The 51,479-nt window shown below is 73.8% G+C and carries 56 protein-coding genes; 32 read left to right on the top strand and 24 right to left on the bottom strand.

Annotated elements, in window-relative coordinates:
- The 3 genes from ACFU9E_RS32365 to ACFU9E_RS32355 form a co-directional block, all read left to right on the top strand.
- On the top strand, positions 1 to 96 hold a 96-nt coding region (locus tag ACFU9E_RS32365), incomplete at its 5' end, for an acyl-CoA dehydrogenase family protein (protein ID WP_360021341.1).
- Positions 97 to 335: 239 nt separating this feature from the next.
- Positions 336 to 1,583, top strand: a complete 1,248-nt coding sequence (locus ACFU9E_RS32360; protein WP_380715553.1) for a beta-ketoacyl-[acyl-carrier-protein] synthase family protein — start codon at positions 336 to 338, stop codon at positions 1,581 to 1,583.
- Between the two features lie 43 nt (positions 1,584 to 1,626).
- Positions 1,627 to 2,124, top strand: coding sequence for a GNAT family N-acetyltransferase (locus tag ACFU9E_RS32355; RefSeq protein ID WP_380690424.1), 498 nt, complete (start codon positions 1,627 to 1,629; stop codon positions 2,122 to 2,124).
- 75 nt (positions 2,125 to 2,199) lie between these two features.
- On the opposite strand, the gene ACFU9E_RS32350 is transcribed toward ACFU9E_RS32355, so the two are convergent.
- From ACFU9E_RS32350 to ACFU9E_RS32340, 3 genes are all read right to left on the bottom strand, one after another.
- Positions 2,200 to 2,814, bottom strand: a complete 615-nt coding sequence (locus ACFU9E_RS32350) for a hypothetical protein (RefSeq protein WP_380688002.1) — start codon at positions 2,812 to 2,814, stop codon at positions 2,200 to 2,202.
- A gap of 289 nt (positions 2,815 to 3,103) precedes the next feature.
- Positions 3,104 to 3,592: a hypothetical protein gene (locus ACFU9E_RS32345; protein WP_355373348.1), complete on the bottom strand. Its 489-nt coding sequence runs from the start codon at positions 3,590 to 3,592 to the stop codon at positions 3,104 to 3,106.
- Positions 3,593 to 3,784: 192 nt separating this feature from the next.
- Positions 3,785 to 4,378 (bottom strand): NAD(P)H-dependent oxidoreductase, encoded by a 594-nt coding sequence (locus ACFU9E_RS32340; RefSeq protein WP_380688000.1) that lies wholly within the window; start codon positions 4,376 to 4,378, stop codon positions 3,785 to 3,787.
- Positions 4,379 to 4,442: 64 nt separating this feature from the next.
- Here ACFU9E_RS32340 and ACFU9E_RS32335 point away from each other — a divergent pair, with 64 nt between their 5' ends.
- Complete coding sequence (locus ACFU9E_RS32335; RefSeq protein WP_380687998.1) at positions 4,443 to 5,096, top strand: class I SAM-dependent DNA methyltransferase; 654 nt, start codon at positions 4,443 to 4,445, stop codon at positions 5,094 to 5,096.
- Positions 5,097 to 5,100: 4 nt separating this feature from the next.
- Here ACFU9E_RS32335 and ACFU9E_RS32330 read toward each other — a convergent pair whose 3' ends face one another.
- Positions 5,101 to 7,284 (bottom strand): tetratricopeptide repeat protein, encoded by a 2,184-nt coding sequence (locus ACFU9E_RS32330; protein ID WP_380715551.1) that lies wholly within the window; start codon positions 7,282 to 7,284, stop codon positions 5,101 to 5,103.
- Between the two features lie 199 nt (positions 7,285 to 7,483).
- Between ACFU9E_RS32330 and ACFU9E_RS32325 the strand changes: the two genes are divergently transcribed.
- Positions 7,484 to 7,978, top strand: coding sequence for a peptidylprolyl isomerase (locus ACFU9E_RS32325; protein ID WP_380687994.1), 495 nt, complete (start codon positions 7,484 to 7,486; stop codon positions 7,976 to 7,978).
- Positions 7,979 to 8,096: 118 nt separating this feature from the next.
- Here ACFU9E_RS32325 and ACFU9E_RS32320 read toward each other — a convergent pair whose 3' ends face one another.
- Both ACFU9E_RS32320 and ACFU9E_RS32315 read right to left on the bottom strand, forming a co-directional pair.
- On the bottom strand, positions 8,097 to 8,222 hold the full coding sequence (locus ACFU9E_RS32320) for a hypothetical protein (protein WP_380682469.1): 126 nt from the start codon (positions 8,220 to 8,222) through the stop codon (positions 8,097 to 8,099).
- Positions 8,223 to 8,464: 242 nt separating this feature from the next.
- A complete protein-coding gene (locus ACFU9E_RS32315) occupies positions 8,465 to 9,127 on the bottom strand; it encodes a MerR family transcriptional regulator (RefSeq protein WP_380682470.1) in 663 nt (220 codons plus the stop codon).
- Positions 9,128 to 9,228: 101 nt separating this feature from the next.
- Between ACFU9E_RS32315 and ACFU9E_RS32310 the strand changes: the two genes are divergently transcribed.
- Positions 9,229 to 9,723 (top strand): DUF4188 domain-containing protein, encoded by a 495-nt coding sequence (locus ACFU9E_RS32310; protein ID WP_380682471.1) that lies wholly within the window; start codon positions 9,229 to 9,231, stop codon positions 9,721 to 9,723.
- A gap of 329 nt (positions 9,724 to 10,052) precedes the next feature.
- On the opposite strand, the gene ACFU9E_RS32305 is transcribed toward ACFU9E_RS32310, so the two are convergent.
- Genes ACFU9E_RS32305 through ACFU9E_RS32295 form a run of 3 tightly spaced genes read right to left on the bottom strand, consistent with a single transcriptional unit; the run spans position 10,053 to position 11,680 of the window.
- A complete protein-coding gene (locus tag ACFU9E_RS32305) occupies positions 10,053 to 10,577 on the bottom strand; it encodes a peptidylprolyl isomerase (RefSeq protein ID WP_380682472.1) in 525 nt (174 codons plus the stop codon).
- 46 nt (positions 10,578 to 10,623) lie between these two features.
- The gene (locus ACFU9E_RS32300; protein WP_380682473.1) at positions 10,624 to 10,818 is read right to left on the bottom strand and encodes a DUF397 domain-containing protein; all 195 of its coding nucleotides are present in this window, start codon (positions 10,816 to 10,818) and stop codon (positions 10,624 to 10,626) included.
- A gap of 1 nt (position 10,819) precedes the next feature.
- Positions 10,820 to 11,680 (bottom strand): helix-turn-helix domain-containing protein, encoded by an 861-nt coding sequence (locus ACFU9E_RS32295; protein WP_380682474.1) that lies wholly within the window; start codon positions 11,678 to 11,680, stop codon positions 10,820 to 10,822.
- A gap of 282 nt (positions 11,681 to 11,962) precedes the next feature.
- Between ACFU9E_RS32295 and ACFU9E_RS32290 the strand changes: the two genes are divergently transcribed.
- The 7 genes from ACFU9E_RS32290 to ACFU9E_RS32260 all read left to right on the top strand — a co-directional run bounded on the left by ACFU9E_RS32290 (position 11,963) and on the right by ACFU9E_RS32260 (position 14,668).
- Positions 11,963 to 12,331 (top strand): ATP-binding protein, encoded by a 369-nt coding sequence (locus ACFU9E_RS32290; RefSeq protein WP_380682475.1) that lies wholly within the window; start codon positions 11,963 to 11,965, stop codon positions 12,329 to 12,331.
- Positions 12,328 to 12,564, top strand: coding sequence for a hypothetical protein (locus tag ACFU9E_RS32285; RefSeq protein WP_380682476.1), 237 nt, complete (start codon positions 12,328 to 12,330; stop codon positions 12,562 to 12,564). Before ACFU9E_RS32290 ends, ACFU9E_RS32285 begins: the two co-directional genes overlap by 4 nt.
- A complete protein-coding gene (locus tag ACFU9E_RS32280) occupies positions 12,561 to 12,683 on the top strand; it encodes a hypothetical protein (protein WP_355373314.1) in 123 nt (40 codons plus the stop codon). The genes ACFU9E_RS32285 and ACFU9E_RS32280 overlap by 4 nt, the downstream gene beginning before the upstream one ends.
- Before the next feature lie 50 nt (positions 12,684 to 12,733).
- On the top strand, positions 12,734 to 13,165 hold the full coding sequence (locus ACFU9E_RS32275) for a VOC family protein (protein WP_355373311.1): 432 nt from the start codon (positions 12,734 to 12,736) through the stop codon (positions 13,163 to 13,165).
- A gap of 3 nt (positions 13,166 to 13,168) precedes the next feature.
- A complete protein-coding gene (locus ACFU9E_RS32270; RefSeq protein ID WP_380682477.1) occupies positions 13,169 to 13,645 on the top strand; it encodes a GNAT family N-acetyltransferase in 477 nt (158 codons plus the stop codon).
- Between the two features lie 128 nt (positions 13,646 to 13,773).
- Complete coding sequence (locus ACFU9E_RS32265; RefSeq protein ID WP_380682478.1) at positions 13,774 to 14,202, top strand: ribonuclease domain-containing protein; 429 nt, start codon at positions 13,774 to 13,776, stop codon at positions 14,200 to 14,202.
- A complete protein-coding gene (locus tag ACFU9E_RS32260; RefSeq protein WP_380682479.1) occupies positions 14,192 to 14,668 on the top strand; it encodes a barstar family protein in 477 nt (158 codons plus the stop codon). Before ACFU9E_RS32265 ends, ACFU9E_RS32260 begins: the two co-directional genes overlap by 11 nt.
- 405 nt (positions 14,669 to 15,073) lie before the next feature.
- Here the strand turns inward: ACFU9E_RS32260 and ACFU9E_RS32255 are convergent, their stop codons facing one another.
- Positions 15,074 to 15,709, bottom strand: coding sequence for a TetR/AcrR family transcriptional regulator (locus ACFU9E_RS32255; protein ID WP_380682480.1), 636 nt, complete (start codon positions 15,707 to 15,709; stop codon positions 15,074 to 15,076).
- A 75-nt stretch (positions 15,710 to 15,784) separates the two neighbouring features.
- Between ACFU9E_RS32255 and ACFU9E_RS32250 the strand changes: the two genes are divergently transcribed.
- Complete coding sequence (locus ACFU9E_RS32250) at positions 15,785 to 16,174, top strand: Dabb family protein (RefSeq protein ID WP_380682481.1); 390 nt, start codon at positions 15,785 to 15,787, stop codon at positions 16,172 to 16,174.
- 24 nt (positions 16,175 to 16,198) lie between these two features.
- On the opposite strand, the gene ACFU9E_RS32245 is transcribed toward ACFU9E_RS32250, so the two are convergent.
- Complete coding sequence (locus ACFU9E_RS32245; protein WP_380682482.1) at positions 16,199 to 16,849, bottom strand: LuxR C-terminal-related transcriptional regulator; 651 nt, start codon at positions 16,847 to 16,849, stop codon at positions 16,199 to 16,201.
- Positions 16,813 to 18,162, bottom strand: coding sequence for a sensor histidine kinase (locus ACFU9E_RS32240; RefSeq protein WP_380682483.1), 1,350 nt, complete (start codon positions 18,160 to 18,162; stop codon positions 16,813 to 16,815). Before ACFU9E_RS32240 ends, ACFU9E_RS32245 begins: the two co-directional genes overlap by 37 nt.
- A gap of 350 nt (positions 18,163 to 18,512) precedes the next feature.
- Here ACFU9E_RS32240 and ACFU9E_RS32235 point away from each other — a divergent pair, with 350 nt between their 5' ends.
- Positions 18,513 to 18,809, top strand: a complete 297-nt coding sequence (locus ACFU9E_RS32235) for a hypothetical protein (protein WP_380682484.1) — start codon at positions 18,513 to 18,515, stop codon at positions 18,807 to 18,809.
- Positions 18,810 to 18,909: 100 nt separating this feature from the next.
- Positions 18,910 to 19,446: a hypothetical protein gene (locus ACFU9E_RS32230; protein ID WP_380682485.1), complete on the top strand. Its 537-nt coding sequence runs from the start codon at positions 18,910 to 18,912 to the stop codon at positions 19,444 to 19,446.
- A 51-nt stretch (positions 19,447 to 19,497) separates the two neighbouring features.
- Here ACFU9E_RS32230 and ACFU9E_RS32225 read toward each other — a convergent pair whose 3' ends face one another.
- Positions 19,498 to 20,031, bottom strand: coding sequence for an NUDIX hydrolase (locus tag ACFU9E_RS32225; RefSeq protein WP_380682486.1), 534 nt, complete (start codon positions 20,029 to 20,031; stop codon positions 19,498 to 19,500).
- 275 nt (positions 20,032 to 20,306) lie between these two features.
- On the opposite strand from ACFU9E_RS32225, the gene ACFU9E_RS32220 reads away from it, so the two are divergent.
- The gene (locus ACFU9E_RS32220) at positions 20,307 to 20,942 is read left to right on the top strand and encodes a hypothetical protein (RefSeq protein ID WP_380682487.1); all 636 of its coding nucleotides are present in this window, start codon (positions 20,307 to 20,309) and stop codon (positions 20,940 to 20,942) included.
- A gap of 19 nt (positions 20,943 to 20,961) precedes the next feature.
- Here the strand turns inward: ACFU9E_RS32220 and ACFU9E_RS32215 are convergent, their stop codons facing one another.
- Positions 20,962 to 21,588, bottom strand: a complete 627-nt coding sequence (locus tag ACFU9E_RS32215; protein WP_380682488.1) for a TetR family transcriptional regulator — start codon at positions 21,586 to 21,588, stop codon at positions 20,962 to 20,964.
- 191 nt (positions 21,589 to 21,779) lie between these two features.
- Here ACFU9E_RS32215 and ACFU9E_RS32210 point away from each other — a divergent pair, with 191 nt between their 5' ends.
- Positions 21,780 to 23,018, top strand: coding sequence for an MFS transporter (locus tag ACFU9E_RS32210; protein ID WP_380682496.1), 1,239 nt, complete (start codon positions 21,780 to 21,782; stop codon positions 23,016 to 23,018).
- Positions 23,015 to 23,446 (top strand): nuclear transport factor 2 family protein, encoded by a 432-nt coding sequence (locus ACFU9E_RS32205; RefSeq protein ID WP_380682489.1) that lies wholly within the window; start codon positions 23,015 to 23,017, stop codon positions 23,444 to 23,446. The genes ACFU9E_RS32210 and ACFU9E_RS32205 overlap by 4 nt, the downstream gene beginning before the upstream one ends.
- Here ACFU9E_RS32205 and ACFU9E_RS32200 read toward each other — a convergent pair.
- The gene (locus tag ACFU9E_RS32200; RefSeq protein ID WP_380682490.1) at positions 23,443 to 23,904 is read right to left on the bottom strand and encodes a hypothetical protein; all 462 of its coding nucleotides are present in this window, start codon (positions 23,902 to 23,904) and stop codon (positions 23,443 to 23,445) included. The genes ACFU9E_RS32205 and ACFU9E_RS32200 overlap by 4 nt on opposite strands.
- A gap of 47 nt (positions 23,905 to 23,951) precedes the next feature.
- The gene (locus ACFU9E_RS32195; protein WP_380682491.1) at positions 23,952 to 25,328 is read right to left on the bottom strand and encodes an LCP family protein; all 1,377 of its coding nucleotides are present in this window, start codon (positions 25,326 to 25,328) and stop codon (positions 23,952 to 23,954) included.
- A gap of 228 nt (positions 25,329 to 25,556) precedes the next feature.
- Here ACFU9E_RS32195 and ACFU9E_RS32190 point away from each other — a divergent pair, with 228 nt between their 5' ends.
- The 4 genes from ACFU9E_RS32190 to ACFU9E_RS32175 all read left to right on the top strand — a co-directional run bounded on the left by ACFU9E_RS32190 (position 25,557) and on the right by ACFU9E_RS32175 (position 30,170).
- Positions 25,557 to 25,643: a putative leader peptide gene (locus ACFU9E_RS32190; protein ID WP_350554585.1), complete on the top strand. Its 87-nt coding sequence runs from the start codon at positions 25,557 to 25,559 to the stop codon at positions 25,641 to 25,643.
- A gap of 178 nt (positions 25,644 to 25,821) precedes the next feature.
- Positions 25,822 to 26,376: an NADPH-dependent FMN reductase gene (ssuE, locus tag ACFU9E_RS32185; protein ID WP_380682492.1), complete on the top strand. Its 555-nt coding sequence runs from the start codon at positions 25,822 to 25,824 to the stop codon at positions 26,374 to 26,376.
- Between the two features lie 424 nt (positions 26,377 to 26,800).
- Positions 26,801 to 27,589, top strand: coding sequence for an ABC transporter ATP-binding protein (locus tag ACFU9E_RS32180; protein WP_380682494.1), 789 nt, complete (start codon positions 26,801 to 26,803; stop codon positions 27,587 to 27,589).
- 22 nt (positions 27,590 to 27,611) lie between these two features.
- Positions 27,612 to 30,170: an ABC transporter permease gene (locus ACFU9E_RS32175; RefSeq protein ID WP_380682495.1), complete on the top strand. Its 2,559-nt coding sequence runs from the start codon at positions 27,612 to 27,614 to the stop codon at positions 30,168 to 30,170.
- 120 nt (positions 30,171 to 30,290) lie between these two features.
- Here the strand turns inward: ACFU9E_RS32175 and ACFU9E_RS32170 are convergent, their stop codons facing one another.
- Entirely contained in the window at positions 30,291 to 31,970 is a 1,680-nt protein-coding gene (locus tag ACFU9E_RS32170) for an LCP family protein (protein WP_380686475.1), read from the bottom strand.
- Between the two features lie 217 nt (positions 31,971 to 32,187).
- On the opposite strand from ACFU9E_RS32170, the gene ACFU9E_RS32165 reads away from it, so the two are divergent.
- Both ACFU9E_RS32165 and ACFU9E_RS32160 read left to right on the top strand, forming a co-directional pair.
- A complete protein-coding gene (locus ACFU9E_RS32165; protein ID WP_380686474.1) occupies positions 32,188 to 33,228 on the top strand; it encodes a glycosyltransferase family 2 protein in 1,041 nt (346 codons plus the stop codon).
- Positions 33,229 to 33,314: 86 nt separating this feature from the next.
- Positions 33,315 to 33,974: an acyltransferase gene (locus ACFU9E_RS32160; RefSeq protein ID WP_380686473.1), complete on the top strand. Its 660-nt coding sequence runs from the start codon at positions 33,315 to 33,317 to the stop codon at positions 33,972 to 33,974.
- 25 nt (positions 33,975 to 33,999) lie between these two features.
- Here ACFU9E_RS32160 and ACFU9E_RS32155 read toward each other — a convergent pair whose 3' ends face one another.
- The 3 genes from ACFU9E_RS32155 to ACFU9E_RS32145 all read right to left on the bottom strand — a co-directional run bounded on the left by ACFU9E_RS32155 (position 34,000) and on the right by ACFU9E_RS32145 (position 38,033).
- Positions 34,000 to 35,685, bottom strand: coding sequence for an LCP family protein (locus ACFU9E_RS32155; RefSeq protein WP_380686472.1), 1,686 nt, complete (start codon positions 35,683 to 35,685; stop codon positions 34,000 to 34,002).
- A gap of 248 nt (positions 35,686 to 35,933) precedes the next feature.
- Entirely contained in the window at positions 35,934 to 37,205 is a 1,272-nt protein-coding gene (locus ACFU9E_RS32150; protein WP_380686471.1) for an LCP family protein, read from the bottom strand.
- A gap of 36 nt (positions 37,206 to 37,241) precedes the next feature.
- Positions 37,242 to 38,033 carry a TIGR03089 family protein gene (locus tag ACFU9E_RS32145; protein ID WP_380686469.1) on the bottom strand — a complete coding sequence of 264 codons (792 nt, stop codon included), beginning with the start codon at positions 38,031 to 38,033 and terminating at the stop codon, positions 37,242 to 37,244.
- A gap of 104 nt (positions 38,034 to 38,137) precedes the next feature.
- On the opposite strand from ACFU9E_RS32145, the gene ACFU9E_RS32140 reads away from it, so the two are divergent.
- Positions 38,138 to 39,388, top strand: coding sequence for a peptidoglycan recognition protein (locus ACFU9E_RS32140; protein ID WP_380715548.1), 1,251 nt, complete (start codon positions 38,138 to 38,140; stop codon positions 39,386 to 39,388).
- 16 nt (positions 39,389 to 39,404) lie between these two features.
- Here the strand turns inward: ACFU9E_RS32140 and ACFU9E_RS32135 are convergent, their stop codons facing one another.
- A complete protein-coding gene (locus ACFU9E_RS32135) occupies positions 39,405 to 39,896 on the bottom strand; it encodes an SgcJ/EcaC family oxidoreductase (RefSeq protein WP_380684516.1) in 492 nt (163 codons plus the stop codon).
- Positions 39,897 to 39,935: 39 nt separating this feature from the next.
- Here ACFU9E_RS32135 and ACFU9E_RS32130 point away from each other — a divergent pair, with 39 nt between their 5' ends.
- The 3 genes from ACFU9E_RS32130 to ACFU9E_RS32120 all read left to right on the top strand — a co-directional run bounded on the left by ACFU9E_RS32130 (position 39,936) and on the right by ACFU9E_RS32120 (position 41,684).
- Positions 39,936 to 40,919: a DNA-3-methyladenine glycosylase family protein gene (locus ACFU9E_RS32130; protein WP_380684515.1), complete on the top strand. Its 984-nt coding sequence runs from the start codon at positions 39,936 to 39,938 to the stop codon at positions 40,917 to 40,919.
- Between the two features lie 82 nt (positions 40,920 to 41,001).
- The gene (locus ACFU9E_RS32125) at positions 41,002 to 41,241 is read left to right on the top strand and encodes a type II toxin-antitoxin system Phd/YefM family antitoxin (protein WP_380684514.1); all 240 of its coding nucleotides are present in this window, start codon (positions 41,002 to 41,004) and stop codon (positions 41,239 to 41,241) included.
- Positions 41,238 to 41,684, top strand: a complete 447-nt coding sequence (locus tag ACFU9E_RS32120; RefSeq protein WP_380684513.1) for a PIN domain-containing protein — start codon at positions 41,238 to 41,240, stop codon at positions 41,682 to 41,684. The genes ACFU9E_RS32125 and ACFU9E_RS32120 overlap by 4 nt, the downstream gene beginning before the upstream one ends.
- Positions 41,685 to 41,703: 19 nt before the next feature.
- Here the strand turns inward: ACFU9E_RS32120 and ACFU9E_RS32115 are convergent, their stop codons facing one another.
- From ACFU9E_RS32115 to ACFU9E_RS32105, 3 genes are all read right to left on the bottom strand, one after another.
- Positions 41,704 to 42,996 (bottom strand): coenzyme F420-0:L-glutamate ligase, encoded by a 1,293-nt coding sequence (locus tag ACFU9E_RS32115; RefSeq protein WP_380684512.1) that lies wholly within the window; start codon positions 42,994 to 42,996, stop codon positions 41,704 to 41,706.
- The gene (cofD, locus tag ACFU9E_RS32110; protein WP_355373241.1) at positions 42,993 to 43,952 is read right to left on the bottom strand and encodes a 2-phospho-L-lactate transferase; all 960 of its coding nucleotides are present in this window, start codon (positions 43,950 to 43,952) and stop codon (positions 42,993 to 42,995) included. Before cofD ends, ACFU9E_RS32115 begins: the two co-directional genes overlap by 4 nt.
- 63 nt (positions 43,953 to 44,015) lie before the next feature.
- Positions 44,016 to 44,651, bottom strand: a complete 636-nt coding sequence (locus ACFU9E_RS32105) for a cysteine dioxygenase (RefSeq protein ID WP_380684511.1) — start codon at positions 44,649 to 44,651, stop codon at positions 44,016 to 44,018.
- A 622-nt stretch (positions 44,652 to 45,273) separates the two neighbouring features.
- Between ACFU9E_RS32105 and ACFU9E_RS32100 the strand changes: the two genes are divergently transcribed.
- The 3 genes from ACFU9E_RS32100 to ACFU9E_RS32090 all read left to right on the top strand — a co-directional run bounded on the left by ACFU9E_RS32100 (position 45,274) and on the right by ACFU9E_RS32090 (position 51,339).
- Positions 45,274 to 45,543, top strand: coding sequence for a WhiB family transcriptional regulator (locus ACFU9E_RS32100; RefSeq protein ID WP_030310813.1), 270 nt, complete (start codon positions 45,274 to 45,276; stop codon positions 45,541 to 45,543).
- Between the two features lie 234 nt (positions 45,544 to 45,777).
- Positions 45,778 to 49,644 carry a glycosyltransferase gene (locus tag ACFU9E_RS32095; protein WP_380684510.1) on the top strand — a complete coding sequence of 1,289 codons (3,867 nt, stop codon included), beginning with the start codon at positions 45,778 to 45,780 and terminating at the stop codon, positions 49,642 to 49,644.
- A gap of 6 nt (positions 49,645 to 49,650) precedes the next feature.
- Complete coding sequence (locus tag ACFU9E_RS32090) at positions 49,651 to 51,339, top strand: DUF5719 family protein (RefSeq protein ID WP_380684509.1); 1,689 nt, start codon at positions 49,651 to 49,653, stop codon at positions 51,337 to 51,339.
- Positions 51,340 to 51,479 lie beyond the last annotated feature (140 nt).

Below are 51,479 nucleotides of genomic sequence, written 5' to 3'. Positions count from 1 at the left end.
CCGCTGGAGCGGATGATGCGGGACGCGAAGATCACGCAGATCTACGAGGGCACCAACCAGATCCAGCGCATCGTGATGGCCCGCAACCTGCCGTAGCCCCCGCGCGGCAGCCACCGGAGCCCCCGGCCGACCTCCTCGGCCGGGGGCTCCTGGCGTTCCACCGCCTTTGTAGAAGTCCTACAGGGCTCAGCTCGTCGAATCGGCTCGCTGACACACCTGAGCGGCCATCAACGTCATGGCAGGGTGGGTGATGAGGCGGAAGCTCCCCGCGCCCATTGGGTGGGGCGAGTTGTATCTGCTCAACAATCTCCACAGAACGCCATGGAGGTATTTCGATGGGTACTGACAACAGCCGGACCCCGGCCCACGCCCTGGAACCGGTGCTGGTCACCGGCCTCGGGGCCACCACCCCGCTCGGCGGCGACGTCCCTTCCACCTGGTCCGCGATGCTGGCCGGCGAGGGCGGCATCCGGCCGATCGAGGCCGACTGGGCCGCCGGGCTCCCGATCCGGATCGCCGGGCAGCTCGCCGTCGAGCCGTCCGAGGTGCTCGACCGCGTCCAGGCCCGGCGGCTCGACCGCTGCGAGCAGGTCGCGCTGATCGCCGCCCGCGAGGCCTGGGCCGACGCCGGCGCCCCCGAGGTCGACGGCGAACGGCTGGCGGTGGTGATCGGCACCGGCACCGGCGGAGCGCTCACCATGCTCGGCCAGGACGACGTCCTGGAGGCCTCCGGCGTCCGGAAGGTCTCCCCGCACACCGTGCCGATGCTGATGGCCAACGGCCCGGCCGCCTGGGTCTCCATCGAACTCGGCGCGCGGGCCGGCGCGCACACCCCGGTGAGCGCCTGCGCGTCCGGTGCCGAGGCCATCGCGCTCGGCCTGGACCTCATCCGCCTCGGCCGGGCCGACGTGGTGGTGGCGGGCGGCGCCGAGGCGTGCGTCTGTCCGCTGCCGTTGGCCGGCTTCGCCCAGGCCAGGGCCCACTCGCTGCGCAACGACGAGCCCGGCCGCGCCTCCCGTCCCTTCGACGTCGACCGGGACGGCTTCGTGATCGGCGAGGGCGCGGCCGTCGTCGTCCTGGAACGGGCCGGCTTCGCCGCCGCCCGCCGGGCCCGCGCCCACGCCGCCCTGGCGGGCGCGGCGGTCACCTCCGACGCCCACCACATCACCGCGGCCGCCGCCGAGGGCCAGGTCCGCGCGATGCGCCGGGCGATCGCCGAGGCCGGGCTGTCGCCGCTGGACATCGGGCTCGTCCACGCCCACGCCACCTCCACCCAGCTCGGCGACCTGGTCGAGGCGGAGTCGGTCACCGCGGCGATCGGCGCCCACCCGCTGGTCACCGCCACCAAGTCGATGACCGGCCACCTCTTCGGCGCGGCCGGCGCGCTGGGCGCGCTCGCGACCGTCCTCGCACTGCGCGACGGCGCCGTCCCGCCCACCCGCAACCTGGAGCGGCAGGACCCGGCGGTCAAGCTGGACGTGGTCGCGGGCGCCGCCCGCCGGGGCCCGCTCGGCGCGGCGCTCACCAACGCGTTCGGCTTCGGCGGCCACAACGCCTCGCTGGTGTTCACGCCGGCGCCGTGAAAACCGGGGGACCGGCGGGCGGGTGCTCACTAGTCTGACCGCCATGTCCACACCCACGCCGACGGAATCGGCGCCGGAGCCCGCCCTGCGGCTCGAACCGGTCACCCCGAAGAACATCGACGCCGCCCTGGAGCTGAAGGTCCGCCCCGACCAGGAGCACCTGGTCGCCCCGGTGGCCACCTCGCTCGCCGAGGCGTACGCCTACGGGGAGACCGCCTGGCCGAGGCTGGTCTACGACGGCGAGCGACTGGTCGGCTTCCTGATGGCCTTCTTCGACGTCGTCTTCCGGCCCGGCGATCAGCCGCGCTCCGGCCTCTGGCGCCTCAACATCGCCGCCGACACCCAGGGCCGGGGCTACGGCCGCTTCGCCGTCGAGCAGGTCGCCGCCGAGATCCGCCGCCGCGGCGGCACCCGGGTCTGCGTCACCTACGTGCCCGGGGAGGGCGGTCCGGCGGGGTTCTACGCCCGCCTCGGCTTCCGGCCGACGGGCGGGTTCAGCGGGGACCAGGAGGTCGCGGAGCTGGAGCTGCCGCCGGGCTGAACGGGAGGGCGGGCGACCCGGCCGCTGCCGGGTCGCCCGCCCGTTCCGCGGGCCGTGCTCGGCCTCAGCGGGCCGTCAGTGGACCAGGAGGAACTTGGTGGTCGGCACGCTCGGGCCGTTGGCGCAGTCCAGGTTCTGGGTGGTGGCGCTGTAGGTCCAGCCGCGGGGGACGTCGCACGCCCACATGCCGTTCACCGGCGTGCGCAGGTGGAAGGTGGTGGACGGGACGCTGCTCCCGTACAGCAGGCTGCAGGAGGTGCTGCGGCCGGTGAAGTCATAGGTGAAGGCCGGGGTGCCCACGCACGCGGTGAGACCGTCGTACGGGGTGCGCAGGTGGTAGGCGTTGGAGATCACGCCGGACTGCTGGCTGCACGAGTAGCCCCAGGAGATGGAGTCGTAGACGAAGGCCGGGTTGCTGACGCACGCGGTCAGCCCGTCGACGGGGGTGCGCAGGTGGAACTGCGGCGAGTTCCAGCTGCCGCCGCCGCTACAGCTGCGGTTCATGGACACCTGGTCGTAGACGTAGCCGGCCGGGACGTCACAGGCCCACACGCCGTCCAGGCCGGTGACAGTCGTCGTGGTGGTCGTGGTGGCGGAGGCGGGCGCGGTGGCGGCGGCGCCGGAGAGCAGCAGCGCCAGCGCGGCGAAGGCCGCGAGCAGGGCGGATCGTGCGGTGCGTGCGACGGACATGGTTCTCCTTCGGTGGAGGAGTTGCCGGTGGATGCACGGTGCTGGCGGCGGCGAAGGCGGGTGAGCGTTCACTGCCGCCGACGGTTCTAGCACGTACGGCGGACCGTCAGCCCGGTGCTCCGCTCCGGACGATCATTCCGCCGTCCGCCGTCTACGCGCCCACGTGCGGTTCCTCCGGTTCATGTCAGCCGATCGGCGTCGCCGCCCGCTGCCGCGCCTGGCGCAGCCGGTGCGGGCGGGCGACTCGGCTGCCGCCGGGCCGCCCGCCCGTCGTTACGGGCGAGCCCGGTCAGTGGGCCAGGAGGAACCTGGTGCCCGGCACACCCTGGACGGCGGCGCAGTCCAGGCCCGAGCCGGTGGCGCTGTAGGTCCAGCCGGACGGGACGCTGCACGCCCACATGCCGACGGCCGGAATCCGCAGGTGGAAGGTGCTGGCGAGGGTGCCCGACGACTGGCTGCACGTGGTGCTGTGGCCGATGGAGTCGTAGGTGAAGCCCGGCGCGCTGGTACAGGCGGTGAGGCCGTCGACGGGCGTGCGCAGGTGGAACTGCGGAGTGTTCCAGCTGCCGCCGCCGCTGCAGGCACGGTTCATGGACACCCCGTCGTAGACGTAGCCGGCCGGGACGGAACAGGCGTAGGTGCCGTCCAGACCGGTGGTCGTCGTGGTGGTGGCGGAGGCGGGCGCGGTGGCGGCGGCGCCGGAGAGCAGCAGGGTCACCGCGGCCGAGGCCGCGAGCAGGCCGGATCGTGCGGTGCGGAAGGTACGTGCGACGGACATGGTTCTCCTTCGGTCGAGGAGTTGCCGGTGGATGCACGGTGCACGGTGCAGGGGGCGGTGGTCCGCGGGTGAGCGGTCACAGCCGTCGACGGTTCTAGCACGCACGACGGGCCGTCAGCCCGGTGCTCCGCTCCGGACGATCATTCCGCCGGCCGCCGTCTACGCGCCCGCGCGCACTTCCTCCGGTCCGCGTCAGCCGATCAGCGCCGCCACCTCCTGCCGCGCCTGGCGCAGCCACTGCGCGCGCTCGCCGGCCGAGGAATCGGTCACCGTGCGGAACACCCGCCTGCGAACGTCCGTCACACCGACGTAGGGCAGCACGCACGCCGCCCAGATCCGCTCCAGCGGATCCCCGAACTCCTCGTGCTCCCGGGCCTCCGGGGTGTCCGAGGTGTTCAGCACCAGCGCCCGCCCGGCCCGCAGCAGCCCGACGGGCTCCCCGTCCGCCGACCCCAGCTTGTACGCGACGCCCGGCACCATCACCCGCTGCACCCACCCGGCGAGCACGGCGGGCGGCATGCCCCACCAGTTGGGGTGGACGAGGACGAGCGCGTCCAGCGTCGCCACCTCGGCCCGGTGCAGCGCGAGCTGCCCGTCCTCGGCGGACGCGCTCGCGGCCACCGTCTCCGTCTCCTCGGCGCCGAGCAGCGGCGAGAACCCCTCGGCGTACAGATCGTGCGCGACGACCTCGGTGCCCTGCTCCCGCAGCTCGTCCACCACGGCCTCGAACAGCGCGTGGTTGAAGCTCCCCGGCTTCGGATGCGCCAGATAGACCCCGACCCGCATCTTCACAGTGTCCCCTCCCGCCCCTCCCGACCGGCCGATCCTAACCCCGGTAGGGTCGACCGCCGTGACCACCACCGAGCCCGAATTCCTCACCGCCGCCCGGACGTTCTACGACGCCGTCGCCGCCGACTACGCCGACCGCTACGGCGGCGCGCTGGCCACCGCGACCTGGGACCGGGCCGTGCTGGCCGCCTTCGCCGAGCTGGTGACGACGGCCGGCGGCGGCCGCGTCGCCGAACTCGGCTGCGGCCCGGGCCGGATCACCGGCCACCTGGCCGCCCTCGGCCTGGAGGTCACTGGCCTCGACCTCTCCCCGCAGATGGTGGAACTGGCCCGGGCGGCGCACCCGGAGATCCCCTTCCGGGTCGGCTCCCTGCTCGACCTGCCCTACGGCGACGGCGAGTTGTCCGGCATCGTCGCCTGGTACTCGATCATCCACACCCCGGCGGAGCAGCTGCCGAGGGCTTTCGCCGAGTTCCACCGCGTCCTCGCTCCGGGAGCCCCGCTGGTCCTCGCCTTCCAGGTCGGCGACGACGCCCTGCGTATCGAGGACCCCTTCGGCCACCCCGTCACCCTCGACTTCCGCCGCCAACAGCCCGACGCGATCGAGCAGCTGGCCACCGAAGCCGGCCTGAAGGTCACCACCCGCCTCATCCGCGAACCGGAGGAGGGCGAGCGGACCCCGCAGGCCTACCTTCTCGCCCACAAGGCGGAGTAGCGGCCTACTTCGTCCGCCCCAGCTCCGCCAGGATCACCCGAAGGTCACCGGCCTCGGCGTGACCGAACTCCTCAAGGAGGGCGACTGCCCGGCTGACCGCGGCTACGGCCTCCTCCCTGCGGCCCAGGGCTTGCAGGACAACACCGAGATTCCCCAAAGCGCTGCCCTCTTCGAATCGGTTGCCCATGGCGTGATGGATGGAGACCGCCTTGGCGCACGCTTCCACGGCTTCCTCATGCCGTCCTGTGTGGGCCAGAGTGGTGCCGAGGTTGACGAGGACCACGGCTTCGCCGAACCGGTTGCCGAGTTCTAGGTGGCGGGCGTGAGCGCGTAGGAGCAAGGGCACGGCTTCGTCGAATCGTTCGGCGGCATGGAGGGAGTGGCTGACACCGACGAGCGCGACGGCTTCCAGGTAGGGGTTGGGGATGGACTCGCAGAGGGCCAAGGCCTGGCGGTGGGTGGCCATCGCGTGATCGTGGCGCCCCATGGTCGCCTGGACGGTGGCAAGGCCGATCATGGTCTGCGCTTCACGGTGCCGATCGCCGTGTTCGCGATGGATGGCGAGTGCCCGGGTATTGATGTCGATCGCCTCCTCGAATCGCTGTGCCCGTGCCAGAGTGATGCCGAGTGCGAGGAGGGCCTGGGCTTCGGACAGCGGGTCATTGAGGCTGCGGAAGACTTCGACGGACTTCAGGTCGGACTCGATCGCGGCGTCGAGCATCTCCATCTCCCGCAGGACGGCGCTGCGCAGACTGAACGCGGCGGCGGTCGAGTGACTGTCGTCGGCCGTTGTGGCGGCCTCAAGGGTTCGACCGGCCACGTGAAGCGCGTCATCGTGGTGGTGCCGGCTGTACAGCAGGTAGACGCCGAGGACGAAGCCCACGTCGAGGATGGATCGGGTGTCGGTCTCGGGGAGCCCGATACCGGTCGTGAGGTTGGCGCGTTCGGCGTCGAGCCAGGCGAGGGCGGTGGTCTGGTCGGTGAACAGGCTGTTGAGGTGCTTACCGTTGATCTGTCCGGGGAGGTGGAAGGAAGCAGCGCGCGCGGTGTCCACGTAGTGCTTCCACAGCCGGCTCCATGCCGACGCCCGGTCCCCTTCCGCGAGCCGCGCCGCGTACAGCCGCACCAGGTCGTGCGCCCGCCACCGCCCCGACCCCACCGGCTGTTCCGCCAGCAGGTTCGCCCGGGCCAGGGCCGCCAGGTGCCGCCGTGCCGCTGCCTTCCCCAGTTCGGCCAGCACGGCGACCGCCTCCGTCGACACGTCCGGCCCCGGGTTCACCGTCGTGAGCCGCAGGACCCGGGCCGTTTCCTCCGGCAGTCGCCGGTACGAGAGCTCGAACGCCCCCGCCACCGCGAGCGACATCCCGCCGCCGTCCCCGTGCCGAAGGGCGTCCAGTCGGCTCCCTCTGTCAGTCAGCTCCTCCGCCAGATCGGCGAGCGGCAGCCCCGGATCGTCCACCAGCAGCGCCGCCGCGATCTGCAGCGCCAGCGGCAGGTGCCCGCAGTGCTCCGCGATCGCCGCCAGCGCCTCCGGCTCCGCCGCCGCCCGCCCGTCCTCCGGCCGGGCCCGCCGCAGCGCCGTCGCGACCAGTTCCCCGGCCTCCGCCGCCCCCAGCACCCCGAGCGGCAGCAGCCGGGCCGGGAAGCCGGGGGAGTGCAGGCTGTCCCGCGAGGTGACCAGCAGCCGGTGGCAGGAGTCCGCCGGTACCAGCGGAGCGACCTGCTCCACCGCCGAGGCGTCGTCGGCGAGCACCAGCACCGCACCGTCCCCGCTCGCCCGCCGGGCCAGCTCGGAGCGGTACAGCCCGGCTTGCTCCTCCGCCGTCGGCGGCACGTCGTGGTCGCGGACGCCGAGCGCCCGCAGCAGCGCGCCGACCGCCTGCTCGCCGCTCACCGCCACCCCGGGCCGGTAGCCGCGCAGCGGCACGTACAGCACCCCGCCCGGGAACCAGCCGCGTCGCACGGCCTCGTGCGCCGCGTACAGTGCGAGCGCCGTCTTCCCGACACCCGCCAGCCCCGCCACGGCGGACACCAGTACCGGCCCGCCGTCCCCTGCCGAGGGCGCGAGCAGCGCCAGGAGCGCCTCCGACACCTCGCCGCGCCCCACCAGGTCCACCGGGGGCGCGGGCAGCGACGCGAGCGCCGTCGGCGCCGGTCCACCACCGGCCGCCCCGAGGGCGACGTGCATGGTTCCGGCCTGGAACACCTTGCCGACGTCGCTGCCGCTGACCTCGTTGCGGACCCTGTCCTCCCCGTTCTTCACGCCGCCATCCTGGCCCCCGCACCGTCCCGAGGGGGGCCGATTCCGTTGATCACCGGTCGGCGGAGCGTGACCGGACGCCGGGGGGTGCCGCGCGTCGGGACGCCCGGCATGCCATGATCCCTGCATGGGTTCAAACGTTTTCTTCGACATCACCATCAACGACGAGCCGGCCGGCCGCATCGTCTTCACGCTCTTCGACGACATCGTCCCGAAGACCGCGCGCAACTTCCGTGAGCTGGCCACCGGCCAGAACGGTTTCGGCTACGAGGGCTCGTCCTTCCACCGCATCATCCCGGCGTTCATGCTGCAGGGTGGCGACTTCACCCGCGGCAACGGCACCGGCGGCAAGAGCATCTACGGCGAGAAGTTCGCGGACGAGAACTTCCAGGTGAAGCACACCAAGCCGGGCCAGCTCTCGATGGCCAACGCGGGCAAGAACACCAACGGCTCGCAGTTCTTCATCACCACCATCGTGACCGACTGGCTGGACGGCAAGCACGTCGTCTTCGGCGAGGTCGTCGACGGCATGGACCTGGTGACGAAGATCGAGAGCCTCGGCTCGCAGAGCGGCGCCCCGAAGGCCAAGGTCACCATCGCCAAGTCCGGCATCGTGGAGTAAGGGCTCGCCCCTTCAAGCCCGCACTCGGACGCGGCCCGCACACCACGGCGGGCCGCGTCCGCGCGTTTGCGGAGCACGCCGGAGCAGGAAGTCGGCGGGTCCGACTTCCTGCGCTCCGCTACTCTCTGCCGCGGCGCAGGGCAGCGGCGACCAGCCCTTCGAGCGCCTCGCGCGGCACCTCGCCGCCGCTCCCCAACCGGTCGAAGACCAGCCCGTCGATGCAGGTCGCGGCGATGCGGCTCACGCCCTCCCGGGTCGCGATCCGGGCGATCCTCCGGCACCGCACCTGGGTGCCGCCGCGGCTTGCGGTCGTAGGCTGAGAGCCCTCCCGGCGGCGGCCGGGCGGCGCCAGGAGCTGTTCAAGGTGCGGATGTGGCCTGGTCCGATGGTGGGCCGGTGTCTCTGGCAGTCCGGGATCGTGGCGCGTTCTGACGTGACGGATGCCGAGTGGGCCTTGACCGAGCAGCGGGTGACGGCCGGCGCCGATTACGTGGTCGACCGGCCGGTGGCGCGGGTTCCGTGGCGCAGGGTGCTCTCCCGCGCATGGGCGAGGCGGCGCAGGCTCAGCAGGATGGGCTCGTAGAGCACGGTGAGGGCCACGGCTGCCTCGATCTGCTCCGACGGGCTCTCGTACTCCTGGACCATGTCCAGGTCGTGCGCTGCCAGCCGGGTGGCCTGTTGGGCGTACGGCACCAGGTGGTCGAGGTCGTGCGGGTAACCGAGTGCGGCCAGCGCGGCCAGCGCGGTGACGAGCGCGCGGTAGGGCCCCGATGAGGCGTCCTCGCAGTTCGTCCAGCCCAGCGAGTCGAGCAGGAGGTCGGCCTCGCGGCGCGCGGCGGCGGTGGCCCGGTCGTCCTGGTCGGGCTGGGCCGGGCCGGGGGGCAGTGCGCCGACGGCCATACCGAGGCGGTCGTTCTGGTCGAGGCTCTCGTCGTCGATGGCGGTCAGGACCTCGCGGGCCGTGGCGATCGGCATCCGGCCGATCTGGATCAGCGCCCGCACCAGCCGCAGTCGACGCAGGTGATCCTCGCCGTACTCGGCCTGCTTGGCGCTCACCAGCACGCCGGGCGGCAGGAGTTGCTCCCTCAGGTAGTACTTGATCGTCGCGGTCGGGAGCCCGCTGCGTTCACTCAGTTCCGCGAGTCGCATCCACTTGCACCCTTCGTAAAGATAGTGCAAGTATCCTACAAGGATAGTTCAGCTACCCATCAAGCGCGGCCGAACACGGCGCGCCGAGGAGGCACTTCGTCATGGCAGCAACGCTGATCCGGGGCCGGACCACCGCCGATCATGAGGGTTCAGTGGTGGTGTTCCACATCGGGATGCGAATCAACCGGTTCCGCGCGCTGCGCAGTTGGTGGCCGGCCTCGGCCGCGATGCCGCGCATGCTCAAGGAGCTCGCCGAGGATCCGCACAGCGGACTGCTCGGCTACCGGATGCGGCTGGGCCTGCCCCGGGTGGTCGAGTTGGTCCAGTACTGGGAGTCGCCGGAGAAGCTGCTCGCCTACGCCGCCGATCAGGGCCAGGAGCACCGGCCGGCCTGGGCGGCCTTCAACCGCCTGGCTCGCGAAGGTGCGGGGAACGTCGGCATCTGGCACGAGACCTTCGTGGTGCCGGCCGGCTCCCACGAGGCGATATACATCGACATGCCGCCGTACGGCCTGGCCGAGGCGACGGGCACGGTCCCGGTGGCGCGGCGCGGCGAAACGGCCCGTGAGCGAATGGGGCGTCCGGCGGCGCCGTGAAGCGGTCCCGCACCCGCCGTGGCAACGGCCCGGTGGCAGCCGCCGGGCCATGCGGCATCCGTCACGTCAGAACGCGCGCCACGACCCCGAGTCCCACCGGGGACGCCGGCCCACCATCGGGCCGGGCCGAGATCCGAACCTTGAAGCCGCCACCGCCGCCGCGACGAACAGGGCCTGCACGGCCGTGCGGGTGGGCAGCGGGGTGAGCGGCTTGCCGGCGAGCGTGAGGTTGCCGCGGGCGGCGGGGGATCCGTACGGGGCGGGGTGGTGTTCGGGGGTGGGACGGAGTAGGAAGTCGGCGGGGCCGACTTCCTACTCCGGGTGGGGCGTCAGCGGATTTCGATGGTGATCGACTCGATGACGACGGGTTCGAGCGGGCGGTCGCCGGGGCCGGTCGGGGTGGCGGCGATGGAATCGACGACCTTCTGGCTGTCGGGGTCGGTGACCTCGCCGAAGATGGTGTGCTTGCGGTTGAGGTGCGGCGTGGCGCGGGTGGTGATGAAGAACTGGGAGCCGTTGGTGTTCGGGCCCGCGTTGGCCATGGCGAGGAGGTAGGGCTTGGTGAAGAAGAGTTCGGGGTGGAACTCGTCGGGGAAGGCGTAGCCGGGGCCGCCGGTGCCGTCACCGAGGGGGTCGCCGCCCTGGACCATGAAGTTGGGGATGACGCGGTGGAAGGTCGTCCCGTTGTAGAGCGGGGCGGTGGTGGGGGAGTTGGTCGAGGGATCGGTCCACTCCCGGGAGCCTTCCGCCAGTTCGACGAAGTTGCGCACGGTGCGAGGGGTGTGGAACTGGAAGAGCTTGGCGGTGATGGAGCCGTGGTTGGTCTTGATGACGGCGTAGTGCTGCGAGCCCATGGTGGTAGGAAGAACCTTTCGATCGAGCAGCCGGACTTGACCGGTATCAGGCGGCGTGGTGGTCGAATTCCCCAGCTTTGATGCAATCGAGGAGATTTGCAAACTTCAGTGGGCTGGTTCGGGCAATAATGTGGCCGCACTCGGACTCGCGAAGCTCGACGGTCCTGTCCACGACACGAACTTCTACGCACTCGTCGGCTGAGCTACTAAAAGACGACTTCTGCCATTTATTCTGCGGCACTTCAGTCCTTCAACTCTCGGGACGTCGCGGTGAGCATCTCGCGCGACTCCTCTTCGTCGAGGGAGGCTTTCTCGATGCGGTCCAGGACGGCCCTGTATCCTGCCAGCTCGTTTGGCGCGTCGTAAAACTCCGGTCCCCGCGAGGAGTCGGTCTCCACGGTATCAAGTTCCGCGACCTCGCCGTAGCTGTAGATGAAGCTCTCGATCACTCCAGGGAATGTCTCGGCCTTGAAGGGGGTGATGCGGATCGTCACATTGCTGCGATGTGAATCCTCGACGAGGCGCAGTAGCTGCTTTCGCAGTACCTCGGTGCCGCCGAAGCGCGTCACAAGGCACGACTCGTGAATGTATGCCTCAAATTTTTTCTCCGGGTGCCGAAGCAAGAAATTCCTCCGTTGGGTGCGGAAGGCGGTCCGGAGGTCGATCTCGTCGATGGTGAGGCCGGGGACCCTCCGACTGAAGATGCCCTTTGCGTAGTCGGCCGTCTGCAGGACTCCCGGCAGGAACATCGCCGCCCACACCCTGATGGTTCCCGCGGCGAACTCCTCATGCTCGGCGGACTCGAAGAAGGCGGCGGGCAGTGAACCTCGGTAGTCCTCCCACCACCCCTTCGATCGATCCTGGGTCATGTCGCCCAAGGCTTGGATGAGCGGGTCGTTGAGGCATCTGCAGGCATCGGCTATCGCGCGGATCCGCTGACGGCTGACGCCGATTCGACCGGTCTCCATCTGGCTGATCTGGCTCACGTCGATGTCAAGAATCCTGGCCAGCTGCGGGCCGCTGAGTGACGCCCCTTCGCGGATTCGGCGCAGTTCGGCCCCGAGCCGGCGCTGCCTGAAGGTTGGGTGTCGGCGTGGCGGCATGGCTCTGTCCTTACGTGAAGTAGCTCAAGTGTGCAGCGCGGGCTCGGCTTTGGTCCACCAGCGCCTCGGAGAGTGCACCTGAGGGTGAACCTTAGCCGGATCGGTATCTCATGAGGAACTTTGGATGTACTGTCATGGCCGTCGGAACCCAACGGTCCGTCAGTAAAGCCTTCTTCAGGGGCAGTAGGTACCTGCTGCCCGGGCGCCGAAGAGCAACCGCACCGGCCTGGCTCACGGCGACACCTCCCCAACTCCCTCACCACCACCCCACGGAGGTCTCCTATGTGTGCCCTCAACCCGCCCGACTGGTCCGCCGCCCGCGACGAGCTGCGCTCCGCCCTCCTCACCTCCCACTGGCAGCCGGACGCCATCGCCGATGCCGAGCTCGCCCTCCACGAGCTCTACGTCAACGCCTGGCGGCACGCCGGCTGCCAGGCCCCCCGCGTCATCGTCGTCCTCCGCCCCCGCACCCTCCGCGTCTCCGTGTGCGACGACAGCCCCACCCTCCCCGAACCCCCCACCACCCCCGCCGACCCCTACTCCCTCTCCGGGCGCGGCCTCCACCTCGTCCGCGCCCTCACCCACCGCTTCGGCGCCACCCCCACCAAGATCGGCAAGGTCACCTGGTTCGAGCTGGACGCCGCCGCGTGAACGCCCCCCTCACCCCCGGCGACCCGACCTTGCGCACCTACACCGACCTCGAAGTCACCTACCTCCTCCGCGAACTCCACGAGCGCGGCAAGCCGTTCGGCATCCAGTGGGGCTCCGCCGCCGTCAACGGCACCACCATCGACGGCCGCCTCCTCGTCGACTTCGGCGACACCTCCGTCGCCACCCTCCTCAACCTCCTCACCCTCCTCCGTGAGGGGACCAGGACCCCGTGAACTTCCTCATCGGCGCGGCCTTCGCCGCCCTCCTCGCCCTCGCCCTCACCACCGTGATCACCGGCGTCATCACCGCCCTCAAAATCCACCACCACACCGACGACGACCAGCCCGACTGACCCCCGAAAATCCGATCGAACGGGCGAGTTCCGCTTGCTACGCTCGCCGGATGCCATCGGTCAAGAAGTTCCAGGTCACCTTCGACTGCGCGGAACCCACGCGCCTGGCCCGCTTCTGGTGCGAGGTGCTGGGATACGTCGCCTCACCCCCGGACGGGTTCGCCACCTGGGACGACTTCGACCGCTCGGAGTCGCCCGACAAGGAGCCCCAGTACTTCGCCTGCACCGATCCCACCGGCGAGGGCCCGCGCGTGCTCTTCCAGCGCGTTCCCGAGGGCAAGGTCGTCAAGAACCGGCTGCACCTCGACGTCCGCGCCGGCACTGGACTCGTGGGGGAGGAGCGCCTCGCCACCCTCAAGGCCGAACGTGACCGGCTGGTGGCGCTCGGCGCGGTCTGCCTGTACGTCATGGAGGCCGACGGCGAGAACGAGTCCTGCATCGTGATGCAGGACATCGCGGGCAACGAGTTCTGTCTCGACTGACCCATGGACGTCACCCTGCGGGAAGTCCGGGACGGCGACCTGCCCGTCCTCTTCGCGCAGACGAGCGACCCCGAGGGGATCCGCCTGGCGGCGTTCACCGCCGAGGACCCCTCGGACCGCGTGTGGTTCGACGCGCACTGGGAGCGGCTCCGCCGCGATCCGGCCGTCCTCGTGCGCACCGTCGTCGGTGTGGACGGGGAGGTCCTCGGCCACGTCGGCGTCTTCGGTCCGCCCGGGGAGCGCGAGGTCACGTACTGGATCGGGCGCGAGTACTGGGGCCGTGGGGCGGCGACCGCCGCGCTGCGCGAACTGCTCGCCGCCCTGCTGGAGCGTCCGTTGCACGCCCGCGTGGCCGCCGACAACGGCGGCTCCGTCCGCGTCCTGGAGAAGTGCGGATTCGTGGTGACCCGCCGTGAGCGCGGCTTCGCGAACGCCCGCGGCGAGGAGATCGACGAGGTCGTCCTCACTCTCTCCGGCTGACGCCCGCTCACCGCCACACCACCCGGACGGGTGAGCGGCGTGCCCGGCCCCGGCGCGCCCGCCCATCCGGCCAACCCCCGCGCGGTACCCCTTCGATGCAACCGCCCCTCGCACCGAAACGGGTACCCATGACCCTCCGCCGTCCGGCCCGGGCCGCCCTGGTCCTCGCGCTCGCCTGCTGCGTCCTTCCCGCCGCCCCCGCCTGGTCGGTCCCCGCCACTCGGGCGATCATCCAACCCCCGCTCCCCGTCGAGGACTTCCCGCCCCAGGTCGCGCGGGCCTGCGACACCTGGCGCGCCCTCGGCTGGCCCGGCAACCCCCAGCCGGTCGACTTCCGCCTCCCCGGCCCGCAGTACGTCCGCGGCAGCAACCCGTACGGCAACCGCAGCGGCGACCTCCCGTCCGGCGGCACCTACCGCGAGTACGACGTCAACCCCCGCCCGACGCCCACCACCCGCCGTGACGCCGAGCGCCTGGTCCGCGACGCCACCACCGGCGATGCCTGGTACACCGCCGACCACTACGCCGACTTCCGCGAGATCTCCGATGGCTGCTGACACGCCCGACGCGGCCGATACGCCCGACGCACCCCTCGGCCCGGCCCGCTGGGACCTCCTGCCCGGCCGGCCCTGGGCCGGGTTCGCCACCGGCACCCACCGGCTCCGCCTCGTCCGCGGCGACCACTGCCGCACCAGGGCCGCCCTGTTCACCGAGTGGGCCGAATCCCTGGCCTTTCCCAGCTACTTCGGCCGCAACTGGGACGCCTTCGAGGAGTGCCTGCACGACGTCCTCCACCCGCCCGGCGCCGGGACCACCACCCGCCTCCTCGTCCTGGTCACGGCGGCCGACGCCCTCCTCGCCGACGAGCCGCCCACCCAACTCTCCACCCTCCTGGCCATCCTGGACGCGGCGGCGGCCACCACCCTCACCGCAGCCTCGCCCCTCCGCGTCCTCTTCACCACCACCCCACCCCACGTCGCCCCCGCCGAACACCGCCTCCGCACCGCCGCCCGCGCCATCTGACCGCGCTGTCCGACAGCGCCGTCAGACCGTGCCGTCCGACCAGGGCGACCCCCTCACCGGCCCGGCCGAACGCCCGGAACGGCCGCCACGCCACCGGTGGGGCCGCGACGGGGTCCAGCAGCAGTGAGCCCTGCCGGAAGCGTTCGCCGTCACGGAGGAAGGCGGTGACCTCGCGGGCCTCACCCGCGTGCAGAGCCCTCACGTCCGCCTCGGCGCGCCCTGCGGCGGCTCCCGTGAACTGCTCGGCGAGGCGCCCCGGATGGCGGAGCAGGTCGGTGAAGGTCTGCGTTCCGGCCGCCCGTCGTACCCGTCCCATGTCCACCCCCGGCATCGCGCGACACGGTGCCGCGTTTGCCGCCCAGGGTAGTGACGTGGACGAACGGGGCGGCTCTCCGGTCGGCGCCGCTACCCCCGCACCTCCCCGTAGGCGCGGAGGAACACCTCCACCGCGGCCTCCGCGACGGCGTCCGGATCGGCGTCGGGCCGGTACTCCAGCGGGCCGGTGAGCAGGGCGAGGAAGTGCTCGGCGGCGGTCTCCGGGTCGCACGCGCGCAGGCGCCCGGCGAGGACCAGGCGGGCCAGGCGGTCGGCGAGGGCGGAGCGCAGCCGCAGGGCCGTCCGCTCCCGGGCGCTCGCGGGCAGGTCCGGGAACCGTGCGGTCTCGGCGCCCGCCAGCCGGTGGACAGCGCGCGCGTCCTCGTCGTGGCAGACCCGCAGCAGACCGCGGCCCACGGCCCGCAGCCCCTCGCGCGGGTCGGCGTCCGCCGCGACCTCGCGCAGTCCGTCCACGACGGCGAGGCCCCGCGCGCCGACCCGGTCGGCGGCCGACTCGACGGCCTCGCGGTACAGGCTCTCCTTGTCGGAGAGGTGGTTGTAGACCGTCGGCTTGGCGACGCCCGCCTCCTGGGCGACCTCCTGGACGCAGGTCTGCGCGTAGCCGCGCCGCGCGAACACCGCGAACGCACCGTCCACGATCGCCTGCCGCCGCTCGTCGCGCCCACGGGCTCTGCGCCCGTTGCCGGTTGACACTTCTGAACCCATGGGTTCAGTCTAGGGCTGAACCATAAAGAACAGATTTCTGAACCAGCCAGTTCAAGTTGAAGGGGTGGGACCGGCGTGATCGTTCACATGCTGCGCTTCGCGTTCAAGGAGACGGCGACCGACGAGGAGCGGGAGCACGTGCTCGCCCGGATGCGGCGCACCGCCTCCGTCGAGTCCGTCGTCTTCTCGACCGTCGGCGAGAACCTCGGTGACCCCGACGGCTTCACACACGCCTACTGCGTGGGCATCCCCGACCTGCCGGCCCTGCGGCGCTACATGCACGACCCGGTCCACCTGGCCGGCGACCCGGAGATCCTGCCCCACCTCGCCAGGATCGCCATCGGGCCGGACCTGTCCGACGACATGACGCCCGCTCTGGCCGGGCGGATCCTCGCCCTGCACGAGGAGAAGGTCGCCCTGTACCCGGAGTGGGCCGCCGAACTCGCGCCGCTCCTGGCGGCGTAGCGCGCCCTGCCGCCCCCCCCGGCTCTAGGAGGCGACCTCCAGGAAGGCCAGCACCGCCAGCACCCGGCGGTGGTCCTCCTCCGAGGGCGGCAGGTCGAGCTTGAGGAAGATGTTGGTGGTGTGCTTCTTCACCGCCCGCTCGGTGATCACCATGCGCTCGGCGATCGCGCCGTTGGAGCGCCCCTCCGCCATCAGCTGCAGCACCTCGCGCTCCCGGGGCGTCAGCCGGTCCAGCGGCTTCCTGTGCCCGGTGCTGCCGACCAGCGCGGCGATCACCTGCGGGTCGAGCGCGGTGCCGCCCGCCGCCACCCGCTGGACCGTCTCCACGAACTGGTCGGGGTCGAACACCCGGTCCTTCAGCAGGTAGCCGATCGCGCCGTGCCCGTCGGCGAGCAGCTCCTTGGCGTAGAGCTGCTCGACGTACTGGGAGAGCACCAGCACCGGCAGTCCGGGCAGGTGCCGTCGCGCCTCCAGTGCGGCCCGCAGGCCCTCGTCGGTGAACGTCGGGGGCAGCCGTACGTCGACCACCGCCACGTCGGGGCGCTCGGTGAGCAGGGCCCGCAGGAGGTCCGGTCCGGTGTCCACCGCGGCCACGACCTCGAAGTCGTAGGCCTGCAGCATCCGGACCAGGCCGTCCCTCAGGAGGAAGAGGTCCTCGGCGAGGACAACGCGCACGGCAGCTCCATGGTCAGGGTGGTGGGGCCGCCGTGCGGGCTGCGGACGGCCAGGAGTCCGTCGAAGGTAGCAAGCCGGCGCTCCAGGCCGCGCAGTCCGGTGCCGCGCGAGGGGTCGGCGCCGCCCGTCCCGTCGTCGGTGACCTGGGCCTTCAGCAGGCCGTCCGCGTACCAGAGTTGGACGTCCACGCGGGCCGCGCCGGAGTGCTTGGCGGCGTTGGCCAGGGCTTCCGAGACGCCGAAGTAGACGGCGGACTCGACCGGCGCCTCGGGGCGGCCCGGCAGGTCGGCGGAGACCGTCACGTCCAGCGGGCTGTTCATGCCCAACGCCCGTACCGCGTCGACGAGTCCGCGGTCCGCCAGGACCGGCGGGTGGATGCCGCGAACCAGGTCGCGCAGCTCGTCGAGGGCGGTCGCGGAGGCCTGGCGGGTCTCGGCCAGCAGCTGCTTGGCGGCCTGCGGGTCGCGTTCGACCAGCCGCTCGGCGACGCCCAGGTTCATGCCCATGGCCACCAGCCGGGCCTGCGCGCCGTCGTGCAGGTCCCGTTCGATCCGGCGCAGTTCGGCGGCCTGGGCGTTCAGCGCGTCGCGCCGGGTCTCGGTGAGGTGGGCGACCTTGCGGCGGGCGGCCAGTGCCTCGGCGTGGGCGGTCGGGCCGAGCAGCGCCTTGGCGATCGCGGTGTGGGCGCGCAGCGCGGCGGGGGCGAGCGCGAGGCCGGCCGGGACGACGGGCAGCCCGAGCAGGGCGGCGGTCCGGGCGCTGTCGGCGTCCGTGATGTGCACCCACAGGAACGTGTTGTCGCCGCCGTGGGCCGCGAGGGTTTCCCAGATCCAGGGCGACAGCACGCCGAGCACGCCGTAGCCGATGACGGTCAGCGGGAGCAGCAGCAGGGTGAAGCCGACGGCCGGGTCCACGAGCAGCCAGCTCAGGTCCCGCCAGGTGGCCGGGTCGGTCAGGATCGTCCGGGAGCGCGCCCAGAGGCCGCGGAAGCCCGGTTCGGCCTCCGGCTGCGGCAGGTAGGGCTCGCGGATCTCGGTGCCGGACCAGCGGGCGGCCAGGGTGCGCCGCAGCCCGGCCAGCCGGCGGACCGCCAGGGCGAGCGGCGGCACCAGCAGGATGCCCACGCCGAGGCCCATCAGGCCGCCGGCGAAGGAGGCCGCGGTGAGCAGGGCGATCTGCGGTACCACGAAGGCGGCCAGCGCCGCACTGTGCACCGTGGCCCGTAAGGCGTTGAGCAGCGGGCGGAGCAGCCGCAGCGGTCCCCGCCCGGTGTCCCGCTTCCCGTTCCCCGTAACGGTGTTGTCGTCGCTCACGACCGTTCCTCCCCCTCGTGCCGGCCTCGTGGCCGCCTTCTTCGCGTCCCGTTCCTGCGCACCCAAGACTGCCGCAGGGCCGCACCCCGATCACTGGACCTCGGGACACCCCTTCCGGTACCTGGGTACACCAAGGGCCCCGCACCGTCGCGGCGCAAGGCGTGACGGATCCCGGCGCCCCGGTGTGACAGCCGGCGCCGCACAGGAAGTCGGCCCGTCCGACTTCCCGTTCCAGGTCCGTGTCGCCGCGCCCGTCGTTCCGTCGCCGCGCGTCATCGCCTCACTACCTTGAACCGCACCGGCGGGGCCGCAACGGGGCGGTCCCGCTCCGGCCGAAGGGGAGTGGACGCATGAAGCGACGCACCGTCACCGTTCTCGGGGCCTGGTTGGCGGCGGCCGCCCTGGCCGTCGCGGTCCCGAACACCGCGTACGCGGCCCACGGGGTGCTGATCATCGACGGTTCCGCGCACCAGGACCCGAGCGGGTGCCTCCAGCTGGGCGACTTCGTCCGCCCGACGGTGACCAACCTGACCGACTCGGGCGTCCAGGTCTGGACGGGTTCGGGCTGCACGGGGCAGATCGAGCACGTGCTCGCCCCCGGCGAGACCTACGCGCCGATCGCCGGCCGGAGCGTCTACATCCGCTGATGCCCGCCGCCGCGCAGGAAGTCGGCCCGTCCGACTTCCTGCGTCGACCCGTTCGACAACTTCAGTTACCAAAACCTGGATTGTTAACTATAGTTGTCGAATGCCGACTCCCGAGATCACCCCCGACGAGCAGACCGCCCTCGCCACCGCCCTGCTGGACGCCCTCAACCCGCTCGCCTCGGCCCTCCGCGCCCGGGCGACGGGACAGCCCGAGCACCGCATGTGGGACGGCGACCCGGCCGACGTGGCGCTCACCGTGCTCGCCGGCTGGAAGCTGGTCGACGCCGAGGTCAAGCGGCTGACGGCGGTCGCCGCCGGCACCGCCGGCTCGCACGGCGCGAGCTACGAGCAGTTGGGCGCCGCCTGGGGCATCACCCGTCAGGGCGCCCGCAAGAAGTGGCCCGACGCCGTCCCCCGCCCGTCGTCCGCCGGCGCGGCCCCCGTGCTCCTCGAACTCTTCGACGGCGAGGCCGAGCTGACCCAGGACCTGGCCACCGGCCACTGGACCTGGACCGCGCAGGCCGCCGACGGCTCCCGCGGCACCCCCGCCCCCGGCGCCGCCCCGTGCACCAGCCGCGAGGAGGCGGCCGCCTACGCCGGCGCGTACCTCCGCGAGTTCGCCGCACCCCGCGACTGAACGGGCGGGCCCTGGGCCCGGGGCCCGATGGCCGGAGGGCGCCGTCCGGCTCTACAGCAGGCCGAGGCGGTCCAGGCCCAGGTAGGCGGGGCCGACGTCGGAGAGCCGGCCGCGGCGCAGCACGGTGTCGCGGAACTCCGCGAGGTCCATCAGCACCACGTCGATGAACTCGTTGCGGTCGTGCGCGAGACGGGCGGTGGGGGTGCAGTCGGTGGCGACGCAGGCGTAGCGCACGCCGTTGGAGTAGGCGTCGTGCCAGGTGGCGGTGACGAGGGAGACCTCGCCCCGGTAGCCGGTCTCCTCGGCGAGTTCGCGGGCGGCGGCCGCCTCGGGTGACTCGCCCGCCTCCACCACGCCGCCCGGCAGTTCGTACAGCACGGTCTGCGGGCCGGGCCGGAACTGCGCGGTCAGCACGATGCGGTGGTCCGGCGTCAGGGCGACGACGGCCGCGGCCGCGTACTCGTTGGCGAGGTGGAAGACCTCCTCCCGGCCGTCGGGCATCTCGAAGGTCACCCGGTCGGCGCCGCGGCCGTAGGCGCTGTGGATCGGCTCCCGGCGGAGCTCCCGCCAGTGTGCGTCGCCCATCGGGGTGGGCTCCTTCCGTGGGGCGCGCGGCCGACGCGTACCGCCGCCCGGCACACCGTCGCGCGGGCGTGTTCCCGGGCGCGCAGACGCGGCCAGGGGCGCGCGCGGCGGCATGTGCAGGCGCAGAATAGCCGCGCGCCCCCTGGTCTGCGGGGATTCGCCGGAATCACGCGCCGCGACCGACCGTGCACCGTATGCTGCGCGAGACGCGTCCGGCCCGCCGCGGGGGTGGCCGTGGGTCGTTCAACTCCGTTCCCTGGCAAGGTGGTTCACTCATGAGGCAGACCAGTCGACGTAAGGACGACGGCGAGGTGACCTTCGAGCAGGTGACCGTCCTCTCCTTCGAGCCGCAGGGGGACCTCCGGGTCGACAGGGACGGCCGCGTCCTGCTGCTGAGCGAGCCCGCCAGCCTGACCCGCATCCCGGTCCGGATCGTCCGCGAGGACATGACGATCAAGCGCGTGGCGGGCTACTGGGTCACCTGGGCGGAATGGTTCGGCCCGGACGACATCCGCAACCACGCGCGCTGGGTCCCCGACGAGGAGTACGTCCGGCCGGACGGCGGCGGCCTCGACGGGCGGCTGGAGGTCACCGTGTCGGCGTACTGGGCGGTGGAGATCGAGCCGCGCCGGGCACGGCTGCGGACCAGCGAGGCCGTGGTGACCTTCCCGCCGGGGGCGGGGCTGCGCGAACTCGTCCTGGAGCGCCCCCTGCCGCAGCACCCGGCCACCCTCGTCGTCCATCTGACCCGCGCCTGCTGGTCGGACGGGCGCGGCGGCCAGGTGATCCACCACGGTTTCGCGGGCGAGCGGGAGGGTGTCGTGGGCGAGGGCGACGGCTGGCCGGGCGAGCCCGTGCACCGCTACGCGGAGTGCGCCACCGGCCACCTCCCGGGCGTGGTCGCCCACTGAGCCCCGCGCGACGGTTGCCCTAGCCGTTCCGGCTCGTGAGGCGGCGGACGGCGTCGGCGACCGCGCCGCGCAGTCGCTCCGGGGAGGCGTCCTCGCCGAGGACCATCCGCCGCACCTGCGGCATCGCCAGACTCCAGCCGACCAGGCCCATGGTGAGGAACAGCAGGGTGCGCGCCTGCTCCTCGTCGCGGCCGGTGGCCGCGGCGGCGGCGCGGACCTTGTCGTCGTAGTGCCGGGTGCGCCGCTCCTCGCCGGGGACGGACTCCTCGCCCAGTTGCAGCGCCTCCCACATCAGCAGGCGCAGCGCCTGCGGGTGGGCGCGGTGGTAGTCGAACAGCCGCTCGGCGTACGCGCCCAGGTCGGCGGCCGGACCCCCCGCGGCAGCCGCGCCGTCTCCCGTGGCCGGGGCGTCCCCGCCCGCGGCCGGGGCGGGCGGCACCGCCTCGGCGAGGTCGGCCATCAACTGCTCCAGGACGGCCGCGAACAGCCCGTCCTTGTCGCCGAAGTAGTCGTAGATCGCCCGCTTGTTGGCCTGTGCGGCGGTGGCGATCCGGTCCACCCGCGCGCCGGCGACGCCGTACCGGGCGAACTCGTCGGTCGCCGCGCCGAGGATGCGCTGCTGGGTGGCCTTCGCGTCGTACGCCATGCCGTCATCGTAGCGGCGACTGAACCGGACGGTTCGCTTGACGTCGAGAGATCCTCGCTCCTAGCATCCTATTGAGCCGAGCGAACCAACTGGTTCGTTCGGATGCGTGCTCCGCTCCTCGACCCAGGACGGCAACCGTGAACCGCTCCGCCCCGCCGACACCGCCCCTGCGCCGCGGCACCCCGCTCGTCATGGCGCTCGCCTGCGGCGTCGCCGTCGCCAACGTGTACTTCCCGCAGGCCCTCACCCCGCTGATCGCCGACGGCCTCGACGTGCCGCCCGGCGCCGCCGCCACCATCGCCACCGCCGCCCAACTCGGCTACGCGGCCGGCATCTTCCTGCTCGTCCCGCTCGGCGACCGGCTGCCCCGCCGGCCCCTGCTGAGCGTGCTGCTCGCGGTGACCGCGGCCGGGCTGCTCGCCGCCGCACTCGCCCCGGCGCTCGGACCGCTGGTCGCCGCGAGCGCGGTGGTCGGCGCCGCCACCGTGGTGCCGCAACTGCTGGTCCCGATGGCCGCCGGACTCGTCGACGGCGCGCGCCGCGGCGCCGTGATCGGCGTCCTGCAGGCGGGGCTGATCGCCGGGGTGCTGCTCGCCCGCACCTTCGGGGGGCTGCTCGGAGGCGCCCTCGGCTGGCGAGCCCCCTACCTGGTCGCGGCCGGCCTCGCCGTCCTGCTCGCCGTCGCCCTCCGGGCCGCCCTGCCGGGGGAGCCGCCCGCGCCCGCCCGCGAGCGCCCGGGCTACCGCCGGCTGCTCGCCGACACCGTCCGCCTGCTGCGCACCGAACCGGGACTGCGCCGCTCCGCGTTCTACCAGGCCTGCCTGTTCGGCGGCTTCAGCGCCGTGTGGACCAGCCTCGCGCTGCTCGTCACCGGTCCGCGCTACGGCTACGGCCCGCAGGCCGTCGGCGTGTTCGCGCTGCTGGGCGCGGCCTCCGTGTTCTGCGCCCCGGCCGCGGGGCGCCGGGCCGACCGGTACGGCGCGGACCGGGTGAACCTCTGCTGCCTGCTCGCCGCCCTCCTGGCGGCGGCCGTGCTCACGGCGGGCTCGGCGGGCGGTCCGGTGGGCGTGGCCGGGCTGGCGCTCGGGCTGCTGCTGCTCGACGCCGCCGTCCAGGCCAACCAGGTCGCCAATCAGGCGCGCCTGTTCGCCCTGCCGCCGGAGATCCACAGCCGGCTCAACACGGCGTACATGACCTGCTCCTTCCTCGGCGGCAGCGCGGGTTCCTGGCTCGGCGTCAGGGCGTACGGCGCCGCCGGCTGGCCGGGCGTCTGCGCGCTGACGGCGGCCGGTGCGGCCCTCGCCCTGGCGCGCGCCCTGCTCCCCGCCCGCCGGCCCTCCGTCCGGTCCGCCCCGTCCGCGAGTCCCGCCCCGTCCGCACCGTCCGCCCCGCCCGCGAGTCCCGCCCGTCCGAGAGGAAACCCGTCATGACCTTCCCCGCCATGCCCCCCGCCGTGCTCCGGTTCTTCCACGCCTCCCAGCAGGGCGACGCCGACGCCTGGGCGGACGCCTTCAGCGCCGACGGCGTGTTTCACGACCCGGTCGGCAGCGAGCCGATCGTCGGGCGGGAGGCGATCCGCGCGTTCATCGCCTCCGTCCTCCCCGGCTTCGACCCGTTCCTCGGCCTCACCCCGCGCGAGGCGCACACCGTCGGCCGCAGCGTCGCGGTGGCGTGGAGCGGCGCGGCGGTCGCCCGGGACGGCCGCCCGGTCAACTGGTCCGGCATCAACGTCTACGAACTCGACGACGAGGGTCTCATCCGCGAGGCCAGGGCCTACTTCAACAGCGCGGTCTTCCGCGCCCAGCTCACCGACACCCAGCTCACCGACACCCGGCCCGACGCCCGGCCCGGCGCCTAGGCCGTCGCGGCCGCCGCCGGCCACCCCGCCCGCAGGCCCACCCGGCGGGCGGGGACGCCGGCCCAGATCTCGCCCGGCCCCGTCGAGCGGGTCAGCACGGCGTTGGCGCCCACGACGGTGCCCGCGCCGACCGTCAGCACACCCTCCTTGCACACCACCTTGGCGCCCGCGCACAGCACCGCGCCGTCCTCCACCACCACCCGCCGCATCGCGCTCTCCTCCTGCGGCACCCACGGGTCGGCCCGTCCGACGGTCACGCCGTTGTACAGCGTCACCCCGGCGCCGAGCGTGGTGTACGGGTGCAGCACGGTCCCGAAGCCCCGGTGGAACACGACGAGGCCCGGCCCGATCTCGGCCGCGGCCGGCACCTCCATCCCGTAGAACGCGAGCGCCTCCTGGACCAGGCGGCCCAGGAGGCGGTGGCGGCGGCGGTAGATCAGCGCGGTGACGAGTGGCATCCACCCATTGTGGCCGGACCGTCACGCCCGGTCGCGCGTGTCGGCGGCTACTTCACGTCCGGCACGGCGGTGTCGTTGCGGAAGGCGTCGAAGACCTGCTTGGCCTTCGCGGTGTCCCACTTCACCGCCGACTCCCCGGTGTTGGTCTTGAAGTCCGGGTTGGCGATCGGCACCGTGATGCTCCTGCCGCTGCCGCCGTTGACGTCCTTCATGGCGAGGAACAGCGAGCCCAGGTCGGTCAGCCCGGCGTCGTCGTCGACGATCAGCGTGCCGAGGCCGGAGGAGACCAGCGGGTAGAAGGTGAACGGGTTGAGCACGGTGGCCGGCGAGGCGGCCTGCTTGGCCAGCGCGCCGAGGAACTTCTGCTGGTTGCGCATCCGGCCGAGGTCCTGGTCGGCCATCTGGTGGCGCTGGCGGACGAAGGCGAGCGCCTGGGTGCCGTCGAGGCTCTGGCAGCCGGCCTTGAGGTCGAGGCCGGAGTCCTTGTCCTTGACGTCCTGCTCGATGCACATGTCCACGCCGCCGACCGAGTCGACGATGCCCACGAAGCCGGCGAAGCCGATCTCGGCGTAGTGGTCGATGCGGATGCCGGTGTTCGTCTCCACGGTCTGCGCGAGCAGCTTGCCGCCGCCCGCCGCGAAGGCCGAGTTGATCTTCGCGGTGGTCGACTTGACGGGCTTGCCGTTCTCGCCGGGGTGCTCGGGGATCGGCACCCAGGAGTCGCGCGGGATGCTCATCAGGGTGTTCCCGTTGTCCCCGATGTGCAGGATCATCATCGAGTCGCTGCGCTTGCCGCCCGCGTGGCCGGTGTGCAGGTCCTCCTCCTGGGAGTCGGAGAGGCCGTTGCGGCTGTCGGAGCCGACGATCAGCCAGTTGGTGCCCTTGCCCGCGGCCGGTCGGCCGGGGTAGTCGCCGAGCACGTCCTCGTGGTTGAGCTTGGAGTCCGCCCAGAACCAGGTGGAGACGGCGGTCAGCATCAGGGCGATCAGCACGCCGAAGACCGACCACTTGACGATCCGGCGCCGGGGCCAGCGCGAGGGGCGGGCGGCGGCGGGCGCCTGCGGCCCGCCGGGGGGTATCGGACCGCCGGGCGTCCCCGGACCGCCGGGACCGCCGGGGGCGCCCTGGCCCGGGACCCCCGGCCGCGCACCGGCCTGGCCCGGCTGCCCGGGCCGCCCCGGGCCGGGGCCGTGGCCCTGCGGGGGCCCGTACCCGGGCGCCTGCGGCTGCCGCGCCTGCTGGGGCGGCTGCGCCTGCGGCTGGGGCTGCCGGGGCGCCGGGGCGCCCGGCCCGCGCGGGTTCAGCGAGGCGGGCAGCGGCCGCTCGGCGCCGCCGCCCTGCCCGTACGCCGGGCCACCGCCACCGTTGCCGCCGCCGTACGGGTTCCCGCCGCCCCCCGGGCGGCCCTCCTGCCACGTGTTCATGTGGGAGAGGATGCCCGACGCCGGGACCGGTGACTCCCCCCGGGGCCCCCACCAGGGCCCTTGTAGCAGTTTTGATGCACGCACCGGATCGTTCCGCGGCAAGGTGCCGACGGGTGTGTTCCCGGCGCCCGCCGGACCAGGTCCCCCGCGCCCCCGTCTCACCATCCGTCTCACCTGGTGTTCGTCTGACGGGACGATCCTTGACCGCCCGGAACGGTGCGTGTTTGCATGACTGCCATGGATCAGCGATGGACCCTCACGCGTCGGCGGCACGTCGACCTTCTGCGTGTGTCCTGTTCGCTCTGTTGTGGCTGACGCTCGCCCGTCGAACCCCACCACCTTCCTCCTCCTTCCTTCCCGACGCTGCCCGCGCAGCGCGCTCACCGCTGCCCGTCGCCCCGCCGGTCGCCGTCCGCCGACCGGCGCGCCCCGCGCCCGGTGAGTGCCCCGCGCCGTTGAAGCGCCGCCCCGCTTCCTCCCCGAGGTGAACCCCATGGCCACCGTCCTGTCCGTCTCCGGCTCCCCGTCCCCGACCTCCCGCACCACCCGACTGCTGCGCCTCGTCGACGCGCGGCTTGAGGAGCGCGGCCACCGCGTCGTCCCCTTCGAGGTGCGCAGCCTGCCCGCGCACGCGCTGCTCTCCGCCGACCTGTCGCACCCCGAGCTGGCGGCCGCCCTGGAGCTCTTCGCGGCCGCCGACGGCGTGGTGATCGGCACCCCGGTCTACAAGGCCGCCTACTCGGGCCTGCTCAAGGCGCTGCTGGACGTGCTGCCGCAGTACGCGCTGCGCGACAAGGCCGTGCTGCCGCTCGCCACCGGCGGCTCCACCGCGCACGTGCTGGCGGTGGACTACGCGCTGCGGCCGGTGCTCAGCTCGATGGGGGCCGACCACATCACCCAGGGCTGGTTCGTGCTGGACCGTCACATCACCGTCCGGGAGGACGGCACCACCGTGATCGAGCGCGAGACCGACGTGCTGCTGCGCCCCGTCGTGGACGGGTTCGCGGCCGCCCTGGAGCGCCGGGCCGCCCCGGCCCTGGCCTCCTGACGCCCGGCCGGCGCCCGGCGCGCCGGCCCCCGCACCCCCAGGCCCCGTCCGGCGACCCGCCGGGCGGGGCCCCGGCGTCGGCGGGTCCCTCGCCCCAGCAGGGCCTTCGCCCCGGCGGGCCTCCCTACGGGCGGACCCTGACCGGGCCCCGGCCGACCCCTAGGGGGAGGGGGCCGGCACCCCGTACAACTCCGGTTGGGCCGCTTCCTACCGTCGGATGACGAGGCGCGAGCGCCCGGCTCCTAACGTGGATCACATCCCCGCCGGTCCGAGGCGGACCCGGCGCGATCGGGTCCGGGCCCCCGGTGCACCGGCAGGGTGTAGCTAACTCCCGGTCGAAAACTATCCCCTGCGCGATGTCGCCGGACGGGTGGAACGGACGAGGCTGGGGGCAACGGGTGGGCCCACTTCTTAGGAGACGACAGTGACGACGGCAGCAGCAGCCGTGTACGACCCCCAGCTCCCCGGCGGTGCCGCCGCCGTCGCCGCCTCGGCTCGTCAGGTGACCAAGTCCTACGGCTCCGGCGAGACCAGGGTCACCGCCCTGGACGCGGTCGACGTCGACATCCAGCGCGGCCGCTTCACCGCGATCATGGGCCCCTCGGGCTCCGGCAAGTCGACCCTGATGCACTGCCTGGCCGGGCTGGACACGGTGACCCAGGGGCGGATCTGGATCGGTGACACCGAGATCACCGGTCTGAAGGACAAGCAGCTCACCCGACTGCGCCGGGACAAGATCGGCTTCATCTTCCAGGCCTTCAACCTCCTGCCGACGCTGAACGCCCTGGAGAACATCACGCTCCCGATGGACATCGCGGGCCGCAAGCCCGACCAGGCCTGGCTGGACCGGGTGGTGGAGACGGTCGGCCTCTCCGGCCGGCTGAAGCACCGTCCGACCCAGCTCTCCGGCGGCCAGCAGCAGCGCGTCGCGGTGGCCCGGGCACTGGCCGCCCGGCCCGAGATCATCTTCGGCGACGAGCCCACCGGGAACCTCGACTCCCGCTCCGGCGCCGAGGTGCTCTCCTTCCTGCGCCGCAGCGTCGACGAGCTGGGCCAGACCATCGTGATGGTCACCCACGACCCGGTCGCCGCCGGCTACGCGGACCGCGTGCTGTTCCTCGCCGACGGCGTGATCGTCGACGAGATGCACGCCCCGACGGCCGACTCCGTCCTCGAACGCATGCGCCGTTTCGACGGCAAGCGCACCAGCTGAGCGGGCAGGGGCGGACAGGATCATGCTGCTCAAGACGTCACTGCGGAGCTTCCTCGCCCACAAGGGGCGGATGCTGCTCTCGCTGATCGCGGTCGTGCTGTCGGTCGCGTTCGTGTCCGGGACGCTGGTGTTCTCCAACACCGCGACCAGCACCTTCGACAAGCTCTTCGCGTCGACCGCCTCCGACCTCTCGGTCGGGCCCGCCAAGCCGGAGTTCGGCTTCGATCCGCGCGGCAAGACGCTGACCGTACCCGTCGACAGCGTCCGGAAGGTCGCCGCGATCCCCGGCGTGAAGTCGGCGATCGGCCAGGTGTCGGTGCAGAACGCCACCCTGGCCGACGCGGCCACCAACAAGGCGGTGGGCCCGACCTCCGGCGCCCCGACGATCGTCGGCAACTGGGCGGACACCCCGCGCAACGCGGTCGAGATCACCTCCGGCCACGCCCCGCAGGGCGCCGACCAGGTCGTCATCGACGCGGACACCGCCAAGAAGGCCAAGCTCGGCCTGGGCGGCAGGCTGCGCGTGATCACCGCCGACAAGCACGACTTCACCATCGTCGGCATCGCCACCTTCAAGACCACCAACCCCGGTGCGGCGCTGGCCTTCCTGTCCACCGAGACCGCGCAGAGCGTGCTGCTCGGGCAGACCGCCTACACCTCGGTCGAGGCGTTCGGCGACGGCAGCCGCTCCGACGAGCAGCTCAAGTCCGCCGCGCTGGCCGGGCTCGGCGCCGGCGTCCAGGCCAAGACGGCCGCCGAGCAGAAGGCGGAGAACAGCGACAGCGTCGGCTCCTTCCTGGACTTCATGAAGTACGCGATGCTCGGCTTCGCCGGCATCTCGCTGCTGGTCGGCGGCTTCCTGATCATCAACACCTTCTCGATGCTGGTCGCCCAGCGCACCCGGGAGATCGGGCTGCTGCGCGCCGTCGGCGGCAGCCGCCGGCAGGTCAACCGCTCGGTGCTGGTGGAGGCGCTGCTCCTGGGCACCCTCGGGTCCACCATGGGCATCGGCGCCGGCCTCGGCCTGGCGGTCGGGCTGATCCAGCTGATGAACGCGGCCGGCATGCACCTCGACGCCGGGGACCTGAAGGTCGGCACGGACGTCTTCGTCGCCGGGTACGCGGTGGGCATCGTGATCACCGTGCTCGCGGCCTGGATACCGGCCCGCCGGGCCGGCCGGATCGCGCCGATCGCCGCGCTGCGCGACCACGGCACCCCGGCCGAGGCCCGCTCCAACACCGTCCGGGCGGTCATCGGCCTGGTGCTGACGGCGGGTGGCGGCGGTCTGCTGGTGCTGGCCTCCGGCGCGGAGAAGATGATCACCGGCGGCCGGTACTTCGGGCTGGGCGTGCTGTTCACCCTGGTCGGCTTCGTGGTGCTCGGCCCGCTGCTGGCCACCACCGTGGTGCGGGTGCTCGGCGCCCTGCTGCCCACCGTGTTCGGCCCGTCCGGCACGCTCGCCCAGCGCAACGCGATGCGCAACCCGCGCCGCACCGGCGCCACCGCGGCCGCGCTGATGATCGGACTGGCGCTGGTGATCGGTGCCTCGGTCTTCACCTCCTCGATGATCAAGTCCACCAATGAGCAGCTCGACCGTTCGGTGGGCGCCGACTACATCGTCCAGGCCGGCCGCAACGGCGTCTCCCCGGAGATCGTCGACGCCGTCCGCGGGACCTCGGGCATCGACCACGTCATCGAGCAGAAGTCCCTGCCCGCGCACTTCACCACCCCCGACGGCAAGACCTCGGAGCAGGGCGTCTCGGCGGTCTCCGCGCGGTTCACCGAGGACTTCCGGCTGCCGGTGAAGGAGGGCAGCGCCGACTCCCTCAAGCAGGGGTCGCTGGCGGTCGGCGAGGACTTCGCCAAGGACCGCGGCCTCAAGGTCGGCGACAGCATCACGATCGACTACGGCCAGGGCCGGGTCCAGTCGCTGCCGGTCGGCGTCATCATGACCAAGGGCAACTCGCTCTTCGACGGCAACACCTTCGCCTCGCTCGACGCCGTCGCCGAGGCGGTGCCGGCCGCGGACCTGCCGGTGGACGCCGTGCTCTTCGGCAAGGCCGCCGCCGGGGCGGACGTCGCCAGGACGCTCACCGCCCTGGAGGACTCGCTCAAGGAGTACCCGCAGGCCAATGTCCGTGACCAGGCCGGCTACAAGGAACTCGTCCAGGACCAGATCAACGGTCTGCTCAACATGATCCTCGGGCTGCTCTTCCTGGCGATCGTGGTCGCGGTGCTCGGCGTGGTCAACACCCTGGCGCTCTCGGTGGTCGAGCGGACCCGCGAGATCGGCCTGCTGCGGGCGATCGGGCTCTCCCGCCGCCAGCTGCGCCGGATGATCCGCCTGGAGTCGATGGTGATCGCCCTGTTCGGCGCGGTGCTCGGCACCGTGCTCGGCCTGGCCTGGGGCGTCACCGGTCAGCGGGTGCTGCGGACGCAGGGTCTGGAGTCGCTCTCCGTCCCGGTCGCCACGATCCTGCTCACGCTGGCGGTCTCGGTGGGCATCGGCCTGCTGGCCGCCCTCATCCCGGCCTTCCGGGCCGGGCGGATGAACGTCCTCGCGGCGATCGCGACGGACTGACCGGTGGCGACCCCCGGATCGGGGGACCGGGGGTCGCCACCGGGGGGACGGGGGAAACAGGGGGAGGGGCAGGGTGCCGTGCGCACCCTGCCCCTCGCCGTTGCACGTGAGCCGGCCGACTCATGGGCAGATGATGTCGCTCGCCCGCTCGGCGCCGGTCGTCTCCGCCGCCCCCGGCTCGCTCCCGGATGCGGCCGGGTGCGCCTCGCCCGCCGGGCCGGACGGGCCGGACGGTGCCGCGCCCGACCCCGTGAGCAGCGGGGCGGGCGGGGGAGCGGGGAGCGGGGTGGGGAGCGCCGTGGGCGTGGCCGCCGCCGGGTGGTCAGTGCCCGCGTACAGCTGGAGGACCATCCCCAGCCCGGGCACCGGGGTCAGCTCGGCCTCCGGCACCGCGCCCGCCAGCGTCCACGCCGACTCCGCCCAGCGCGGGTCGTACCGGATCACCGTCCGCCCGGGCGCGGTGCCGGCCGGGGCGTTGGACGGCACCCCCGTGGTGGCGAACCCCGCCCGCCGCAGCTCGGTGTCCACCCGGGCGCCCAGCCCCGCGGTGCCCGCCGCGTTGAACACCTGGACGTGCACCTGCTCCGGCGCGACGGCAGCCGCCGCACCCACCGAACCCGCCGAACCCGCACCCGCACCCGCACCCGCCGCAGGATCCGCCCCCGAGTTCCCCGAACCCCCCGAGCTCCCCGAACCCCCCGAGCCCCCCGGCCCGTCCGGCCCCGCCCCGCCCGTCAGCGGCCGTCCCTCCCGGACGGCGTCGAACAGCTCCCGCGCCCGCTCCTCGTCCCAGAGCACCGTCGACCCCCACCCGGCGACCGGATGGTCCACCGAGGCCAGCGGCACGGTCACGAAGTCGGCCCGCCCGGCCGTCAGGTCCTTCATCCGGGTCCCCAGGGTGATCAGGTCGTCGGCCGCGAGCCCCTTGTCGGCCTTGACCGAGCCGAGCAGGCTGTCCGTCACCCGGGCCAGCCGCACCGGGTTGAGCAGGGTGCCGCTGCTGGTCACCTCGTGCAGCAGCTCGGCGACGAACTTCTGCTGCCGGTGCATCCGCCCCAGGTCGGAGCTGCCGTCCACGTGCCGCGCGCGCACGTACTTGAGCGCCCCCGCGCCGTCCAGGGTGCTGGTGCCGGCCGGCAGGTCCAGGCCCGAGTACTCGTCCTTGAGCGGCTTGGCGGTGCAGACCCGGACCCCGCCGACCGCGTCCACGGCGGCGACGAACCCGGTGAAGTTCACCTGGAGGTAGTGGTCGATCCGCAGCCCGGTGTTCTGCTCGACGGTGGCCACGGCCAGCTGCGGCCCGCCCAGCCCGTACGCCGCGTTGATCTTCCCCTTGCCGGCCGGGACGTCCTTGCGCGTCGCCGGGTCCCGGTGGGCGGGGATGTCGACATAGGAGTCGCGCGGAATGCTGATCACACTGGCCCGGGAGCCGTCCCCGGCGAGCCGGACGATCATCATCGTGTCGGTGCAGTGGCAGGACTCGCCCCCGGCGTGCAGCACGCTCTTCAGCGTCTCCTCCGGGATGCCCTCGCGCTCGTCGGTGCCGACCACCAGGAAGGTGCTGGCGCTGTCGTCGGCCGGGCGGGCCCGGTCGCCGCTGAAGGCGTCGACCCGGTCGATCGACCCGATGCCGTGCAGCACCGCCCAGCCGCCGCCCGAGGTGGCGAGGATGCCGAGGGCGACACAAGCGGCCAGCCGCCGGAGCCAGCGGCGCAGCCGTCCGGTCGAGGATCCGGGCCGTGACGGCGAGGCGCCGGCCGGGCCTCCGGGCCGCGCGGCGGAGAGGGGGGAGACGGGCATCTCTCGGATGGTAGGGGCGTCCCGGCCGGGCCGGGTGAGGGCGCGCCGGGCCCGGGGAGTACGGTGGGCCCCGATCGGTGAAACGTTCCTCCTGGCGCTCTCCGGCGACGCTGGAACGTTCCGTCGGCAATCCTTCGCATACGGTCGCTCCGGGCCGGGCTCAGCGCCCAGACCGGGACAAGACGACACCCCGCCCACACCGGTACGGTTGGCCCCGATGAACACCAAGGCTGCTGAGGAGCTGCCGGCGGTCTCCGTGATCATGCCGGTGCTCAACGAGGAACGACACCTGCGTACGGCCGTCCGGCACATCCTGGAACAGGAGTACGCCGGGCCGATGGAGGTGGTGATCGCCCTCGGTCCGTCCACCGACCGCACCGCGCAGATCGCCGCCGAACTCGTCGCCGAGGACCGCAGGGTGCGGACCGTGGAGAACCCCACCGGGCGTACCCCCGCAGGGCTGAACGCCGCGATCCGGGGCTCCAGTCACCCGATAGTGGTACGGGTCGACGGTCACGGCCTGCTGACCCCGGGCTACATCACCACGGCGGTCAGGCTGCTCTGCGAGATGGAGGCCGCCAACGTCGGCGGCATCATGCACGCCGAGGGCGAGACCGAGTGGGAGAACGCGGTCGCGGTCGCGATGACCTCCAAGATAGGCGTCGGCAACGCCGCCTTCCACACCGGCGGCCTGGCCGGCCCGGCGGACACCGTCTACCTCGGGGTGTTCCGGCGCGAGGTGCTGGAGCGCCTCGGCGGCTACAACGAGGAGTTCGTCCGCGCCCAGGACTGGGAGCTCAACTACCGCATCCGGCAGGACGGCGGCCTGGTCTGGTTCACCCCGCAGCTGCGCGTCACCTACCGCCCCCGGCCCAGCGTCAAGGCGCTCGCCAAGCAGTACAAGGACTACGGCCGCTGGCGCCGGGTGGTCACCCGGTACCACCGGGGCTCGGTCAACCTGCGCTACCTCGCGCCCCCGGCCGCCTTCCTCGGCGTCACCCTCGGGCTGGTGCTCGGCGTGGCCGTCCACCCGGCCTTCCTGGCCGCGCCCGGGGCCTATGTGCTCGGCATCAACGGCGGCGCGCTGGCCGAGGGCCGCGGCCTGTCGCTCAAGGCGAAGGCGCTGCTGCCGGTGGCCTTCGCGACCATGCACCTCAGCTGGGGCTTCGGCTTCCTCACCTCGCCGCGCTCGCTGGCCCGCAAGGTGATCGGCAGCCGCTCCCCGTCCGCCGCCGACGTGGTCGTCGAACGCGGCTGACCCCCGGCGGCCCCTCCCGGGCACCAATCGGCCAATCCCGCGGACCCGCTCTCCCGTTCCCGCCCCCGGCGCTATCGTCGGGCGCCATGGGGACAGTTGAGGGCGGGTCCGCCGCCGTTGCGGGGCCCGCCGCCGCTTCCGCGGGTGCCGGGGCCCGGGTCGAGCCGACCGCCGACGTCGACGGGCGCGCGGTGCTCGGCGCCGGGACGACCGTCTGGCACCTCGCCCAGGTCCGCGAGGACGCGGTGATCGGCGCGGAGTGCGTCATCGGCCGCGGCGCCTACGTCGGCCCCGGCGTGCGCATCGGCGACCGGGTCAAGCTGCAGAACCACGCGCTGGTCTACGAGCCCGCGGTGCTGGAGGACGGCGTGTTCGTCGGCCCGGCCGCGGTGCTCACCAACGACCTCTACCCGCGCTCGGTGGACGTCGACGGCCGCCTCAAGCGCGGCGACGACTGGCACGCCCGCGGGGTGACGCTCCGCCAGGGCTGCTCGATCGGCGGCCGGGCCGTCCTGGTCGCCGGGGTGACGGTGGGCCGCTGGGCCCTGGTCGCGGCCGGCGCGGTGGTGCACCGGGACGTCCCGGACTTCGCCCTGGTGGCCGGCGTACCGGCCCGCCGGATCAAGTGGGTCGGCCGGGCCGGCGAGCCGCTGGAGCCGGCCGGCGAGCACCGCTGGCGCTGCCCGCGCACCGGCGAGGAGTACCGGGAGTCCGACGGCCTGCTGGCCCCGGCGGAGCCGTCCTGACGTTCGGCCGCTCGGCGCAGACGGACTACTTGGCGCAGACGTCGGTGTCGTCGGCCTGGACCCGCTGGAGGTCCTTGGGCGCCTCGGTCGCCGGAGCGCTCGGGGTCGCCGCCGCGGCGGCCGGCGCGTCCTTGCCCAGCACCAGCACCAGCCCGTCCTTGGCGGTCAGCTTCGGGTCCGCCTTGACCGCGTCGGCGGGCAGGCCCAGCGCACCGGCCAGCGCCGCCGCCTCGGCGGCCCTGCCGGCCGGGTGGGAGACGGTGGTGGCCGCCGCGACGGGCGCGTTGGCGGAGGTCGCGGCCCGGGCGTAGCCCTTCGCCTGGAGCCGGTCGACGGCCTGCTGCGCCTGCCCGGGCGTCCCGCTGCCGTTGCGCACCGTCACCCGCAGCTGCTTCGTGTCCACCACCGGAGCGGCCGCGGACGGCGCCGCCTCGGGGGTGGCCGGAGCGGTGGCCGGAGCATTGGCGGCCGGAGCCGCGGCAGCCGGGGCGGTGGCGGCCGCGGTCTGCGGGGCGGCCGGGTCCGCCGCCCCGGTCAGCGACCGGTCGCCCCCGACCATCGAGAACAGCTGCCCGGCGTCCGGCTGCTTGAGCACCAGCCGGTTCTCGTCCGTCGGGTCGTCCAGCACCGGCACGGTGGCGAAGGTGATGTTCCCGGTGTCGACCTTGCTGACGTCCAGCGCGAGGTCCTTCAGCTTGTCGACGCTGTCGATCCCGGAGTCGACGGTGAGCGCCTTGGTGGAGGCGTCCGCCAGCTTCCACAGCTTGGCCGGGTTGGTCAGGGTGTCGCTGCTCTTGACCGAGCGGATCATCGAGCTGATGAACTGCTGCTGCAGCGGGATCCGGGTGAGGTCGCCGCCCTGCCCGACGGCGTGCCGGGTACGGACGAAGGCGAGCGCCTCGTCGCCCTGGACGACGTGCCGGCCCTTGCTCATCTTCAGGTGCGAGTCCGGGTCGTTGATGTCCTTGGCCGCGCACACCTCGACGCCGCCGACGGCGGTGGAGAGCGTCTTCACGGCATCGAAGTTGACCATCACGAAGTGGTCGACCCGGATCCCGGTCATCTTCTCGACGGTCTTCCAGGTGCAGCCCGGATCGCGGCCCTCCTGGCCGAGGCTGTTGTTGAACATCGTGCGCGACGCACCGGGGATGGTCTTCCCGTCCGGCGTCCGGCAGTCCGGGACGGGCACCATGAGGTCGCGCGGGATGCTGAGCACGGTCGCGTTGGTGCGGTCCTTGGCGACGTGGAACAGCAGGGTGGTGTCGGCGTGCCCGGCGCTGCCCTCGTCACCGTACGAGCGGCCCAGGCCCTCCCGGCTGTCGGTGCCGATCACCAGGATGTTCATGGCGTCGCCGGCCGGCTTGGGCCGCTCCGCCTCGTCGCCCAGCTGCACCTTGACGGCGGTGATGTTGTTGTTGAGGTGCTGGTACGCGTAGTACGCGCCGCCGCAGCCGGCCACCAGGGCGAACGCGCCGAGGCCGCCGGTCCACTTCAGCAGCCGTCGGCGGCGGTTGCGCCGGGCCGTGCGCGCCCGGCGGTGGGCGCCCCGGCCGCCGCCGGCCGGGGGTGCGGCGGCGGGTGCGGGTACCGGCGCGGGCACGGGTGCCGCGGGCTCGGCCGCGCTGCCCCGGCGCTGGACGGGGATGCCGTGGGCGGGGTCGGACGGGGGCCGCTCCGCGTCCGGCGTGACGCCCTGGGTGTCCTGCTGCACGGGTGTTCCCCTCCCTCCGACCGGTTCACGGGACGGTGCGCGAATTGCGCGACCGACTCGGACACCCTAGACGAGCCGGGTGGGGGGATTGTTCCGGATGTGATCTCCGCCATCACCCGGGACGTGATTCACCGCGTCATTTCCCCAGGTGAAATCGGGTGCTGGGAATTTCCGGGGAGAGCCCTTCAAGATCATGGTCCGTGTACGGAATGGTGATCCGATGAGCAGATGAGCCGTACCGGTACGGGTCAGTGCATCGCGCACGCGTCCACGTCGGCGGTCCGCCCCTCGAACGACGGCGGAGTGCTCACGCTCGGTGACGGAGCCGCCGACGGAGCCGCCGACGGAGCCGCCGACGGGCCGGCCGACGGACTCGCCGCCGGCGCCGCCCGGACCGTCGGCGAGGGCCCCGACCCCGGCGGCCGCACCTCCACCGGCCGGTCGTCCCGCAGCGCCGCGAACAGCTGCGTGGTCTGCGGCTGCACGAACTCGTCCCGGTCCGAGTCGAACCGGTACGGCTGCCGCGGCGCCGTCAGGAAGGTGACGTCCGCCGACGGGATCTCCCGCAGGTCCTGGGTCAGGTCGTACAGCGCGCCCAGCGAGGACAGCCCGCCGTCGGCCCGCACCGACGAGGTCGCCGCGTCCAGCACCGGCCACAGCTTGGTCGGATTGAGCAGCACGTCCTGCGACTGCACCTTGCGGATCAGCGCCGCCAGGAACTGCTGCTGACGCCCCATCCGCTGGGTGTCGCTGCCGTCGCCGAGGGTCTCCCGCGCCCGGACGTAGCCGAGCGCCTGCTCGCCGTGCAGGGTCTGCCGCCCGGCCGGCAGGTCCAGCTTGGCGTCCTTGTCGTGGATCGGCTGCGGGACGCACACCTCGACCCCGTCCACGGCGTCCACCATCCGCTTGAACCCGGCGAAGTCGACGATCACGTAGTGGTCGATCCGGATGCCGCTGAGCTGCTCGACGGTCCGGATCGAGCAGGCCGGACCACCGGTCTCGAAGGCCGCGTTGAACTGCATCAGGGTGGCCCGGCTGCGGGTGCCGTCCGGCTTCTCGCAGGCGGGGACGCTCACCATGACGTCGCGCGGGATGGAGACGGCGGTCGCGCGCCGCCGGTCGGCCGCCAGGTGGAGCAGGATCGTGGTGTCCGAGCGCTGGCCGCCCGCCGCGCCGTAGGAGGCGTTGGCGCCGGTGCGGTCGTCGCTGCCGATCAGCAGCAGGTTCTCCGCGCCGTGGGCCCCGGCGGTCCGGCTGGGGCGCTCGGCCTCCAGCCGGGCCAGCAGCTGGTCGGTGGTGGAGTCGGTGCGGATGTTGCCGTCGAGCTTGCGGTACGCGATCCAGAGCAGCGTGCCGCCGGCGAGCAGCACGAACGCGAGCGCGCCGGCCGTGACGACCAGCCACCGGCGGCGCCGGCGCCGGCGGGCGGAAGCCTCGGGGACGGCTTCCGGTGCCGCGGCGCCGGCCTCCTCGGTCGGGGGGCGTCCGGTCGGGGGGTGCTCGGTGTCGTCCTCGGCCATGGCAGGGATCCCTACCCGCCCGGCCGGGGCCGGGGGTTACCCGAGGCGCAGTGTCACCCGTTCGGATTCCACCCGCTTCTCCCACTGGTCGGCGTCCAGGCCGTCCGAGTTGCGGCAGAGCACCACCGACGCGCCGGCCGCCAGCGGCGCCAGCAGACCGGCCTCCAGGCCCGCCCAGTCGTCGTAGGAGAGGGTGGACAGCACCCGGTCGCCCGGACCGACACCGAGCCGGGCCGCGCCCTCCCGGGCCAGCTGGACGCTCTGCTCCCCGGTCAGCTTCAGGGGCAGGCCGTCGACCGAGGTCTCCAGCGCCGGGGCGTCCGGGGCGACGGGGGAGTACGGGGCGAACCGGTCGCCCTGGCCGGGCACCTCGGCCGCGTAGTCCAGGAAGCCGTCCGGGCGCTGGGGGAACCGCCCGCCGAGCGGCCGCAGCGCGAGCGCCACCCGCTCGCCCTCGCAGGCCTGGGCGGCCTCCAGACCGTCCGGGCCGCTGACCACCAGGTCGGCGGCGGCCGGGTCACCGCCCGGAACCGCCGTCACCCCGACCGACCAGCAGGCGAGCAGCCAGACGGCGCTCTGCCAGTGGGCCGGGAGGAGCAGCGCGGCGCGGTCGCCCGGGCCGGCGTTGAGCTCGTCCTGGAGCAGGTTGGCGGTCTTGGCCACCCAGTTGTCGAAGGTCCGGGCGGAGAGCTCGACGCGTTCGCCACTGGCGTCGTCGTAGAAGGTGACCAGCGGGGCGGCGGGGTCGACTGAGGGAGTGCCACCTCGCAGGAAAGCGTGCAGCAGCTCGACGGGGGTGCGGGCATCGGCAGCGAAAGGCGAAGTCATGGTGCGCCCCAGCCTACGGCCTTCGGGTGGACGTCCGGGAGGGGTGGCGGAAGCAGCGCCGGGTGGCGTGGCGCGCGGGTCGAAATCCCGTGAACATCCGGTTTATGCGCAACTTTCTTCCGGCCCTCCGCGGCCGCCCGACCGTCGTCGTCCCCACCGCCCTGCTCGCCGTCTGCGCGGCCGTGCTGCCGCTGTCCCCGGCCGCCGCGGAATCCGGCCCGTTATCCGCGGGCCCCTCGCCGCAGGCCGGACAGCGGAGTTCGGCGGGCGGCGGCACCGTCAGCTCGATCCCGCTGACCGCCCCGCACCGGCTCGCCGGCTCCGGCTCGCTCCCGGCGGCCGCCGCCCGCACGCTGGCACCGCGCCGCACCGGGCGGTTCGAACTGCTCGGGGTCACCTGGGACGGTCCGTCGAGCGCGCTCGACGGCGCCGCCGTCCGGGTCCGCACCCGGGACGCGGCCACCGGCGCCTGGCGCGGCTGGCAGCGGCTGGACGTCGACGGCGACGAGGGGCCGGACACCCCGGCCGCAGCCGGCCGAGCCAGGCGCGCCGGCACCGCCCCGCTGTGGACCGGCCCCAGCGACGGCGTCGCCGTCGAGGTGACCGCCGGTCCGGCCGGACCACCGCCCGGCCTGCGGGTCGAACTGGTCGACCCGGGCCGCGGCGCCGAGTCCTCCGCCGCCCGGAGCACGCCCGCCGAACCGGACGCCGGCGGCCGACGGGCCGCCGGCAACCAGGCCCCGCGCCCCGAGATCGTCACCCGGGCCGGCTGGGGCGCCGACGAGTCCATCCGCGAGCCCGGCTTCGTCTACACCGGCCAGGTCCGGGCGGTCTTCATCCACCACACCGCCACCGCCACCGCGTACGAGTGCTCCGACGCACCCCGGGTGATCCGGTCGATCTACCTGTACCACGTGCAGAGCAACGGCTGGCGGGACATCGGCTACAACTTCCTGGTCGACCGCTGCGGCACCGTCTACGAGGGCCGGGCCGGCGGCACCGACCTGCCGGTGCACGGCGCCCACACCCTCGGCTTCAACACCGACACGGCGGGCGTCGCGGCGATCGGCACCTACGTCTCGGACGCGCCCCCGGCGGAACTGCTGACCGGCCTGTCCCGGATCACCGCCTGGAAGCTCGGCCTCACCGGACGGGACGCGGCCGGCCAGGTGAAGCTGGTCTCCGGCTCCAGCAGCAGCCTCTACCCGGCGGGCACCACCGTCAGCTTCGACGCCGTCTCCGGCCACCGCGACGGCGTCAGCACCGAGTGTCCCGGCGCCGCCCTCTACGCCAGGCTCCCCGACATCCGCAGCGCGGCGGCCGGCCTGCAGGGCCGCGTCGCCGCCCCGCGGTAGCCGCCGCGCGCCGCAGTCACCCCGGTCCGGGCCCGCGCCCGACCAGCTCCCGCAGCTCCGCCGTCAGCGCCCGCGCGAGATCGGGCCGCAGGTCGTACCGGGCCGGGGTGTTCTGCATCAGGGCGATCCGCCAGCCCGCGCCCGCGTTGACGGCGATCACCGTCTGCACCGCGTTCAGCGCGGGGTCCACGTCCTGGGCGTCGTCCGGCACCAGGCCGGCGACCGCGTCCAGCTGCGCGACCCCGGGGCCCAGCGCCCGCACCCGCCGCACCTTGGCGACGTACTCCGGCGTCGGGTGGCCGGCGAAGACCCGCCCCAGTTCGGCGGCCATCACCGACCGGCCGGCGTGCCGGGTCCCGTCGAAGCCGATCACCTCGCCGTCCGGCGCGAACGGCCCGGCGAAGGCCGCGCCGTCCCGCAGGTTCCAGCCCTCCAGCACCCGGTGGTAGAGGGACCGCACGGCACTCTCGTCACCTGGGGACAACTCCGCCACCCGCGTATCGTTCATATCCCCATGGTCGACGGACAGCGCAGGAGGTGCACGACGGTGAGCGGGAGCACGCGCACGGGCGCGCACACGGGCCTGCCCGCCCCCCGGGGCGCCGGCGGCCGCACCGACGGCGGAGCCGTCCGCCGCTGGCGGCCCGGCTTCCCGCTGGACGTGACCCGCACCCTGCTCCCGCTGCGCCGCGGCCCGGCCGACCCGGCGTACCGGACCACCGCCGACGGCGCCGTCTGGCGCGCCTCCCGCACCCCGGCCGGCATCGGCACCCTGCGGGTGCTCGCCCGCCCCTCCGAGGGCGTCGTCGAGGCGGGCGCCTGGGGCCCGGGCGCCCCGTGGCTGCTCGACCGGCTGCCCGACCTGCTCGGCGCCGCCGACGACCCGGCGGGCCTGGTCCTGCCGTCCGGCCCGCTGCACGAGGCCCAGCGCGAGGTGGCCGGGGTGCGGCTGGTCAGGACCGGCCTGGTCATGGAGTCCCTGGTGCCGGCGATCCTGGAGCAGAAGGTCACCACCGGCGAGGCCTACCGCGCCTGGCGCACCCTGCTGCGCGCCTTCGGCACCCCGGCGCCCGGCCCGGTCGAGGGCCTGCGGGTGGCGCCCTCGGCCCGCGAGTGGTCCCTGGTGCCGAGCTGGGAGTGGCACCGCGCGGGCGTGGACCCGAAGCGCTCGGCGACGGTGCAGCGCGCGGTGCGCCTGGCGCCGCGCCTGGAGGAGGCCTCCGCGATGGACCACGAGACCTCCTTCGCCCGCCTGACCGCCGTCCCCGGCATCGGCGTCTGGACGGCCGCCGAGACCCTGCAGCGCAGCAACGGCGACGCCGACGCCGTCTCGGTCGGCGACTTCCACCTGCCCAACACCGTCGGCTGGGCCCTGGCCGGCCGCGTCCGCAGCGACGACGCCCAGATGCTGGCCCTCCTGGAGCCCTACCGCCCCCACCGCCACCGCCTCTGCCGCCTGATCCTCGCCACCGGCACCCACGCCCCCCGCTTCGGCCCCCGCCTCACCCCCAACGACCACCGCCACCGCTGACACCACACCTTCGGGTGAGCTGTCCGATCAGCGACGCACTACGGCGTAGTACCCGGCGTACGCTGGCCGCATGGAAGCAACCATGAGGGAACTGAACCAGCAGACGGCCAGGGTGATAGGAGCCGTCGAGCGCGGCGAGACGGTCACCGTCACCAAGGACGGCCGCCACGTGGCCACCATCGTGCCGCCGCACCTGGCCGAGCCCGTCTACCCGTTCCGGACCGACCCGATGGGTGACGAGATCGACGACCTGCCGGTCATCAGCGGCGGCCGCCGGATTCTCGACGATCTGGACAGTGCCATGGAAGGGTTCGGCGAGTGAGCGGCGTCGCAGTGGTCGGGGACGCGGGAGCGCTGCTCTCCTGCTATTCGCCGGCGGAGAAGGAGCACCACGCCTGCCGGGCCGCGTTGCGCACGGTCGGGCACCTCGTCATTTCCCCGCTGGTCCTGGCCGAGCTGGACTACCTGGCCACCAAGTCGCTCGGTGCCGACGGGGCCATGCGCATCCTCGACGACATCATCGACAAGTGCGCGATCGGCCGGTACGAGGTTCCGGAAGTAGGCGCACACCTGGGAGCCGCCAGGGTTGTGATGCGTACGTATTCGAAGCTCAACATCGGCCTGACCGACGCGATCAACGTCGCGCTCGCCGCCGAGTTCCGCACCGACGCCGTGCTGACCGTCGACCGGAGGCACTTCCGGGCGGTCCGGCCGCTGACCGACCACGAGGCCTTCCGGCTGCTGCCGGACGACCTCGACAGCTGATTCCTCCTGCCGATCCCTCCTACCGGACCTCGATGAAGGCGGCGGCGGAGCGGTCGGGGCGGGTGCGCGGGGGTTCGGCGGGGCGGCCGACGGCGACGGCGCCCATCGGGTCCCAGTGGGCCGGGAGGTCCAGGGCGGCGCGGACGGTGTCGCGGCAGAACATGGTGGACGACACCCAGGCCGAGCCGTAGCCCTCGGCGGCCAGCGTGACCAGGAGGTTCTGCACGGCGGCGCCGATCGCCACGGTGAACATCTCCCGCTCGGCGGCGGCGCGGCGCTCGTCGGGGTAGTCGTGCGAGCCGTCCATCACCAGGCAGGGCACCACCAGGTACGGGGCGGCCCGCAGGACGTCGCCGCGGGCCGTGCGGCGGGCGATCCTGGCCTCGTCCCAGCCGTCCAGCTCGGCGAGGTCGCGGCGCCAGGCGGCGAGCATCGCGTCCAGCAGCCGGGTCCGCACCTCGGGGGTCTCCAGCAGCACGAACCGCCACGGCGTGGTGTGGTGCGGCGCGGGCGCGGTGACCGCGGCGGCGACGGCGCGCCGGACGGCCTGCGGGTCGACCGGCTCGGGGGTGAACGCGCGGATGGTGCGCCGCTGGGTGACGGCCTGCCGGATCGCTTCGGAGGTGCCGAGCCGGAACATGTCCTGGTCGGCGGGCCGGATCAGCGGCCGGACGCCCTCGCCGTCCTCGACGGTGACCAGGTGGCCGAGGCCGCGGACCACGGCGACCGGGGTGCCGGTGGCCTTGCCCTTCACCAGGTCGGCGGCGGCGGCCAGCTCGTCGGCGGTGGCGGTGACGGTGAGCGCCAGCTCGTTGCCGTGCGAGTCGGTGCGGCCCCGGTGGTCCTCCAGGACGGGCAGCCCGGCGGCGCCGATGGCGACGTCGGTGAGCCCGTTGCGCCAGGGCCGGCCGAAGGTGTCGGTGACGACGACGGCGAGCCGGCGCCCGGTCAGCTGGTGGAGCCGGGCACGCAGCGCGCGGGCGGAGGCGTCCGGGTCCTCGGGCAGCAGCAGGATGGTGCCGGGGGCGGTGTTCGAGGCGTCGACGCCCGCGGCGGCCATCACCAGGCCGTTGCGGTTCTCGACGATCCGGGTGGGGCCGCGCCGGGCGACCACCCGGACGGCCTCGGCGTCGATCGCGGCCTCCCGGTCGGCGGCCTCCAGGATCCGGCCCTCGGCCTTGCTGACCACCTTGGAGGTGACCAGCAGGATGTCGCCGTCCTGGTACTCGGCGGCCTTGGCGATCAGCCCGGCGAGGTCGGAGTCGGCGTCGATCTCGGGCAGCCCGCCGACGGGCAGGACCTGGAGGGTCACCCGCGCACCTGCTCGGCGAGCGCGAGCGCGGCCCGGGCCATCTCGGCGGTGGCGGCGACGTCGGTCATCAGCAGCGGCACCGCCCGGCAGGCGATCCCGCCGGCCTCGACGGCGGCGACGGACGCCTCGTCCGCGCTGTCCACCAGCCACCCGTCGATCAGCTCGGAGCCGTAGTTCAGCGCGACCGCCTCGGCGGTGGCCTCGACGCCGACGGCGGCGAGCACCTTGTCGGCCATGCCGCGCACCGGCGCCCCGCCGATGATCGGGGAGAGCCCGACCACCGGGGCGGGCGCGGCGGCGACGGCGGCCCGGATGCCGGGCACGGCGAGGATGGTGCCGATCGAGACGACCGGGTTGGACGGCGGGAAGAGGATGACGTCGGCGGCGGCGATGGCCTCCAGCACGCCGGGCGCCGGCTTGGCGGTGTCCGCGCCGACCGGCACGATCGCCTCGGCGTCGACGGCGGCGTGCAGCTTGACCCAGTACTCCTGGAAGTGGATCGCCCGGGTGCCCTGCTCGTCGGTGATCCGCACATGGGTCTCGACCCGGTCGTCGCTCATCGGCAGCAGCCGCACCCCGGGCCGCCAGCGCACGCAGAGCGCCTCGGTGACCTGGCTGAGGGTGTAGCCGGCGGTGAGCATCTGGCTGCGCACGAGGTGGGTGGCGAAGTCGCGGTCGCCGAGCCCGAACCACTCGGGCCCGACGCCGTACTCCTTCATCTCGGCCTTGATGGACCAGGTCTCGTCGGTCCGGCCCCAGCCCTGCTCCTCGTGGATGCCGCCGCCGAGGGTGTACATGACGGTGTCGAGGTCGGGGCAGACCTTCAGCCCGAAGAGGTGGATGTCGTCACCGGTGTTGCCGATGACGGTGATCTCGTCCTCGGGACCGATGGCCTCCCGGAGTCCGCGCAGGAAACGCGCTCCGCCGATCCCGCCTGCCAGTGCCACGATGCGCATGCGCCCATCCTGCCACGCGCCGACGGGTCGTCAGCCCGGTCCTCGACAACCTGCCGCCGGGTCTCAGCCAACCTCGGCGGACGTCTGCTGGTGCTGCTCCGGGACGGCCGTGGCGCCGCCGTACTGGTTCATCTCGGTCAGGCCGGGGCTGTAGAGGTGGATGGAGACGGCCGGCTCCAGCGAGCCGTTGACCACCTCGTGCAGGTAGCCGGCGGAGAACACCCGCTGCCCGCCGGGGCGCAGCGTGCGGGCACCGTCCCCGGCGTGGGTGAGGGAGCGCTCGACGAGCTCGCCCCGCACGACGGTCATCACGCCGGCCGAGGCGCCGTGGTCGTGGAGGCCGCTGCTCTGGCCGGGCAGCCAGCTGAGCAGCCAGACCTCGTAGCCGGGGCCGGTCTCCAGCCGGGCGTACCAGCGGGTGAGCGCGTCGTAGCGGACGAGCGGCTCCCAGCGGGCGCGGTCGGCGGCGATCTCGCGCACCAGCCGGGCGTGGTCGGCGACGGTGACCGGGTGCGTGGGCAGGTCGGTGCGGGCGAGGTGCGGGAAGGCCAGCGGGTCGCCGGCGATGGAGACGTCGCTGAGGCCGTCGGCCCACGGGTGGCCCACGGGGTGGCCGCCGGGGGAGAGGGCGACGGGGGGCCGGCGGAGGGTGGTCTTGCTGCGGTCGCGGTTCCGCTTGCGGATGCGGATCATTCGCACGGGAGTCGTCCTCGGAGGGCTGGGTCGTCAGGGGATCAGCCGGATCCGGGATGTCCTGGGGCGGGAATCGCGGGCGGCCTCTGTGCTTCCTGGGCGGCGCGCGGCGGGACGGCGGGCGCCTAGATACAGCGGCAGGAACAGAGGCGACAACAGGAGTTCACGGCACGGCGGAGGGCGGAACCGCTCCGGGGGCTGGCGAACTCTGACATGAGGGCAAGGAGATCGCACGGGAGGGGCCGGTGTCAACTCGGGGAGAGCGGACATTCGGGAGAGATGAGTCATGAACTACCCGATGGGGTGATAAATCACCCTCTATGTTTCGATGGGAAGATCGCCGGGAAGGGAGGCCGATGACCGGCCTTGTGGCGGTGACTGCGTGTCACCCGGCCCCCGGTTGCGGAGGGTTCGGCGGCCTTCGAGGGCGATCGGGCGAGAGGTCCGTTGTGTCCGGTTATGTACACTATTCGTAACGGCTTGGTGCCGGGGAGTGAATCCTGGCCCCAATACCAGAGCTCGGCTTGACTGGGCCAGAGTGACGCAACTGTAATTTCACTCGTGTCGTCGGCCGCACGAGGCAACGGCAACCACGGGGACGCCAATAGGGGCAGAGGAGGCGCGCCACATGAGCGAGCTCTTTGAGCTGTTGATCGGTGACGGCATCGAGGAGGAAGAGGAACTCGGCTGGCAGGAGCGCGCGCTGTGCGCCCAGACCGACCCGGAATCCTTCTTCCCCGAGAAGGGCGGCTCCACGCGCGAGGCCAAGAAGGTCTGCCTCGCCTGCGAGGTCCGCTCCGAGTGCCTGGAGTACGCCCTCGCCAATGACGAGCGCTTCGGCATCTGGGGCGGTCTCTCCGAGCGCGAGCGCCGCCGGCTCAAGAAGAGCGCCGTCTGACCGGGGTGGACGCGTCCCCCCGATCCCCGGACCCCGGATCCTCGAACACCCGGCCCGCACGGACGAGCTGTCACGAAGCGCCTCACCACCCTTGGTGAGGCGCTTTCGCGTTCCCGGCCGGGCGCCCGGGACGGACACCGTGGACGGAGCCGCAACCCGGAGCCGTTAGTGTGGTGCGCCATCCGGTTGCCGTTCACCGGCTGTGTCCACCGAGAACTGGGGCCCGCGCACGCGATGACCGTCTACAGCCACCAGAGCGGCCTCTCCTCCAGCAGGCCGCCCGCCTACCCGCGCCATCTGGTCACCGCCGTGATCGTCTCGCACGACGGCGCCCGCTGGCTGCCCCGGGCCCTCGCCGGCCTGCTCGGCCAGGACCGCCCGGTGCAGCGTGTGCTCGCCGTCGACACCGGCTCCACCGACGACTCCCCGCGCCTGCTCGCCGAGACCCTCGCCGACTGGCTCCCGGAGAGCGGCCCGACCGTCCTCGGCCGCCGGGCCGGCTTCGGCACCGCCGTCGGCGAGGCCGTCTTCAACAGCCCCCCGCTGCGCGCCGAGGACCTGCCCTACCGGCTGGACCCCTCCGGCTACGACCCGGTCACCGGTGGCTGGGACGACTTCGGCGACCCGCTGGGCGAGCAGGACGACCTCGGCCGCGGCGGCCCCCGGGAGACGCAGCCCGTCGAGTGGCTCTGGCTGCTGCACGACGACTGCGAACCGCAGACCGACGCGCTGCGCCGGCTGCTCCAGGTCGCCGACTCCACCCCCAGCGCCGCCGTCGTCGGTCCCAAGCTGCGCAGCTGGTACGACCGCCGGCAGCTGCTGGAGGTCGGCGTCAGCATCGCCCGCTCCGGCCGCCGCTGGACCGGCCTCGACCGGCGCGAGCAGGACCAGGGCCAGCACGACCAGGTCCGCCCGGTGCTCGCCGTCTCCACCGCCGGCATGCTGGTGCGCCGCGACGTCTTCGAGGCGCTCGGCGGCTTCGACCGGGCGCTGCCGCTGATGCGCGACGACACCGACTTCTGCTGGCGGGTCAACGCCGCCGGCCACCGCGTCGTGGTCGCCCCGGACGCCGTGCTCCGGCACGCCGAGGCCGCCAGCCGCGAGCGCCGCGCGATCGACTGCGGCCCCGCCCACCCGCACCGGGTGGACAAGGCCGGCGCCGTCTACACCCTGCTCGCCAACTCCAAGGGCGCGCTCCTCCCCTACGTCCTGCTGCGGCTGGTGCTCGGCACCCTGCTGCGGGTGGTCGCCAACCTGCTCGGCAAGGACCCCAAGCAGGCCTTCGACGAACTCGCCGGCCTCGGCCACGAACTCGTCCGGCTGCCCCGGCTGCTGGCCGCCCGCAAACGCCGCGCCCGCAGCCGTGCCGCCGACGCCCTGGACGACCGCACGCTCTTCCCCGCACCCGGCGCCACCGCCCGGCTCGCCGTCGAGGGCGTCGTCGGCTCGCTCGGCATAGGGGGCGGCGACGACGCCGGCGCCGGCCGGCACGGCACCGCCGAGGCCGGCGGCGACGAGGACGCCGAGGACCTGGTCGTCGAGCAGTTCGCGCTGGTCAAGAAGCTCGTCCGGCGCCCCGCCCCGGTGCTGTTCGCCGCCCTGCTGGTGTTCGCCCTGGTCGCCTGCCGCGGCCTGCTCGGCGCCGACGCCCTGTTCGGCGGCGCCCTGCTGCCCGCCACCGACGGCGCGGCCGGGCTCTGGTCGATGTACGCCGACGCCTGGCACCCCGTCGGCACCGGTTCCACCGCCGCCTCGCCGCCCTACCTCGCGGTGCTGTCCGTCCTCTCCTGGCTGCTGTTCGACCACGCCGACCTCGCGGTCACCCTGCTGGTCGTCCTCGCCGTGCCGCTCTCCGCCGTCAGCGCCTACCTGGTCTCCCGGCCGCTGATCGACTCCAAGCTGGTCCGCGCCTGGGCCAGCGCCACCTACGCGCTGCTGCCCGCCGCTACCGGCGCGCTCGCCCAGGGCCGGATCGGTACCGCCGTGCTGGCCGTGCTGCTGCCGCCGCTGGCCCGCGCCGCCGCGATCACCGCCGGCCTCGGCATCCGGGACGAGAGCGCCGCCAAGGGCGCCCGCCCCGGCTGGCGGCCCGCCTGGATGACCGTCCTGCTGCTCACCCTGGCCACCGCCTTCGTCCCGCTGATCTGGGCGCTGGCCGTCCCGCTCTGCCTGGCCATGCTGGTCGTCGCGGTGGTCCGCGGCGGTGCCTTCGGCTCCGGCGTCACGGCGCTGCGGCTGCTCGGCCTGCGCGTCCTGGTGATCCTCGCGGTGCCGGTCGGCGTGCTCGCGCCCTGGTCGCTCCAGGTGCTGACGCACCCGCAGCGACTGCTACTCGAAGCCGGTCTGCCCGGTCTGCACGGCGCCGGGCCGACCGCCGCCGGGCTGCTCCTGGTCAACCCGGGCGGCGCGGGCGTGCCGCCGGTGTGGCTCTCCGCCGGTGTGGTGCTCGCCGCGCTGGCCGCCCTGCTGCGCGCCGACCGCCGCCGCGCGGTGCTCGCCGCCTGGGGCGCCGCCGGTGCCGGACTGGTCTTCGCCGTCGCGGTGGCCGGCACCTCGGTGACCCCGGCCTCCGGCGGCCCGGCCGTTCCCGCGTGGTCCGGCCCCGCCACCCTGCTGGCCGGCGTGGCCCTGCTCGCCGCCGCCGCGATCGGCGCCGACGGCGCCAACGCCCGGGTGGCCGGCATCGCCTTCGGCTGGCGCCAGCCGGTCGCCGCCCTGGTGGTGGCCGCCGCCGTGCTCGCCCCGCTGGGCACCGGCCTCTGGTGGGCCGTCACCGGCGCCGACGGTCCGCTGCACCGCGGCCGCGGCGCCCAGGTGCCCGCGTTCATCGCCGAGCAGGCCGGTACCACCGACCGCTCCCGCACCCTGGTCGTCACCGGCGACCCGAAGGGCGGCTCGGTCGGCTACACCGTGGTCCGCGGCGCCGGTCTGACGCTCGGCCAGGCCGAGTCCACCGTCGACCCGGCCACCGGCACCACGGCCGGCCTGGACCGCACGGTCGGCAGCCTGCTGGCCGGCTCCGGCGCCGACCAGGCGGGCGCGCTCTCCCGCTACGGCATCGCCTACGTACTGGTCGACCAGCCGCTGATCGGCGTCTTCAAGGACGTCCTGGACACCACCCCCGGCCTGGTCAAGGCCAACCAGGACGGCGGCGCCGCACTCTGGCAGGTCGACGGCACCCCCGCCACCCGCGCGCTGATCACCGCCCCGGGCACCGTCCCGGTGGTCGTCCCGGCCGGTGAGCGCGACCTGGACACCACCCTGCCGGCCGGCCCCGAGGGCCGGGTGCTGCGACTGGCCGAGTCCGCCGCCCCGGAGTGGAAGGCGACCCTGGACGGCACCGCCCTGGAGCCGGTCACCGTCGACGGCTGGGCGCAGGGCTTCAAGCTCCCGGCCGGCGGCGGCAAGCTGCTGGTCACCCGGGAGGGCAGCCTGCTGCACACCGGCTGGATCTGGGCCCAGCTGCTGCTCGGCCTGACCGTGTTGGTGCTGGCCCTGCCCGGCCGGCGCAGCCACAAGGACGACGACCTGCCCGAGGACGTGGTCGAGGCCGCCGCGCTGGCCGCCGCCGCCCAGGCGCAGGCCCCGGCCCCCGGCAGCCGCCGGGCCCGCCGGATGGCCGAGCGCGGCGAGGGCGCCGAGAGCCCGGTCCCGGACACGGACGAACCGGAGACCGGGGTGTACGAGGGCCGGCCGGGCACCATCCCGGCGCAGTCCGCGGCCGAGCCGGTGGCCGGAGCGGTCCAGGCGGCAGCCGCCGCCCAGGAGGCCGAGCCGTACACCGACCCGTACCAGGCGTACCCGCAGGCCGACCCGTACAGCTACGACCCCTACGCCGCCCAGCAGCCGGTGGGCGCGCCGTACGGCGGCCAGGGCTACGGCGGCCAGGACGGCTACCAGCAGCAGGGCTACCCGCCGTACCCGGCGGAGCAGCAGTACGGCTACGACCCCTACCAGCAGGCCGCTCAGCAGACCGGCCAGCAGCCGTGGGTGCCGGGCCAGCAGCAGGCCGAGCCCTACTACGAGCAGCCGGACCCGAACGAGCCCCACGACCCGAACGGCCCGGGCCGGTACCCGCACCACCACGGATCGGGGAGCTGACCCGCGATGAAGAAGCCCGCCTTCAGGAAGAAGTCCGCCGCACCGGGCACCGTCCCCGCGGCCGAGCCCGCCGGGGCCCCGGGCGGCGCCCCCGCGCCGAAGGGCTCGGGTGCGGCGAAGACCACCCAGTCGCTGCTGGCCGCGGCCGTGGTGCTCGCGGCGGTGGTCGGCATCGCCGAGCTCCGCCCGCCGGCCGCCCCGGCCCGCACCGACGCGGCCACCGCCACGTCGGCGCAGGTCGAGCGGAGCACCGCGGTCTGCCCGCTGCCGCTGCAGGGCCTCACCGGCTCCACCAGCCTCACCGCCTACACCCCGCCGGGCGCCGGCGAGGCCACCGGCGGTGCGGGCTGGCTCTCCGACGCGGCCGCGCCCGCCGCCCCGCCCGCCGCCGCCCCCAGCGGCGCGCCCGCGACCCCGGCCGCCACCGGCGCGCCCGCTCCCGCGGCGCCCACCGCCGCCGCGGCCGTGGACAAGGACACCGCCCCGGCCGACGCCCGGCTCACCCTGGCCAAGCCCGGCACCCCGGTGACCGCCCCCGCCGCCAACGGGGACATCGCCCCCGGCGCCGGGGCCGTCGCCACCGGCGCGCTCGCCCCCGGCTTCACCGTCACCCAGACCACCACCGTCACCGAGCAGCGCGGCCTGGGCCTGTCCGGGATCACCTGCACGCCCGCCGGCACCGGCTTCTGGTTCGCCGGCGCCTCCACCGCCGAGGGCCGCACCGACTACATCAGCCTCGTCAACACCGAGTCCAGCGCCGCCGTGGTCGACCTCAAGCTCTACGGCGACAAGGGCCTGATCGAGAACGACGCCGGCAACGGCATCACCATCGCCCCCGGCAGCTCGCAGTCGGTGCTGCTGCCGACCCTCAGCAAGGGCCAGGTCGCCGACCTCGCCGTGCACGTGGTGGCCCGCAGCGGCCGGGTCGGCGCCGCCCTGCACGCCGCCGACGGCAGCAAGGGCGCCGACTGGGTGCCCGCCTCCGCCGACCCGGCGCCCGTCCAGGTGCTGCCCGGCCTGCCCGCCGACACCACGGCCGCCCGCCTGGTCGTCTGGGCCCCGCCGGAGGACGACGCCGACCTCAAGATCGAGCTCTCCGGCAAGAACGGCTGGTTCACCCCGGCCGGCAACGAGTCCATCCACGTCAAGGCCGGCATGGTGGCCGCCGTCGACCTCGGCAAGGTGACCCGCGACGAGGTCGCCGGCCTGCGGGTGTCGCCCAGCGACGACAAGCACCCCACCCCGGTGGTGGCCGGCCTGCGGGTCGACCGCGCCGCCGCCAACGGCAAGTCCGACGCCGCCTGGCTGACCGGCACCGTGCCGGTCGGCGCCCGCGCCACCGTCGCCGACAACCGGGGCGGCGGCGCGTCCACGCTCTTCCTCACCTCCACCGGCGAGGCCGCGACCGTCCGGGTCACCGCCTCGGCCGGCACCGGCGGCGGAACCCCCGCCACCAAGGAGGTCCAGCTGCCGGCCGGCGGCACGGTCGCCCTCCCGGCGCCCGAGCCCGCCGGACTCAACGGGAGCTACGCGCTCACCGTGGAGACCGTCTCCGGCGGCCCGGTCGTCGCCGCCCGGATGCTCGCGATCACCACCAAGGACGTGCCGATGTTCACCGTCCAGGCGCTGCGCGACGACCGCTCCAGCGTCAAGGTCCCGCACGCCGCCCAGGACCCGGGCGTGGTCCTGCGCTGAACGCGCCCGCAACGCCGGAGGGGCCGCACCCGATCACGGGGGGGGGCCCCCCCGGGGTGGGGGCAGGGCACGTGGGTTGGCGGGTGGGTGGCGGGGGGGGGGTGCCCCCCCAACGCCGCCCCCAGGTAGGTAAAGATCTA

The sequence above is a fragment of the Kitasatospora sp. NPDC057595 genome, assembly GCF_042800875.1.
Classification (GTDB): Bacteria; Actinomycetota; Actinomycetes; order Streptomycetales; family Streptomycetaceae; genus Kitasatospora.
This window is presented reverse-complemented; position numbering and strand designations above follow the sequence as displayed.

Coding starts and splice junctions, on each gene's coding strand:
- ACFU9E_RS32360 (WP_380715553.1), top strand. CDS start 336: ATGGGTACTGACAACAGCCGGACCCCGGCCCACGCCCTGGAACCGGTG.
- ACFU9E_RS32355 (WP_380690424.1), top strand. CDS start 1,627: ATGTCCACACCCACGCCGACGGAATCGGCGCCGGAGCCCGCCCTGCGG.
- ACFU9E_RS32350 (WP_380688002.1), bottom strand. CDS start 2,814: ATGTCCGTCGCACGCACCGCACGATCCGCCCTGCTCGCGGCCTTCGCC.
- ACFU9E_RS32345 (WP_355373348.1), bottom strand. CDS start 3,592: ATGTCCGTCGCACGTACCTTCCGCACCGCACGATCCGGCCTGCTCGCG.
- ACFU9E_RS32340 (WP_380688000.1), bottom strand. CDS start 4,378: ATGCGGGTCGGGGTCTATCTGGCGCATCCGAAGCCGGGGAGCTTCAAC.
- ACFU9E_RS32330 (WP_380715551.1), bottom strand. CDS start 7,284: ATGCACGTCGCCCTCGGGGCGGCCGGTGGTGGACCGGCGCCGACGGCG.
- ACFU9E_RS32325 (WP_380687994.1), top strand. CDS start 7,484: ATGGGTTCAAACGTTTTCTTCGACATCACCATCAACGACGAGCCGGCC.
- ACFU9E_RS32315 (WP_380682470.1), bottom strand. CDS start 9,127: ATGCGACTCGCGGAACTGAGTGAACGCAGCGGGCTCCCGACCGCGACG.
- ACFU9E_RS32310 (WP_380682471.1), top strand. CDS start 9,229: ATGGCAGCAACGCTGATCCGGGGCCGGACCACCGCCGATCATGAGGGT.
- ACFU9E_RS32305 (WP_380682472.1), bottom strand. CDS start 10,577: ATGGGCTCGCAGCACTACGCCGTCATCAAGACCAACCACGGCTCCATC.
- ACFU9E_RS32295 (WP_380682474.1), bottom strand. CDS start 11,680: ATGCCGCCACGCCGACACCCAACCTTCAGGCAGCGCCGGCTCGGGGCC.
- ACFU9E_RS32290 (WP_380682475.1), top strand. CDS start 11,963: ATGTGTGCCCTCAACCCGCCCGACTGGTCCGCCGCCCGCGACGAGCTG.
- ACFU9E_RS32275 (WP_355373311.1), top strand. CDS start 12,734: ATGCCATCGGTCAAGAAGTTCCAGGTCACCTTCGACTGCGCGGAACCC.
- ACFU9E_RS32270 (WP_380682477.1), top strand. CDS start 13,169: ATGGACGTCACCCTGCGGGAAGTCCGGGACGGCGACCTGCCCGTCCTC.
- ACFU9E_RS32265 (WP_380682478.1), top strand. CDS start 13,774: ATGACCCTCCGCCGTCCGGCCCGGGCCGCCCTGGTCCTCGCGCTCGCC.
- ACFU9E_RS32260 (WP_380682479.1), top strand. CDS start 14,192: ATGGCTGCTGACACGCCCGACGCGGCCGATACGCCCGACGCACCCCTC.
- ACFU9E_RS32255 (WP_380682480.1), bottom strand. CDS start 15,709: ATGGGTTCAGAAGTGTCAACCGGCAACGGGCGCAGAGCCCGTGGGCGC.
- ACFU9E_RS32235 (WP_380682484.1), top strand. CDS start 18,513: ATGAAGCGACGCACCGTCACCGTTCTCGGGGCCTGGTTGGCGGCGGCC.
- ACFU9E_RS32230 (WP_380682485.1), top strand. CDS start 18,910: ATGCCGACTCCCGAGATCACCCCCGACGAGCAGACCGCCCTCGCCACC.
- ACFU9E_RS32225 (WP_380682486.1), bottom strand. CDS start 20,031: ATGGGCGACGCACACTGGCGGGAGCTCCGCCGGGAGCCGATCCACAGC.
- ACFU9E_RS32220 (WP_380682487.1), top strand. CDS start 20,307: ATGAGGCAGACCAGTCGACGTAAGGACGACGGCGAGGTGACCTTCGAG.
- ACFU9E_RS32215 (WP_380682488.1), bottom strand. CDS start 21,588: ATGGCGTACGACGCGAAGGCCACCCAGCAGCGCATCCTCGGCGCGGCG.
- ACFU9E_RS32210 (WP_380682496.1), top strand. CDS start 21,780: ATGGCGCTCGCCTGCGGCGTCGCCGTCGCCAACGTGTACTTCCCGCAG.
- ACFU9E_RS32205 (WP_380682489.1), top strand. CDS start 23,015: ATGACCTTCCCCGCCATGCCCCCCGCCGTGCTCCGGTTCTTCCACGCC.
- ACFU9E_RS32200 (WP_380682490.1), bottom strand. CDS start 23,904: ATGCCACTCGTCACCGCGCTGATCTACCGCCGCCGCCACCGCCTCCTG.
- ACFU9E_RS32195 (WP_380682491.1), bottom strand. CDS start 25,328: ATGAACACGTGGCAGGAGGGCCGCCCGGGGGGCGGCGGGAACCCGTAC.
- ACFU9E_RS32190 (WP_350554585.1), top strand. CDS start 25,557: ATGACTGCCATGGATCAGCGATGGACCCTCACGCGTCGGCGGCACGTC.
- ssuE (WP_380682492.1), top strand. CDS start 25,822: ATGGCCACCGTCCTGTCCGTCTCCGGCTCCCCGTCCCCGACCTCCCGC.
- ACFU9E_RS32175 (WP_380682495.1), top strand. CDS start 27,612: ATGCTGCTCAAGACGTCACTGCGGAGCTTCCTCGCCCACAAGGGGCGG.
- ACFU9E_RS32170 (WP_380686475.1), bottom strand. CDS start 31,970: ATGCCCGTCTCCCCCCTCTCCGCCGCGCGGCCCGGAGGCCCGGCCGGC.
- ACFU9E_RS32165 (WP_380686474.1), top strand. CDS start 32,188: ATGAACACCAAGGCTGCTGAGGAGCTGCCGGCGGTCTCCGTGATCATG.
- ACFU9E_RS32160 (WP_380686473.1), top strand. CDS start 33,315: ATGGGGACAGTTGAGGGCGGGTCCGCCGCCGTTGCGGGGCCCGCCGCC.
- ACFU9E_RS32150 (WP_380686471.1), bottom strand. CDS start 37,205: ATGGCCGAGGACGACACCGAGCACCCCCCGACCGGACGCCCCCCGACC.
- ACFU9E_RS32145 (WP_380686469.1), bottom strand. CDS start 38,033: ATGACTTCGCCTTTCGCTGCCGATGCCCGCACCCCCGTCGAGCTGCTG.
- ACFU9E_RS32140 (WP_380715548.1), top strand. CDS start 38,138: ATGCGCAACTTTCTTCCGGCCCTCCGCGGCCGCCCGACCGTCGTCGTC.
- ACFU9E_RS32135 (WP_380684516.1), bottom strand. CDS start 39,896: ATGAACGATACGCGGGTGGCGGAGTTGTCCCCAGGTGACGAGAGTGCC.
- ACFU9E_RS32125 (WP_380684514.1), top strand. CDS start 41,002: ATGAGGGAACTGAACCAGCAGACGGCCAGGGTGATAGGAGCCGTCGAG.
- cofD (WP_355373241.1), bottom strand. CDS start 43,952: ATGCGCATCGTGGCACTGGCAGGCGGGATCGGCGGAGCGCGTTTCCTG.
- ACFU9E_RS32100 (WP_030310813.1), top strand. CDS start 45,274: ATGAGCGAGCTCTTTGAGCTGTTGATCGGTGACGGCATCGAGGAGGAA.
- ACFU9E_RS32095 (WP_380684510.1), top strand. CDS start 45,778: ATGACCGTCTACAGCCACCAGAGCGGCCTCTCCTCCAGCAGGCCGCCC.
- ACFU9E_RS32090 (WP_380684509.1), top strand. CDS start 49,651: ATGAAGAAGCCCGCCTTCAGGAAGAAGTCCGCCGCACCGGGCACCGTC.